Here is a 55578-nt window from a genome sequence, read left to right as displayed (position 1 = left end):
TTCAACGCCTTCGCCGCCGAACGCGGCGCAGGGCGCATGTCCATGTGGTCGCTCAATCGGGACGCCACGTGCAGCGAGAACTACGGCGACACCACCCTGGTGTCGGACTCCTGCAGCGGCATCGACCAGAAGGGGTTCGCCTTCGCCCCGGTGCTCGGCGCCGATTTCGAGGGCCGCGCCGCGACGCTCGCGGAGGAGCCCGTCACCGAGGAATCGCCCGAGGCGCTGGTCGAGGACGACCCGGAGACCAGCCCCTACCCCATCTGGTCCGACGTGGGCACGTACCGGGAGGACGACCGCGTGGTGTGGCACGGCTACGTGTATACCGCGAAGTACTGGACGCAGGGCGACGTGCCGGATAATCCCGTGCTGCAGGCGGAGGAGACCCCGTGGACGCTGCTGGGGCCGGTACTGCCGGACGAGCGCCCCGTCCCCGTCGCCACCGCTCCGGCCGGGCTGTACCCGGAGTGGGAACCGAAGGCGGTGTACGAGCGGGGTGATCGCATCCTCGTGGACGGCCGCGTGTACGAGGCCAAGTGGTGGAGCCAGAGCGACAGCCCCGAGGCGGCCGTTCAGGGCTCCGACGCCTCGCCCTGGCAGAAGCTCGACGACGCCGCGCTGGTGAAGGCGATCGAGGAGGAGAAGGACAAGTCCTAGCGGTGGCCGTGGCGGGCCGGTCGCGGGCGGCGCCCACGGCCGGTGCGTGCCGCCTTCGCGCACATGGCTACGCTGGGTGGATGGCCACAGTGATTCTCGTGCGGCACGGCCGCACCACAGCGAATGCGTCCGGACTGCTGGCCGGACGGACCCCCGGCGTCCACCTGGACGAGGTGGGGCGTGACCAGGCGGCCGTGACCGGGGATCGGCTCGCCGCCGTGCCCCTCGTCGGAGTGGTGTCGAGCCCCCTCGAGCGGTGTCGGCAGACGGCCGGGTTCATCCTCGACCGCCAGCAGGCCACCCCGCACGCGCCGGTCGACGCCGATCTCACCGAGTGCGACTACGGGCAGTGGCAGGGGCGTACGCTGACCGAGCTCGCGATCGAGGAATTGTGGCCCGTGGTGCAGTCGCAGCCGTCCGCCGTGACCTTCCCCGGCGGGGAATCCATGGCGGGGATGCAGGCCCGCGCCGTGGCGGCGATCCGACGCCGCGATGCAGCTTTCCAGGGCGAGCACGGGCCGGGAGCCGTGTGGGTCGCGGTGAGTCACGGGGACATCATCAAGTCGGTCCTTGCGGATGCGTTCGGCATGCACCTCGATCTGTTCCAACGCATCAGCGTGGGCCCTGCCTCGGTCTCGATCGTCCATTACGGTACGGGCCGGCCCACCGTCCATGCGACCAACACCGACGCGGGCAACCTGGCCTGGCTCGCCACGAGCATGCATTCCGGCGACGCACCGGTCGGTGGCGGCGCAGGTCAGCAAGCGCCACCGCCCTGAAGCGCCTAAAATACTTGTATGCCTACACAAGTTCACGAGTTCGCCTGGCCTGATCGGGTCGTCGTCGGCACCATAGGCCTCCCTGGGGAGCGCACCTTCTACCTGCAGGTCCGCGCAGGAACCCAGATCGTCAGTATCGCCCTGGAAAAACAACAGTCCGCCCTCCTCGCCGAGAAGATCGACGAGATCCTCGACCAGCTCATCAACCTGGACGGCAATCCCTTCAGCGTTCCCGTGGGCACTCCCACGGAGCTCGTCGACAACGAGCAGCTCGAGTCCGTCGAGGAGCAGTTCCGCACAGGCGCCATGAGCCTGGGGTGGGATCCGGCCACGTTGCAGGTTGTCATCGAGGCGTACCCGCTCGTCGAGGTGGACGCGGACGACGACGCCGAGGTCACCGAAGCCCTACTGAGTGAGGACGACGTCGACGTGCCGGAGATGCTCCGTGTCCGCATGCCGGTCGGCACCGCGCGGGCCTTCGCCATGCGCACGCGCGACGTGGTCGGTGCCGGGCGTCCCACGTGCTCCGACTGCGGTCATCCCATCGACGCCGACGGGCACTCCTGCACCCCTCCCGAGGACTGATGCCTGCTCCGGACCTCGTGGCCGCCGAGCTCACGCTCACCGGCCGCATCACGACGGCGTCGAACGCCACCTTCCTGGGCAGCATCGGGGACGCCGCGGTGGTCTACAAGCCCATGACGGGCGAGCACCCGCTGTGGGACTTCCCCGACGGAGCGCTGGCCCACCGCGAGGTGGCGGCCTACCTGGTCTCGGAGGTGCTGGGCTGGAACATCGTGCCGCACACCTGGCTGCGTGACGGTCCGCTCGGCGAAGGCATGGTGCAGCTGTGGCAGGAGCAGGATCCCGACCAGAGCGCCGTGGACCTGCTCCCCGCTGACGAGGTACCGGAGGCGGGCTGGAAACAGGTGCTCGAGGGGCAGGACGAGAACGGACGGGTGGTCGCCCTCGTGCACGAGGACTCGCTCGCGCTACGACGCATGGCGGTGTTCGATGCGGTCGTCAACAACGCTGACCGCAAGGGCGACCACGTCCTGGCCATGAGTGACGGCCACCGGTACGGCGTGGACCACGGTCTCACCTTCCATAGCGACCACAAGTTACGAACCGTCCTGTGGGGCTGGCTGGGGGATGCCCTGACGGCCGAGGAACTCGAGGGCATCGACCGCGTCAGCGACGGACTACAGGGTGAACTGGGTCGACACCTGACGGATCTTCTCACCCCCGAGGAGATCGTGGCTCTCGACACGCGCTGCGGCCGATTGCGGTCGGTCGGACGATTCCCGGCTCCAGGTGGTCGCATGTCAGCGGTGCCCTGGCCGCTGTTCTGAGACCCTCGGCCTCGCCTAATGGTGGGTGACGGCATCGTCGGCCCTGGATCTGAGCAGACTCGCCGCTGTGGCGACGGTGATGGTGGCACCGATGAAGAGGAGTGAGAACCAGATGGGGATCTCGGGTACCCAGAGCAGCGGCTCACCGCCGTTGATGAAGGGAAGCTCGTTGACGTGCAGGGCGTGGAAGATGAGTTTGATGCCGATGAACCCGAGGATGACGGCGAGTCCCTGTGCCAGGTAGACCAAGCGTTCGAGCAGTCCGCCGATCAGGAAGTACAGCTGGCGCAGCCCCATCAGGGCGAAGGCATTGGCGGTGAAGACGATGTACGCCTCGTTGGTCAGGCCGTAGATCGCGGGAATGGAGTCGACGGCGAAGATCAGGTCCACGAAGCCGATCGCGATGATGGTCAGCAGCATCGGCGTGACATAGCGTGTGCCGTCCTTCTGCACGGTGAGTCTGTCCTCGTGGTACTCGTCGGTGACGGGTAGGGCGCGGCGGACGAGTTGCATGAACCTGCCGTCGGCCGGGTTGGAGTCGTGGCCGCCGAAGGCTTGCCTGTAGGCAAGGACGAGCAGTAGTGCGCCGAAGATGTAGAAGATCCAGGAGAAGTTCTCGATCAGACCGGCGCCGATGGCGATGAAACCGCCGCGGAGTACCAGAGCGATGATGATGCCGATCATCAGCACTTTCTGCTGGTACTTCTTCGGGACCGCGAAGCCTGTCATCACGATGAGGAAGACGAACAGATTGTCGATGGAGAGGGCCTTCTCGGTCAGGTATCCGGCGAAGTACTCACCGCCGAACCTCCAGCCGGAGACGACGCCGATCCCGACGCCGAAGACCAGCGCGAGCCCGATGTAGAAGGCGGACCAGCGGGCGGATTCACCGATCGTCGGCTCGTGGGGTGTGCGCACGTGTGCGAAGAACTCATAGACGAAGAAGAGGATCGTCACGGCGATGGTGATCAACCAGATCGTGGGGGTGACCTGCATGAAGTACTCCAGAGGATAGGCGTCGGACATAGGCGCCAAGGTCTCCTCCGCCCGGACCGAACCGGAACCGATGACCCGGGATGCTTCACTGCATCCGTACTGACGGGTCGATCGCAAACGGGAGTACTCCCCTTGATCCCTCGATGCTAGCGCACGGGGTGGGCTTCTGTCCGGGACTCCACTCGGCTACGATCGGTTTCCTCGGGAAAGGATCTGTGTGGAGCGCCGCACATTCATGAGTGCACTCATCGCCGGCGGCCTGGGCTTCGGAGTTGCGGCCTGCACACAGCCCACCACTCCGTCGGCGGGACCGACCGGATCAGGTGCGCGGCCCTTCGCACCTTCACCCTCATCTCCTATCCCATCGCCGACCGCGCCCACGGGCGTCGCCGGCACCCCACCGGCAGTGACCCGGGTACCACTGCCTCCAGGGGTGATCACCGGCCTTCCGTCGCCTGGCCCGATGCTGGCGTGGACGGTCGACGACGGTTCCGACAGCGACGTCATCCGCCGATACGTCGACTTCGCCCGCACGAGCGGCACACGCCTGACCTTCTTCCTCAACGGCTCCTACCCCGGATGGTCGGAACACGCCGCACTCCTGCAACCGCTGGTGACGTCCGGCCAGATCCAGCTCGGCAACCACACCTGGTCCCACGCGGACCTCACCAGCCTCAGCGACACGGGCATCGTCTCCGAGTTGCAACGGAATCACGACTTCATCGTCAGCACCTTCGGCGTGGATCCCCGCCCCTACTACCGGCCCCCGTTCGGATACCGCGACGCACGAACCGATGCGGCTGCCGCCTCGATCGGCTACACCTCACCGGTCATGTGGTACGGCTCCCTGGCAGATTCCAGTCCGCGCTCCGAACAACAGATCATCGACCTCGCCACCGAATGGTTCCTGCCGGCCCACATCATCATCGGTCACCTGAATTTTCCTGCCGTGACGCAGGTCTTCGGACAACTAAGACAACTCATCACCGATCGAGGGCTCATCACCGTCACACTCGACGACATCTTCGCTCGCTGAACATTATTCCCGGCGACGCCCGCATCAACCCCACCTGCCGCCGCTCCGGCAGGTCACCTGCGCCCCGGCTGGTCACCCACAGCCCCGGCTGGACGTGACGAGTTGGTCCTAGAGCGCGACCGGTCCCAGATACGCCGGGACTTCGGTGGATGCAGGGGCAGTCTCCTTCAGCTCGACGAAGAAGGTGTGGGTGTCGGTCGTCCCGGTGTTCTCGCCGCAGTGGTCCTGCGCCGGCAACCAGCGGGCCACCCCAGCCGGGAGGTCGACGTCGATGCTGGTCCCCTGCGCATGGAGGCGGCGGCGGAACGCACTGGCAGTGATCATGACGCTGTCGGGGTGATGATGCTCGATGCTCGTATACCCCGGCCGGTCCGTGTACTCGAGGACCCGCACACGGTCGTTCTCGAAGGCGACACGGTAATTTTCCGGGTTCGTCTGGACTGGGTCCTGTGCCATAGCCGAATTTTACGCTCATCGCATCCCGCATACCAGAGCCAGCCGCGACGGACAACCCGTGTCTCGATCCCGACGGCAACGAGTTCTGCGTGCTGTCCTCGCGGGAGTACTAGCGACCTCGGACGAAAAGAGGCGCCCGCACCGGCGGACGCCCCTTCGTGAAACGCGATCGGTCAGCTATTGTCGGTCCGGACCGGGCTGTTGCCGTCCTCCTCGAGAGGTGAGGGTGCGTCACCGTCCTCGGAGAGGGCCTCGTGGCCCTCGAGGGACTCGGACAGCTCTTCGTCGGCCGACTCGTCGTGCTGGGGCTGCTCGTCATGGGTACTCATGGGGCGTCCTTCCGCTGGATTCTGCCTGGTGGGTCCGACGCCGACCATGGTGACGGTCAGCGCCATGATGGTTCGTCGTGATGTCACCCTACGCGCATCATCAGCAGGCTTGGTATCGGGCGACGGCGTATCAGACGACGGCGAGCGCCTCGATGTCGTCGTCGGGCTCCGGAGCGATCAGCTCCACCGCGATCTCCGGGCTCATCGGAGGCCGGGCCGTGATCCAGTCCGCCAGGAGGTCGGGCGCCAGCGGCCGGCTGTAGTGGAAGCCCTGCGCCAGATCGCAGCCCATGGTGAGCAGCGTGGAGCGCTGATAGTCCGTCTCGACGCCCTCGGCGACAGCCCTGATACCCACGGCATGCGCCAGTTGGATGCAGCTCGAAACGATCGCGTAGTCCCCGTTGCCGGCGCCGAGTCCGCTGACGAACGACCGGTCGATCTTGAGCTCGTCGATGGGGAAGTGCTTGAGGTACGTGAGGCTGGCGTAGCCCGTACCGAAGTCGTCGATGGCCAGTCCTACGCCGAGTGCCTTGAGCGCGGTGAGTACCTTCAGCGCCATCTCGGGATTCTCCATGAGCGCCGTCTCGGTGATCTCCAGGATCAGCAGGCTCGGATCGAAGCTGTGCCGGGCGAGTGCGGCCTGGACGATACCGGTGAGCTGCGGGTCCACGAGCTGCCGGGGGGAAAGATTGACGGCCATGCCCACCGGCGCCTGCCCCGAGCTCGCGCGGTTCCACTGCGCACCCTGCTGGACGGCCTCGTCCAGGACCCAGGCGCCGAGCCCGCGGATCAGGCCGGACTCCTCCGCCAGGTCGATGAAGTCGCCGGGCTGCAGGAGACCGCGCGTGGGGTGTTCCCAGCGCACCAGGGCTTCCACGCCGATGGCGATGTTCGTGGCGATGTTCATCCGGGGCTGGTAGTGGACGCGCAGCTGTCCGTCCTCGATGCCGTGCCGGAGCTCCCCGAGCAGGCGCATGCGGTTCACCGCCGGATCCGCCTCGGAGGGATCATGGACCTCCCAGGTGTTGCGGCCGCGTGCCTTCGCACGGTACATGGCGATATCGGCCCAGCGCAGCAGGCGCTCCGGATCGGCGGTCTCGTCGTCGGCGAGCGCGATCCCGATGCTGGCGGAACACACTACCTCCAGCCCCTCGATCACCATGGACCTGTTCACCATTTCGAGCAGCCGCTCCGCCAGCACCGTCGCATCGGTCGCGGAACGCACGTGCTCGACGACGATGAATTCGTCACCGGCCAGCCGCGCCACGGTGCCGGTGCCGCGCACGCTCGAGGAGAGCCGCTGCGCCACGATGGTGAGGAGCTCGTCCCCGGCATTGTGACCGAGGCTGTCGTTGACGGACTTGAAGTGGTCGAGGTCCACGAAGAGGAGGGCGATCGTGACGTCGGGCTGTCGGTCCGCGAGTTCCCGCTCGAGGATCGCTGCGAGTCCCGGCCGGTTCGGCAGGCTCGTGAGCGAATCGTGCAGGGCGAGGTACTGGAGTCCGGCCTCGGCGCGGATGCTTCGTGCCTCGGACTCCTCGGCGCTCCTGCGGGCCGCGACGAGGTCCAGTTCGTACTGGTGGCGTTCGTGTGCGCTGAAGATGATCACGCGGAACTCCGTGCTGCCGTCCTCCTGGACCGAGCGGACGGCCGTGAGCAGCGCGGCCCTGCGCTGCCCGTGCGCGTCGACGATCTCGACCGACACCTCTGACACGGCTCCGGTGAGCTGCATCCGAGGGACGTCGCGCGACGCATGCACGAGGCGGTCGTCCGCCGACATCAGGCGGGGAAGCGGGACCCCGACGACGTCGTCGCAGGTATATCCCGTCCATTCCAGGAAGGTGCCGTTGACGGCCGTGACGATCCAACTCTCATCCGTGACGAGATAGCTGCATGGCGCCCGCTCGAAGAGCTGCTCGTAGTCGGCGGTCAGCGTCATGATGATCCTGAGGCGATCGATATGAAGGGATGCAGCGCGGATTCAGCGGCAGGACCGCCGATGTTGAGGTCGTGCCCTCCGCGGGTCGCTGGCGTACTGTCCACTGGTACATCCGTTTCCTGCCGAAGGGAACGGGCCGGCACGATCCGCGGCCCCACTGGATCCTGTCGGTCGGGAAAGGCGCACCGTAAGGCAACGGCGACGGAAATCGAGGTTGGGGTGGGCGCTGCCGGCACACGGCGCCGACAGCGCCCACCCCTGCTGTGGACCTCGGGGCGCGGCTACCTCACCTTGCCATTGGGCGTCTTGGTGATGGACAGCTCGGCGACCACGGGCAGATGGTCGGATGCCGTCGTCTGCACGACCTTCGCCGACGTGGCCCTGGCTCCCCGCGCGGTCAGGATGTAGTCGATGCGCAGATTGGGGTTCTCCACCGATCCGCTCCCGGGAAGTCCTTCGGCATCGGCGCCGAAGGTGTAGTCCTCGTTCTGGCCCAGGGCTGCGAAGGTATCGGTGAACACCGAGAAGAGGGGCTGCAGCTCCGGAGCGTCCGGCGCAGCATTGAGATCTCCGACGATCACCGCCGGGCGCTTGCTGGTTGCTGTGATCTCGAGGATCTCCTGGACCTGCGAGGCGCGCTGCTCCTCACGCTGGAAGTCCAGGTGCGTGCTGTAGAAGGCGATGTGGTTACCGCGCACATTCACCACCGCCTCGAGCAGGCCGCGCTGCTCGGTGGGCCGCTCCGCGTACTCGATGTTCTCCAGGAGGTGGTTCTCCGAGGAGAGGATCGGGTACTCGCTGAGGATCGCTGTGCCGTACTGACGGTTGTCCGTGTCACCGGGCAGGGGCGGCTCGTCCAGATTGGCGCCGTACACCACATGCATGTCCAGCCGGTCCGCGAGTACCGCGGCCTCGTCGAGGAAGTCGCTGCGGGCACCCCAGTGGTTGTCCACCTCCTGCAGGCCGATGATCTCGGCTCCCGAATCCTCGATCACCGATGCGGTGCGCTCGAGATCGAAGACATTGTCGTCGTCGGCTCCGTAATGGATATTGAAGGACATCACGGTCACCTCCGTGGTCTTGTCCTTGCCCTTGTCATTACCCGCGAGCGCGGGTCCTGCTCCGACGACGGCGCTCGCGGCGATGAGTGCGGCTACGGATCCTGAGGCGATGAATCTTCTGAACATTACTGTTTCTCCTTCGATGGGGTGATACCTGCGGGTCAGTGGCTGGAGGTGATGGCGGGGAAGAGCGCCCGGCCGGCGAGCAGCTCCGTGAGCGGGACCGGGCTCGCGATCTCGCCCACGAATCTGCCGTCCACGCTGTTCTGGAAGCCGAAGACCACCCACTCGCCGTCGCGCTTGCGGAACAGCTGTGCGGCGTAGATACCTGGCACGAAGAAGCTGGTGCTGCCGGTCAGGTCCCAGGGGCCCACCAGGCTCCGGCCGCGGGCTATCCAGGTGCCGGTGCTCGAGGTGTGGAAGTCGATGCCCGGCGCTCGGTCGGGGAGGCAGGAGAACAGGAGGACCGCCTCGTCGTCCACGTCCCGCGACTGGATCACCTCCATCTCGCCGAAGCCGGCCGGCTCGGACAGCGGTGGTCGGACGGACCAGTGCGTGAGGTCTGCGCTGACGGCGTGTCCGACGACGGCGCGCTGATCGGGGTCGCCCTCGCAGCCGCGTGCGGAGATCACCATCTGCCAGAGTTGCGAGTCCTCGTCGAAGAACACGAAGGGATCCCGCCATGCCTCGTCCGCCCAGGTACCCTCGCCCAGCTTCTCGTACCAGCGCGGGTCGGCCTCGAGGACGGGCATCTCGGACCGTGTCCAGGTGATCAGGTCCTTCGAGACGGCGGAACCGATGCGCTGCTGCAGTCCGTTCTCGGCACGGCTGACGCCCGTATAGAACAGGTGCCAGGTGCCATCCGGTCCGCGGACGGTGCACCCGGTCCAGGTGGCCAGATCGTCCCACGCAGGTGCATCGGCGGCGACGAGCGCATCGGGTAGGAGGGTCCACTCCTCAAGGTCATCGGAGACCGCATGGCCGATCGAAGCGCGGAAGTGGCGGCGGTGCGGATCGATCAGTGCCCTGCTCGCGCGCAGGAAGAACAGGTGGTACTGCGCGCCGTCGTCGGCCAGCCAGCTGTCCCACACCCAGTGGTCGGGGAGGCGGAACGTCACGACGCGTCCGGGCCGAGCAGCGGGATGGCCGCTGCGACGGACCGGTAGTAGTCGGTCAGGCTCAGCCGTGAGGCAGCGGCCTCGTCCAGCACGACGGTGACGCGCTGGTGGAACTGGAGCACCGAGGCCGGGCACATGCTCGCGACGGGACCCTCGATCGCCGCCGCGACTGCCTCGGCCTTCGCCTCCCCCTGCGCCACGAGGACGATCTCGCGCGCCTCCATGATGGTGCCGAGCCCCTGCGTGATGCAGTGCGTGGGCACACTGACGCCGTCGTCGAAGAATCTGGCGTTGTCCTGTCGGGTCCGCTCGGACAGTGCCTTGATGCGTGTGCGGGAGGCGAGGGACGACGTCGGCTCGTTGAAGCCGATGTGCCCGTTGGATCCGATCCCGAGGAGTTGGAGATCCACCCCTCCGGCTTCGGCCAGCGCCTGCTCGTAGGCCGGGCCGGCCTCCAGGATGTGTGCGGCGTCCCCGTCCGGGGTGTGCACGTGGTCGGGATCGAGCCCCAGGGGACCGGTCACCTCCTCGGCGACGACGACGGCGTAGCTCGCCGGGTGCCCCGGCGGCAGGCCGACGTACTCGTCGAGCGCGAAGCAGCGCACGTGGTCGAATCTGGTCGGTGACTCCTCGCGCAGGCTGGCGAGCTCACGGTAGGTCTCCCGGGGTGAGGAACCGGTGGCGACCCCGAGGACCAGACCGGGGGTCGCCTCGGCGCGCGCGGCGATCAGTGCCGCGGCGTGGGCACCGACGGCGGCGGGGTCGGGCAGGATGACGACCTCCACGGTCTGTCCTTTCTCATCAGGGGCGGGCAGGACATGACGACATCAGCCCTTGACGGCAGAACTCGCCACCCCTTCGATGAACCAGCGCTGGAAGATCAGGAAGACGACGATCACCGGCAGGACGAGCAGGACGCCGAACGCCATGACCTGCCCCCAGGCCGGTGGTAGCTGCCCGGCGAAGACGCTGATCTGCAGGGGCAGCGGCCTGAGATTGGGATCGGAGATCATCAACACGGGCCACAGGAAGGAGCCCCACTGCGTGAGGAAGGTCAGGATGGCCACCGAAGCGTAGGCCGGCTTGCTCATGGGGACGATGATGCGCCAGAAGATGCGCCACGGGCCGGCGCCGTCCATCCGCGCCGCCTCGTCGATGCTGTGCGGGATCCCGGAGAAGAAGGAGTAGAAGAGGAAGATGGACAGCGCGTTGCCGATGAAGGGCACGATCTGGATCCACAGGGTGTTCCGCGCGTCGTTGTACAGGTAGAACATGGGGACTGCGACGGCCTCGAAGGGGACGATCAGCAGCAGCAGGATGGCGAAGAGCGCCAGCCCGCGCCCGCGCCACGCCAGGCGCGAGAGGGCGTAGGCGGCCATCGAGTTCACCACCAGTCCCAGCCCGACGACGGCGACCGTCACCGTGAACGAAACTGCGAAGAAGCGCCATAGGTGACCGGTGCTGTCCGAGGAGAGGCTGGCCGCCACACCCGAGTAGTTGTGCAGCCCCCACTGCCTCACATCGAAGACCGCGAAGCCGGCAAGGGTGTCCCTGGCCGGAGCGAGGGAGGCCGCGACCATGTAGGCCACGGGTGCGAGGAACAGCAGTCCGGTGATCAGGAGCGTCGCGTAGTGCGGGACCCTCGAGGCGAGCTCCCGCCGGCTGATCCTCTGTGACGGCGCGCTGACGTGAGCCATCTCAGCTCTCCTTCTCGCGGGTTGCACGGCGCTGGATGATGGACAGGATGACGACGATGACGAAGAAGACCACGGAGATGGCGCTGGCCCGTCCGATGTTGTTCTCATCGAAGGCCGCGGTGACCGCCTCGTACATGACGGTTCGCGTGGCCCCCTCGTTCAGGCCACCACCCGATTTGGCCAGCACGTAGATCTGGTCGAAGACCCGCAGGGAGAGAATCATCGTGTACAGCGCCACGAAGACCAGGGTGGTCTGGATCCCGGGCACGGTCACATGGATGAAGCGCTGCCAGGCACTGGCGCGATCGAGCTCCGCCGCCTCGTAGAGTTCAGCCGGCACCTGCTGCAGCGCCGCGAGCAGGATCACCATCTGGAAGCCGCAGCCCTGCCAGATGGACAGGACGATCACTGAGGCCAGGGCGGTGAGTTCTGATCCCAGCCAGTCCTGCGAGGCGAAGGCCCCACCCGAGAAGAACCCGAGCGCAGAGTTGAGCAGGCCGTCGTCGCCCCGCGCCAGGATCAGGCGCCAGATGATCGCCACCAGCGCGATCGGGAAGACGACGGGGAGGAAGAACAGGGACCGGAAGATCCCGACCCCGGGAATGGTCTTCTTGACCAGGAGTGCCAGGGAGAGTGCGAGAGCCGTCTGCACCGGCACCACGACCGCCGCGAAGACCAGATTGTGCAGCAGCGCCTGGAGGAACTGCCGGGAGATGTCGGGATCCGTGAGGATCCGCGCGTACTGCGTGAACCCCATGAAGGTCGGCGCCCGCGGATCTCCCAACCGGACGTTGTAGAGCGAGAATCCGATCGCGGCGAGGAAGGGTACGGCGACGAAGAGCAGCAGGAGCAGCAGCGCCGGTGAGGCCATGAGCGGTCCGGCCAGCCCGCCGGTCCTGGACCGCCTGGTCTTGCTGGACCGCGGAACCGGGGCGGGCACCTGGGCGGGTGTGAGGCCTGTTGTGGTAGCGATGGCGAGCTCCTCCGACCGGGCAGCGGGGCCCGGTGGGGCCCCGCCTTCCGAGCTTCTAATCGTCCTGGTAACCGTTGTTGTCCGAGAAGTCGGAGTCGATGGCGCGCGCCGCGGAGTCCAGTTCGTCCTTCACCTCGGCACCTCCCCAGATGGCCAGGAGGGCGCTGCCGAACGAGCTCGTCACCGTCGGGTAGCCGGGTGTCACGGGACGGGCCACGGCGATGCACTCCTCGGTGACGCCGTCGGAACCGCACGCTGACTCGAGATTCGTGGCGAAGAGTTCCAGCGGCTTGCCCGCTCCGTACAGTTCGCTCTGCTCGAGGGACGAGGTGCTCCCCGGCACTGCCGCGTTGGCCTCCACCATCGCACTGATGCTCTCATCCGTGAGGAGGAAGTCCAGGAAGGATCCGGCGGCCTCGGGGGCATCCTCCGCGACGGGCGTGACGCCCCACTGCCAGGAACCATGACCGGCCTTGGTGCCGTTGCCGAAATCGGGCAGCGGCATGAGCGCTAGGTCCTCGCCCAGCGCCTCGCTGAAGGTGGGGTACATCCAGTTGCCGGTCCAGGTCAGCGCGGTCTGCCCGTCAGGGAAGGCACTGCCACTGGTGTTGGGGTCGGCGAACTCGCGCCAGGACGCCCATTCCTCGAGGGCTTTCACATTGTCGTCGCTGTTGAGGACGCCGTCGGCCTTGCCGTCCTTCATGAGCGTTCCACCGGCTGACCAGAGATCGGGCGTGGTGGTGAACGTCCCCCACTCGCCCGCGAATCCGTTCGCTTCTCCGAGGTCGATTGCCTTGCCGGAGGGTGAGACCTCCGCGAGCTTCTCGAGGTTGGCCGTGAACTCCTCGGTGGTCCAGGCCTCCTCGGCGGTGGTGGGGGCTTCGATGCCGGCTTCGGCGAGCAACGCCCTGTTGCCCCACAGACCCAGGCCGACATCGAACATGCCCACCGCATAGGTGGCGTCGTTGTACGTGCCGCTCTCCGTGACGCCGCTGATCCGGTTGTCGAGCGTCTCGGAGGAGACGACGTCGTCGAGTGGGATGAGCTTGCGGTCGTAGGCGAACGCCGCCATGGTGGGGGCGTCCATCTCCATGACGTCGGGCAGTTCCTCGGCCGACGTCGCCTGGATGGTGCTGGTGTAGTCGGCTTCCGGGATGAGCGTGAGGTTCGCGGTCACGTCCTCCTGGGAGGAGTTGAACTTCTCCACGAGCAGCTGGAGGGCCTCGGTCTCCGAGGCCTGGCCCGTGTGGGCCCAGACGTCGATCGTGCCGTCGGAGGATCCGCCCCCGGAGTCACCCCCGGAATCTCCCGAGCAGGCGGACAGCATCAGGGCGACCGAGAGAGCGGCGCCGACGGTAGCTGCAGTGCGCCGGGACCTCCTGGGTGAGAGCATCGCCATCGTTCCTTTCGTCGTGAGTACCGCGGACCGGTCAGTTTGATCAGCTTGGCCTAGACCAATTCTGAAGTCAATAGATTGGCTTAGACCAATTCCATGGGAACGGCGGTACTATCGACGGATGATCGACCGGGGGTTCGTGGGACCGAAGTACTACGGCGTGAAGGAGGACCTCCGCCGGCTGGCCCTCGAGGCCGGCCCGGAGGCTTCCCTGCCCACCGAACGTGCCCTTGCCGTCCGCTACGGGACCTCGCGCACCACGATCCGTCAGGCCATCGCCGAACTCGTGGCCGAGGGCATCCTGAACAGGACCCAGGGCAAGGGGACCTTCGTGGCCCGGGAGCACCGGGCCTATGTGCGCCAGCGGACGTCGTTCACCGACGATGCGAGGGAGCAGGGCCTACGGATCTCGTCGATCGTCCTCGGGATCGACTACCCGGTGGCCGATGAACACAGCGCCGGGCAGCTGCGCGTGGCCCCCGGCACCGGCCTCACACGGGTGGAACGGGTGCGCCTGATCGACGAGGAACCTCTTGCCCACGAGGTGGCCCATCTCCCGGGAACATTGACGGATCTGGAGCAGATCCTGGAGCAGGACGGATCCCTCTACGCCGTGCTCGCCGCACGGTACGGCAGGAGGGTCGCCGAGGTCGAGGACACCGTGGAGACCAGCATCGCCGGTCCTGTCGATGCAGGGCTTCTCGCCATCGAGACCGGCTCTCCGCTGCTCCTGATCCACCGGCTCGGGCTCGACGCCGCGGGCACACCGGTGGAGTGGACGCGATCGGTGTTCCGCGGTGACCGTTTCAGGTTCTTCGCCCGTACGCACCGCTGACTCCCCGTTCGGCGTCAGACCAGCGCGTAGTCCGGCTCGAGCGCGACGCGCAGCTTCTTGAGACCGTCACGGATGCGGGTCTTCGCGGTCGGCACGGGTACGCCGAGCCGCTCGGCCACCTCGGTATAGGTCAGGTGCGAGAAGTAGGCCAGGGAGATGGCCTCGCGCTGCACCGGCGACAGCACGGCCAGGCTGGCATGCACGCGCTCGGCCTCGTCCCGCCCGGTGACCTGCTCAGCCACCTCGTCGAAACCCGTCGACCAGTGCCGCCTCCCCCACGTCTCATCACGTCCGGCGCGGGCGACTTCCGAGCGGAGGCGATCGACGGCGCGCCGGTGGGTCAGGGTCATGATCCAGGAGATGGGGTGCCCGAGTCCGGGTTTGTACCGATCGCCCTGCTCCCAGAGGAGGAGGAAGACCTCCTGTGTCACCTCGGCGCTGACCTCAGGATCACCGAGGATCCTGCGCGCCAGGCCGAACACCCGCCGCGAGCATGCCGAGTAGAGCCCTTGGAACGCCTGGGCGTCCTTCAGTCCCGTGGCCACCAGGAGTGCTGTCAGATCCGGTGGGGCTGCACCAAACTCGTCGTTCATGGGGGCGGGAATCTGGCGTGCGACGTCGTCGACGACGTGCACAGGAGTGGAGGAGGTGATGGTGGGACTTTCTGGCTGAGACCGGAAAGGGGCAATGCCCTTTGCCTGAATGTAACCCCCTGCGCACCCGCGGTCGACCACGAGTTCGGATCGTGACCGAACCGCGTCCCAATCTTTCGTCTTGGCGGTCCTCGTCACCGGCGAATCAGGCGCCGGCCGACGCCGGTGCCCGGGTCACGACGAGCGTGGGGCAGGGCGGCTCGAGCAGGAGCCTGTGGGTCACGGAGCCGAGCGACATCCCCGATCGAGCACCGCTCCCGTGCCTGCCGATCACCAGGAGCTCCGCCCCCGAGGCCCGTGAGGACAGCGCCTGCACCGGCCCGTGAACGTCGTCCACGACCCACTGGACCGTCAGCGCGCGGAAGCGTGCCCGCAGCTCGCGCAGCATCTCCGGCTCCTGGGGCTCCTGGGGCTCCGTCGGCCCGGCAGCATCGCCGAGGGTGGTGACCACCGTCAGGCGACCCGCCAGTGCATGCGCCTCCTCGGCAGCCCTGAGCAGGGCGGTCCTCGACATCGCCGAACCGTCCACGCCCACCACCACACCTCCGCCTGGTGCTGGCGGCGGTGTAGGAGGTACGACGACAACGGGCGCGCTGGAGTTCAGCGCCACCCGTAGCGCGACAGATCCCTTGAACTCGCCGCTGGACGGATCCTGCCGGTCCGCGCCCACCACGAGCATGGGAGCGGTCGCGGCGAGCCCAAGGAGCGCCTCGACGATCCCGCCGCAGTGCAGATAGGTGCTGATCCGGAGCCCTGGGTAGGCCTGCCCCACACGGGACGCCTCCCGGACGATCAGCTCCCGGCCACCCTTCACCTCGTCGCTGAAGGAAGTCCCCGGCGGAAGCAGGGCGGGATCCGCGACGGCGTGAAGGAGGGTGAGGGGTGTGGCGAGCGAGGCGGCCCGTGCCGCTGCCCACTCGACGACGGCGCGGTCACTCGCGGGATCACGCACCGCGGCGAGCATCGGCTCCTCGGACGCCGATGCTGTGTGCGTAGGGCTCGGTCGGGTAAGAGGTGTCATGGACACTGTGATTCCTTCCGGGGAGCGCTGATGCCCCGCTGCGGGTCGCGGCGGATCGCCACCCCCAGCCTCGCAGACCACCGACGGCGGGAGCAGGGCCTTTCGACCCTGACCCTCAGCGAACCGGGGCTACGACTCCACCGTCTCCGTCTCGATGACTTCCTTGCGCACCTGGGCGTTGACCACCTCGTCGCGGGTCCGGGCCTCGCGGCTGATCCGTACGCGCTCGATCGGGACCACCTCCATCTCGACGCGGGGCTTCTCCTCGTACAGGACCACCTCGACCACGTCGCCGTCGAACGCGGACTCGACGGCGGAGTACAGCTGCTCCCGCTCAGCGTTCGTGTAGGGGGTCTCGCCGTCGTCGTAATAGGCGGCGCCGTTCGCGATGGGCTCGCGCTCCACCACGAGTTCCTCACGCCGGATCTGGACGGTCATGGTCACATCCTCGGTGACCACGCGCTTGACCAGGCGTACGCGCTCGGTCTCGCGGAGTTCGGTACCCACCCGGAGCTGCTCCTCGGAGCGCGTCATGGAGTACTCGCCCTCGGGACGGGAGGACTGCGCCCGCTCCTCACCGGTCCCGGTGACCTGATCGGGTGCAGCGCCGTCGTCCTCCGCCGCCATCAGTCCGTAGTACCGGAGCAGCTGCTGCTCCTCCTCGGGGCTCAGATGGCCGTCCTGCGACATCTTCGGCGACTCGTACACCGTGGCGTGGCTGAACGGGAGGCGGACATTGCGTCCGTCGAGCTCCGCCCCCTGCAGCGGCGCGAAGGATTCCGGGTTGCCCATGGCGTGTGTGACCACGGTGACCCAGCTCGGCTCGCCGGTGGCGTCGTCCACGTAGAGCTGACCCATGGGCCCGAGGGCGGCTCCGTCCTCGCTCAGCACGGTGGCGCCGGCGTTCATGGAATCCTTCATCTGGTCAAGCGTGATCATGACGGCCCTTTCGAAGAGGTGTTCTCCTCACCGTAGGTTCTGGCCGGAGCCATAGCAAGCATGCTTAGTACCGCGCCCCACCCGGCTCATGCGGTGAAGCGGGCGAGCACGAGGAACACTGCCGGCAGGTAGAGCACGCCGGCCACGGTCTGCAGCGTGATGGTGGAGGCCATGAGCCGCGCGTCCCCGCCGAGGGCGCGGGCCATCACGAAGGCCGACGACGCCGTGGGCAGCGCCAGGAACAGGACCACGGTGGCCGCCGGTTCTCCCGTGAGGCCCACCAGCAGGCAGCCGGCGAGGCCCAGGCCCGGCATGACACCGAATTTCAGAGCGCCGGCAAGACCCACGGCCCAGAGATTGCGCGTCATGCTGCGCAGTTCCAGGGCAGCTCCCACGCACAGGAGGCCCAGGGGCAGCGACGCACTTCCGAGCGTCCGCACGAACTCCGCAATGCCGGGCGGCAGTCCGATGCCCGTCAGATTGAGTGAGATCCCGATGACGCAGCCCAGGATCAGCGGATTGGTGACGATACTACGGACGGTGCCACCCGCGGTGAGCGTCTCCGCCCCGTACCGGGCGAACGCGAGCGTGCAGATCACATTCACGAGCGGGACCAGGATGGCGTTGGCGATCGCTGCGAGCGCCACGCCGTCGGGTCCGAAGAGGGCCAGAGCGATCGAGAGTCCGAGGTAGTTGTTGAACCGGATACTGCCCTGGAGCACGGAGGTGAAGGCCGGTCCGTCGAACTGCATCCACCGCTGGGCCACCACGAGCCCGAGAGCGGTGAGGACCACCGGACCGGCGAGCACTGGCGCCATGAGGGAGATGGGCAGTCCCGCCAGGTCGGCCGTCGCCAGGCCGTGGATGAACAGCGCCGGCAGCAGGACGAAATAGCAAAGCCGCTCCGCCGGGGCCCAGAACACCGATGAGACGAAGCTGCGCACCCTCAGGACGTACCCGAGGCCGAGCAGGCCGAGCACGGGCCCGAGTGCCACCAGCGTCTGGGCGATCACCGCCCGACGTCGGGCCCGGGACGGGCGGGAAGTCCCGGCGGCATCCCGCCAGGACCAACTGCCGAGCGGCGGGTCACCAGCCCTGGGCCTGCAGCCAGCGGGCCGCCAGGGAGCTCCACTGCTCGGCGGCCCCGCTGCCTTCGGCGAGTCCGAGTCCGTGCTCCCCGTCGGCGAAGACGTGGAGCGCGTGCGGGACGGCGTGTGCTGCGAGCGCCTGCCCCAGCAGATAGGCGTGCTCCACCGGGACGGAGGCGTCGGCGGCGGTGTGCCAGATGAAGAACGGTGGAGCGTCCGGCGTGACCAGCCGGTCGAGCGAGGTTGCCGCGCGGCTGCGTCCGTCGGCCTGGGGTCCGATCAGCTGGTCCTGGGATCCGCGGTGCGTGGCCAACTGCATCGACACCACGGGATAGCAGAGCACGGCCGCGTCGACGCGCTCCTCGTCCGCTGCCGAGGGTGCGAGTGCCGCATGACCGGCGACGTGGCCGCCCGCGGAGAATCCGAGCAGCGCCACCCGGTCGGCGCCGCCGGCTCTGACCCGGCGGATCTCGGCGCGGACGGCGTCGAGCGGTCCGGGGTGCCGCGTCAGCACGGGGTAGCGGAAGACCCCGGCCGAGAGACCAAGGGTGCGCAGCCGCTCGGCCACGACCTCTCCCTCGTTGTCGGACAGCTCGGAGTACCCGCCGCCGGGCAGGACGATCACATGGGAAGGCGTCATGCGCTTACCGTACTGGGCGGGAGCCGCCGTTTCACGACAGGAGCCCCCGGTCCGTGGACCGGGGGCTCCTGGAGGTCAGGAGGCGGTGCTCAGCCCTCGCACTCGGTGCAGAACTTGTCGCCGTTCTTCTCACGGGCGAGCTGGCTGCGGTGGTGCACCAGGAAGCAGGACATGCAGGTGAATTCGTCCTCCTGCTCCGGGATGACCTGGATCAGAAGTTCCTCGTGCGAAAGATCGGCGCCGGGCAGGTCGATGCCCTCAGCGGTCTCGCCGTCCTCGACATCGATCAGCGCGGTCTGCGTGGTGGCGCTGCGCTGTGCCTGGATTGCCTCGAGCGACTCGTTGGCCGGCTGGTCCTCCGGGCGAACGCGCGGTTCGTCGTAGTCGGTTGCCATTGCGGTAGATCTCCTTCTGTGGGCGGGAAAGATGCCCAGATGCCATTTCCAACTTCGGCAGGGGTGGAAGTATTCCACATAACGGGAGCAATATACATGCTACGGAGCAGTTTTTTCTTCCCCGTCAGCTTGTACGTCGATCTGCACCTCATTGTGACGAAATACTCCGGGCGTGATGGGTGGATCGAATCGTGCGTACCGAGCCTCACCCACCGGCGTGAAGGCCGCCTTCGCCAGCGCCGCGTCGAGCTCCCGGAGCTGCTCCTGGTAAGCCTCGCGTCCGCCACGCCCACGGAAGGAGGCGACGGCGGTGGTCGCCGCCGGTTTCCCGATCACCCGGACGCGGGGATCGTCCGGCACGGGAGCGGTGGCGAGGGATACCTCGGCGGGCAGGACGAAGGCCACGGTGTAGCCCTGCCCGGCGTGCTGCTGCGTGACGGGGGCCGTCATCGCTAGCTGCTCCCCCGTGGAGCCCCGGCCGCCGGCCGCCTCCTGGGTCACGGGCGCCGTCATGGCGAGCTTCTGCTGCGAGGTATTGGCCCCGAAGATGTAGGACGCCAGGGTCCGGAAGGCCGCATTGCCCGCGGCGTCGAACTCCGTGTCCACGTCGGTCTCCGCCACGACATGCGCGGGATACGCACGGAGCTCGAACCCGGGATAGGTGTCCAGCACGGTGTACGGCTGCTGCTCTGTCATGCTGCGGATGGTACTCCCTGCCCCTGGGCGGCACCGTAATGTTGCACCGGATCCCGCACCAGAATGCTCCAGGAGGTTCCCATGATCCCGGCAACGGCATCCGGCACGGCCGCCTCATCCGCCGTGGCCCGCAGCGCGGTCCTCGCGCCGAACGGGGCGCTCGACGCCGGTCCCATGGCCGCGATCCTCGCGAACCACGCCATCCCGGGGTGCGAGATCACCGACCGGCCGGGCCGCTCACACGCGCGCCTGCTGCCGGGGCCCCGCGGACCACGGCGGGTCACCGTGACCATCCGGTCCGACGCCGTCGAGCTCACCGCTGACGCCGAGGACGCCGCCGAGTTCGACCAGCTCGTCCGCATCACCCGGTCGTGGCTCGACCTCGACACCGAGGTGGACGCCGTGGCCCGCGCCTTCGGGGACGATCCGCTTCTCGGGCCGCTGGTCCGGCAGCGTCCGGGCCTGCGCGCCGTCGGTTATCCGGAACCGTTCGAAGCCGCCGTCATGACGGTCCTCGGGCAGCAGGTGTCCGTCGCGGCCGGGGGCACGTTCGGCGGCAGGCTCGCAGCAGCGTACGGCACGCCGTCGCCGTCAGGACTCACGATCTTCCCCACGCCGGAGGTCATCGCGGCTGCGCCGCACGAGGAACTGCGGTCGGCCATCGGCGTGACCCGCACACGCGCTGCGACCGTGCAGAACGTGGCCCGCGCCGTCGTCGACGGCCTGGAGCTCCACCCCGCCGCCGATCATGCGGCCCTGCGGAGACAGCTGCTCGCCCTCCCGGGCATCGGCCCGTGGTCCGCGGACTACCTGGCGGTCCGCGTGCTCCGGGACTCCGACGCCTTCACCCCCGGGGACCTCGTGGCGCGGCGCGCCATGGGTGGTCCGAGCATCCGGGACGCGGCGCGGCTCTCCGAGGCCTGGCGGCCGTACCGCGCGTACGCCCTGTTCCACCTGTGGACCTCGGCCACGTACACCGGGGACTGAGCACGGCTACGCCGAGCGGGCCGGGACCTTCCGCCGGCTGCGCAGCGCTATCTCCAGCTCGAAGCGCGCCTTTGGGTCCTTCAGCTCGTCCCCGAACAGTTCGCGCAGCTGCAGCACGCGGTAGCCAACGGTCTGCGCGTGGATGCCGAGTTCCTCGGCGATCGGCGCCCGCTGTCCCCAGTTCCGCAGCCACGTGAGGAGTGTCTCCTCGAGCCGGTCACGTTGATTGTCCGGCAGGGCCGCGAGGGGCGCGAGCCGTCGTCGTGCCAGCTCTCCCACCGCCGACGGCTCGGCCGCCAGGACCACCTCGATCAGGTGCTCGCCCGCCCAGACGGGGGGCTCGGCGTCGCCGTCACGCGGCGGCAGCATGGAGGCGGCGAGGACCGCCAGGCGCAGCGACTGAGCCACCTGACCCAGTCCGCCGGCAGGACCGACGGCGGCCCTCCGCCCGGCGAGCACGCGCTCCAGCTCCGCGCGGGAGACCGGACCGCGCTCGGGGACGAGGGCAACGGCGTCGGTCTCCCGCTCGATCACGATGGCGCCCGGACCAAGCTGCTGGCGGAGTCCGCCGGCCCGCTCCAGCGGGAGCGTCACCACGGCCACCTCGGCCGGCACGGACCAGTCCGCGAGCGACGCCGCCTGCCGCAGTGCCGTCGGGTCCGCCTGCCCCAGCAGGAGGAGCTCGAGGAGTTCCGCGCGGCGGCGGTCGACGGCGCCGGCCCGCTCCGACTGCTCGAAGGCGTAGGCCTCGGCGCTCACGGCGGAGAGCTCATCGATGTACGCCATGATGGATTCGCCCAGATCCACGACCACGGACGAGCCGAGGCCCTGCTCCATGGAGCGCCGCGACATCTCCCTGAAGGTGACGCGCGCGCCCATCCGGTACGCACCGAGCAGCGAGTCCATACTGCGGCCCTGACGGAACTCCCCGCGTCCCAGGCCCGCCACCAACTGACGGCTCTCGTCGGACAGAGCGGGCAGCTTCGTTCCCGGCAGGTCGAGGAACCGATCCAGCGCAGCTGTGACACCCTTGCGCAGCACATGACCGAAGCTGCCCTCCATCGGGCGGGCATAGGCCGGGACCAGCTGGGGCACGGCCTTGATGATCGCCTCCACCAGCTCCGGGGTCAGGGACCGCAGACGGTTGCCGACGTCGGGCGGCAGGGCGAGCCACGGAGGCTCCGGAGGCGTCGGCGGAAGCTCACTCCTGGACATCTGATCACTCCTGATCTATTGCAACGCGATGATTCTGCACCCACAACTGTATGCCGGGAGAGGAGATTCTTAGCGGGAGAGACTATAAAGTTGATGAAATGATCCGGTTCAAGGCATTGGCGCGGGCCGCCTCCGCGCTCACCACCCCGCTTGCGCCTGAGGACTTCCTCTCCCTCTTCAACCCCGTGTACTCGGCCCGCCAGCTCCGCGGCGTCGTGACCCGCGTGGAGCACGAGACCGAGCAGTCGGCCACCATCTACTTCCGCCCGGGCCACGGCTGGCATGCCCACCAGGCGGGCCAGTGGGCGCGCATCGGCGTCGAGCTGGACGGGGTGCGCCAGTGGCGCTCCTACTCCCTCAGCAACGCGGCCGGGCAGGATCCCGCGATCACCGTGACGGACGCCGGATCGGTGTCGCACGTGCTCGTCCGGGACACGAAGCCCGGCGACGTCCTCTTCCTCGCCCCGCCGCAGGGCGACTTCGTCCTCCCCGAGCACCCGCGTCCCCTGCTGATGCTCACGGCGGGCAGCGGCATCACGCCGGTCATGTCGATGATCCGCACGCTGATACCGCGCAGGCCGGATGCCGACGTCGTGCTCATCACCTCCAACAGCACGCCCGAGAAGAGCCTGTTCCGCGAGGAGCTCGACGAACTCGCCGACCAGTTCCCCAATCTGACCGTGCGGCACTGGTTCTCGAGCATCCGGGGCAGGCTCGAGTTCACCACCAGGACCATCGCCGATCTCTGCCCGGACTGGCGCTCGCGCTCGGCCTACGCGTGTGGCCCCGAGGGCTTCCTGAACGACGCCGAGGAGCTGTGGCAGCGTGAGGCCGCCCTCGCTGAAGCCAGCACCGTCCCCCAGGTCCGCGAGGGTGTGGGGCAGGAAACGGCGAGCGTGGGCACGCTGACGATCGAGCGCTTCAGCACCGATCTCACCGCGGGCGCCGGGCACGACGGCGGCCTGGTCACGTTCGAGCAGTCGGACCGCGAGATCCAGGCCGACGGCGACACCCCCCTGCTCGACATCGGCGAGGACGCCGGGGTCCTGATGCCCAGCGGGTGCCGCATGGGCATCTGCCACAGCTGCCTGATCCCGCTGCGCGCCGGGCAGGTGCGTGATCTCCGCACCGGGGAGCTGCACAACGCCCCCGGTCACCTCATCCAGACCTGCGTCTCGGCAGCCGCCGGGCCCGTGAACCTCGACCTGTAACCCCACGGAGGAAATCCCTTGACCACTACCCTGACCCGCCCGGGCGCCCTCGCGGCCTCCGGCCATCCCCTGGTCCGCCCCGACGCCGCGAAGCACCTCTCCGACGAGCAGATCGCCGAACTGGGCCGTGAGCTCGACGCCGTACGCGACGAGATCCTCGCCAAGCGGGGGGCCTCCGACGCCGCCTACATCCGTAGGATCATCAGGATCCAGCGGTCGCTGGAGTTCGCCGGCCGAGGCACCCTGCTGTTCAGCAAGTACCGGCCCGCCTGGTTCGCCGGCACGGCCATGCTGAGTTTCGCCAAGATCCTCGAGAACATGGAGATCGGCCACAACGTCCTCCACGGGCAGTGGGACTGGATGCGCGATCCCGACATCCACTCCACCACCTGGGAGTGGGACTTCGTCACGCCCGCGCGGTCCTGGCAGCACACGCACAACGACCTGCACCACCGGTGGACCAACGTCATCGGCAAGGACAAGGACATCGGCTACAACCTGCTCCGCATGGACGCCGATCAGCCCTGGCGGCCCTTCAACCTCGGCAACCCGCTGTACAACGCCATCCTGGCGCCGGTCTTCGAGTGGGGCATCGCCCTCTACGACCTCGAGCTGCCGGAGTACAAGGAGGGCCTGAAGTCCAAGGAGGCCATGAACCGCGACCTCAAGGCCGTGGGCGTCAAGGTCGTCAAGCAGTTCTCCAAGGACTACGCGGCCACACCTGCCGTCGCCATGCTCACCGGCTCCGGCAAGCAGGCCCTCTACGGCACCCTCGCCGCCAACGCCATCCGCAACTTCTGGGCCCACGCCGTGATCTTCTGCGGCCACTTCCCCGACGGGACGGACACCTTCACGGAGGAGGAGGTGGACGGCGAGACCCGCGGCGACTGGTACGTCCGGCAGATGATCGGCTCGGCGAACATCTCCGGCTCGAAGTTCATGCACCTCATGACAGGCAATCTCTCGCACCAGATCGAGCACCACTGCTTCCCGGACCTGCCGTCCAACCGGTACGCCGAGGTAGCGGTGAAGGTCCGCGAGATCTGCACGCGCTACCGCCTGCCGTACACCACGGGCCCCCTGCCCAAGCAGGTCGGTTCCACCTGGGCGAAGATCTTCAAGCTCGCCCTGCCCAATCGCACACCGAAGGCCGCCGGGGCCTAGAGCGTCCCGGGGGCGCCGTCGTCCCGGGTTCTCCCGTGGCGGCGGCGCTTCTGCGTGCGCTCACTCCCCGTCTTCCACTCACGCTTGCGCCGAGATGGCAGACGTTGCCGCTCATCGAGGGATCGGCGGTCGTTCCTGCCGTCTCGACACGCGGGAGGACCGTGCGCGACGGAACCGAAATAGCGGGTGTCGGAAGACCCTGCGACACTGGGCTCATGACCCGCGGAATCTATGTGAGCGCCATGACGAGCGGCTCCGGCAAGTCCCTGATCTCGCTCGGGCTGGCCGACATGCTGCACCGGCATGCGGACCGTGTGGGCTTCTTCCGGCCCATCGTCGAGGGGGACGACCCGACGGCGGACCCGATGGTGCGCCTCATGCAGCGCTCCTTCGACCTGCCCGCGAGCCGGGCCCGGGGCGGCCTGACCCGTGCGGAGGCCCGTGCCCTGCTCGTGAGGGGGGACCGGGCCGAGATCGACGCACGCTGCGTCGCGATCTACGGCGAGATCGCGGCCGAGTGCGACGTCGTGATCGTCGAGGGCACGGATCTCTCCGGAAACGACTCGGCCGTCGAGTTCGACCTCAACGCGCGTCTTGCCAACAATCTCGGGGCCATGGTGCTGGCGGTCGTCAGCGCCAAGGACATGGGGGTCGGTGAGGCCGCGGATGCCGTGGACGTGGCCCGTCGCGAACTCGACGCCGCGAAGGTCTCCCTCCTCGCGATGATGGTCAACCGGGCGGCCGACGACGCCGTCGCCTCCATCAGCGAGCAGATCCGCCCCGGACGCTCGGGCAGGCCCGTCTACGTGATCCCGGAACTGACGGAGATCTCCCAGCCCACTGTCTCGGAGGTCGCCGCCGAACTCGGGGCACGGCAGATCGCCGGTGATCCGAATCTCGAACGCGACGTCGCCGGCGTGCGGGTCGCGGCGATGAACGTGGGCAACTTCCTGCACCTGCTCACCGACGGTGCCCTCGTGATCGTGCCCGGCGATCGCGCGGACGTCCTCGTGGCCACCCTCGCATCATCGTTCTCGCCCGAGTTCCCCGTGCCCTCGGCGCTGGTCCTGACCGGCGGTCTCGCGCCCGATCCGAACATCCTCGCACTCCTGGCGCAGGCGCCGTTCCCCGTCTTCGCGCTCGACGACGACACCTACACCGTGGCGCGCCAGGTGAGCGAGGTGCGCGGCGAGATCGCGAGCGGACTGCGCCGCAAGGCGGCGGCCGCACTCGGCGCCTGGTCCCGCCACGTCGACGAGAACGAGTTGCTCGAGCGTCTCGAGCTGCCGCGACCGGCCACCGTGACGCCGCTGCGCTTCCTGCACGAGTTGATCCAGCGCGCCCGGGCCGAACGCCGCAGGATCGTGCTCCCCGAAGGCGAGGACATCAGGATCCTGAAGGCCGCGGAGATCCTGCACCGCCGTGACGTCTGCGATCTGACCGTCCTCGGCCCCGAGGCGCGGGTGCGCGAGCTGGCCGCGACCCAGGGCATCGATCTCACCGGCATCACCCTTCTGGACCCCGCGACGTCCGAGCTCCGCGACGAGTTCGCCGAGGAGTACGCGCGCCTCCGGGCCCACAAGAACGTCTCGTTCGAGCAGGCGAGGGAACGCATGCTCGAGGGGGCATACTTCGGCACCATGATGGTGCAGCTCGGCAGGGTGGACGGCATGGTGTCCGGTGCTGCCCATACGACGGCGAACACCATCCGCCCGGCCCTCGAATTCGTGAAGACGAAGGAGGGCGTGAAGATCGTCTCCTCGGTGTTCCTCATGCTGCTGCAGGACCGCGTACTCGTCTACGGTGACTGCGCCGTGAATCCCGACCCGAACGATGAACAGCTGGCGGACATCGCCGTGGCCTCGGCGGAGACAGCGCAGCAGTTCGGCGTCGAACCCCGCGTAGCCATGCTCTCCTACTCCACGGGCGCCTCCGGTGCGGGTGGGGCGGTCGACGAGGTGCGGCGGGCCACCGAGCTCGTGCGGCAGCTGCGGCCCGATCTCGCCGTCGAGGGACCCATCCAGTACGACGCCGCCGTCGACGCCTCGGTGGCGGCCTCCAAGCTGCCCGGATCCGAGGTCGCCGGGCAGGCGACGGTGTTCATCTTCCCTGACCTGAACACCGGCAACAACACGTACAAGGCCGTGCAGCAGTCGGCCGGCGCCGTGGCCGTGGGGCCCGTTCTGCAGGGCCTCCGCAAACCGGTCAACGATCTCTCGCGCGGCTGTACGGTCGAGGACATCGTCAACACGGTGGCCATCACCGCCGTCCAGGCCCAGCAGTCCGCCTCTTCCTAGCCTTCACCGCCCTCCAGGACAGGACCCCATGATCATCCTCGTCATCAACTCCGGCTCGTCCTCGCTCAAGTACCAGGTGCGGGACGGCGAGGACATCCTCGCCGAGGGCCTGGTGGAGCGCATCGGTGAGGCCGAGGTGCCCGATCATGCTGCCGCCCTCGACCGCGTGGACCGCGAGGTCGCCGAGGCGCTCGGTGACCGCGCCATCGACGCCGTCGGACACCGCGTGGTGCACGGCGGTGAGCGGTTCAGCGAACCGGTGCTGATCGACAACGAGATCACCCGCGCCATCGAGCGGCTCAATCCGCTGGCGCCGCTGCACAACCCGGCGGCCGTCACCGGCATCCGGGCGATCACGAGGAAATGGCCGGACCTGCCGCAGGTCGCCGTCTTCGACACGGCGTTCCACCGGACCCTGCCCGAGTACGCATGGCGGTACGCGCTGCCCGACGAGCTGTACCGCAGGCACGGCATCCGTCGGTACGGCTTCCACGGCACGTCCCACGCCTACGTGGCGCGGGGTGCTGCCGGACTGCTCGGCGTCGAGGCGTTCACCGGCGTCATCGCCCACCTCGGGAACGGGGCCTCGGTGACCGCGGTGCGCGACGGGATGAGCGTCGACACCTCCATGGGCTTCACCCCACTCGAGGGACTCGTGATGGGGTCCCGCTCCGGGGACGTGGACCCGTCCATCCTGCTGTTCCTGCTCCGCGAGGGGTACTCGGAGCAGGAGCTGAACGAGTTGCTCAACCGCAACAGCGGGCTGAAGGGCCTCACGGGAACCAACGACATGCGTTCCGTCACCGAGGCCGCTGAATCCGGGGACGCCACCGCGAGGACAGCGATCGACGTGGCCTCCTACCGGCTCGCGAAGTACGTCGGCGGATACCACGTGGCCGTGGAGGGAGCGCAGGCGCTGGTCTTCACCGCCGGCATCGGCGAGAACGCAGGCGCCTTCCGCAGCGCGGTCGTCGCCAGGCTCGGCGCGCTCGGCCTCGAACTGGACGAGAAGCGCAACGCCGAACGCTCCCGGGATGCCAGGGTGATCAGCTCGACGGCCTCGGCCTTCCCCGTCCTGGTGGTGCCCACCGACGAGGAGGCCGCGATCGCGGAGGCGACGGCCGCCGTCGTGAACGGTCCGTGATCACCCGGTCCCGCGCTGATGTCCGACGGGCCCCTGCCCGGACCGCACCGGGGGCGCGAGCATCGTGACGGTGCTGCGCATCACGGTCCTGTTCGTCCTGGCCGCAGGCGCCGAGATCGGTGGGGCGTGGCTGATCTGGCAGGCCGTCCGGGAGGGTAGACCGTGGTGGTGGGCCGGGCTCGGCATCATGATGCTCGGCGCCTACGGCTTCGTCGCGACCCTGCAACCTGATCCGCACTTCGGGCGGATTCTCGCTGCGTACGGTGGCGTCTTCGTGGCGGGTTCGCTGGCATGGGGAGTGCTCGTGGACGGCTTCCGACCTGACCGCTGGGATGTCATCGGCTCGGTGGTCTGCCTCGTCGGGGTCGCGCTCATCATGGCAGCCCCACGCTCCGCCGCCTAGCACGGCGTACCCCAGGCGCGAGGTGCACCGCTGCCGCGGCGTCCTATCCCACTGAACCGGGTCGGACACGGGGAACGAGCGCTCAGTCCCACCGAAGGAGCACCGACAGTGGGAGCGACCGCGGAAGCCGAAGGGTCCTACGCCGCCCCGAGCAGCCGTGCCAGCCCGGCCGCGAGCGCTCCCACCAGCACCACCACGAGGAACGGCGCCCTCAGCCACAGTGCGACGGCGGCCGCGACGAGCGCAGCAACCCGGGCGTCCACGACGAGCGACTGCCCCGACGCGAAGGCATTCGTCACGGTCAGCGCCGCCAGCAGCCCGATCGTCAGGGACCCGGCGACGCGCAGCATCCTCGGATTGTCGAGGAGCCTCGCCGGAACCAGGAAGCCGAGGAACTTCGTGGCGATCGATACCGCACACGCGATCAGGATCCATCCCCAGAGACTCATGACCCACCCCTCGGGGCACCCGGAGGATACGGTTCGACGTCGGGCTCCAGACCCTCGGTCGGCGGGCCGAACCCCGACAGGCCGAGCACCGCGGCTACCACGGCGGCGATGAGAATGGGCACGCCCGAGGGCACGAACGGCACGGCGATCAGGGTGACCACCGCGCAGACGACGGCGATCGCGGCCGGTTCCCTTGCCTGGATCCGTGGCCAGAGAAGGCCGAGGAAGGCGGCGACGGCGGCTCCGTCGAGCCCCCAGCGGGCAGGATCACCCATCGCATTGCCCACCACCGCGCCGACGAGGGTGAACAGGTTCCAGAGGACGAAGACGCCGATGCCGGCGGCCCAGAAGCCGCGGCGCTGCTCGTCCGGGTCCCGCTGACCTGAGGCGGTCGCCGCCGACTCGTCGGTGGTCAGGTGCGCCATGACCAGCTTCCGCCGGCGCGAGGGACGCAACAGGACATTGAGCTGCATGCCGTAGACGCCATTGCGGATCCCCAGCAGGGCTGCCGCGGACATGGCTGAGATACCACTGCCCCCTCCAGCGACGACACCGATGAACGCGAACTGGGATCCGCCGCTGAACAGCAGCAGGCTGAGCGCCATGGTCTGGAGGACGTCCAGGCCGGCGGCCACCGACAGTGCCCCGAAGGACAATCCGTACAGTCCCGTGGCGAGGGCGACGGACAGGCCGACCCGGACGGCGGGAGATCTCAGAAGCAGCACCTCTCAAGGCTAGGCGACGGGCGGTCCGGCTTCCCATTCGTGGGCAATGGGTGAATAGTGGATGAAGGAAAGCCTACTTAGTATTCGGAGGAACACACATGAAGGCAGTGACCTGGCAGGGTAAGCGCAACGTCAGCGTGGAGAACGTCCCGGATCCCACCATTCAGGAGCCCACGGACGCCATTGTTCGCATCACCTCCACCGCCATCTGCGGATCCGACCTCCATCTGTACGAGGTCCTCGGCCCGTACATGGCGAAGGGTGACATCCTGGGTCACGAGCCCATGGGGATCGTCGAGGAGGTCGGCTCGGCGGTCACGAAGCTGAAGGTGGGAGACCGCGTGGTGATCCCCTTCAACATCTCCTGCGGCCACTGCTACATGTGCACGCGGGGGCTCCAGTCCCAGTGCGAGACCACCCAGGTGCACGAGCAGGGCTCGGGTGCCGCGCTCCTCGGCTTCTCGGCCCTCTACGGCTCGGTGCCCGGTGGCCAGGCCGAGTACCTGCGGGTGCCCTTCGCGGACTACGGCCCGGTCAAGGTCGGCTCGGACCTGCCGGACGAGCGGTACCTCTACCTGTCCGACATCCTGCCCACCGCCTGGCAGGGCGTCCAGTACGCAGACGTACCGAAGGACGGTGTGCTCACGGTCTACGGCCTGGGTCCCGTGGGACAATTCGCGGCCCGGATCGGCAGGTATCTCGGGCATCGCGTGATCGGCGTCGAGCCCGTCCCCGAGCGCCGTGAGATGGCGGCGCGCCATGGGATCGAGACCATCGACTTCTCGGAGGAGACCGCGGAGGAACTGCGCAGCATGACCGGTGGCCGCGGACCGGACGCCATCGTGGATGCCGTGGGAATGGAAGCCCACGGCTCCCCCGTAGGCGCCTTCGCCCAGAACGCCGTCGGCATCCTGCCGGACAAGCTGGCGCAGAAGGTGATGGAGACCGGCGGCAGCGACCGCATGACGGTCCTCCACTCGGCCATCGACGCCGTCCGCCGCGGCGGCACGCTCTCCCTCAGCGGCGTCTATGGAGGAGCCGCGAGCCCCATGCCGCTGCTGACCATGTTCGACAAGCAGATCCAGTTCCGCATGGGTCAGTGCAATGTGCGTCGCTGGACGGACGAGCTCCTGCCGATCGTCGAGGAGGCCTCCGATCCCCTGGGCGTCACCGACCTCATGACGCACGAGGTCTCGATCGACGAGGCGCCTGCCGCGTACAAGAACTTCCAGAAGAAGACCGACGGCGCCATCAAGGTGGTCCTCAAGCCACAGGGCGTCTCCGCCTAGCAGGCTGTGGGGCGGGGAGGGGCGGTTCCTGCGGGGACCGCCCCTCCCCGCCCTACTCCCGCGCCATCAGCTCGTGGACGCCGGCCTCGCCGCGGGCGATCTGCAGGGCGTCGGCCGCACGGACCAGGCCCAGGTGCGAGAAGGCCTGCGGGAAGTTTCCGACCATCCGGTGGTTGACGGCGTCGTATTCCTCCGACAACAATCCGAGCTCGTTCGAATAACCCACGAGCTGCTGCATGAGCCGCCCGGCCTCCTCACCGCGACCGCTCATCGCGTACTGCTCCACGAGCCAGAAGGAGCAGGCGAGGAACGGGTGCTCCCCGGGATCCAGGCCGTCGTCGGCGCCGTGCGTGCGATACCGCAGCAGCAGTCCCTCGCTGTCGAGCAGGTCCTTCTCGATCCGCTCCACCGTGCCGAGCATCCTCGGGTCGTCGTAGTCGAGGAACCCGACCTGGGGAAGCTGGAGCAGGGAGGCGTCCACCTCCGTCCCGCCGTACACCTGGGTGAAGGAGTTCAGCTCGCGATCGAACCCGCGCTCCATGATCTCCGCATGCATCCGGTCACGGATGTCGGCCCACTCCTCCACCGGCCCATCGAGCCCGTGATCGCGGACCGCGCGCACGGCGCAGTCGAAGGTGGCCCACACCATGACGCGCGAGTGCGTGAAGAACTGCTTCTTCCCCCGCATCTCCCAGATCCCGTGATCGGGATCATGCAGGTGATTCCTGGTGAAGTTGATCAGGGCCCGCTGGAGCGGCCAGGAGAAATCGTCCTCCCTCACCCCGTGACAGCGCAGCTTCTCCAGCGCGACCAGAACCTCACCGACCACGTCGGCCTGGTACTGGTCCACCGCCCCATTGCCCACCCGGACCGGCACGGAGTCCGCGTAGCCCGGCAGGTGATCGAGTTCGCGCTCGGGCAGCCTGCGCTCCCCCGCCACCCCATACATGATCTGGAGGTCCTCGGGGTCGCCGGCGACGGCGCGCAGCAGCCAGTTGCGCCAGCCCAGTGCCTCCTCGGCGAAACCGTGCGTCATCATGGCTTCGAGGGTCAGTGCCGCGTCGCGGAGCCAGCAGAAGCGGTAGTCCCAGTTCCGGGCCCCGCCGAACTGCTCGGGCAGCGAGGTGGTGGGTGCGGCGACGATCCCGCCGGTGTCCTCGTGCGTGAGGGCGCGCAGGACGAGCAGCGAGCGTCGGACAGCGGCGGAATAGTGGCCGTTGCCCTCCGAGCTCGCCTCCCAGGCCCGCCAGTAGCTGATCGTGGCGTCCAGGGCCTCCTCGACGTCGAGTGCGCCGGGGGTCTCGCGGTGCGAGGGATACCAGATCATCTCGAGGTCCACGACGGCGCCCTCCAACACCTCGAAGGTGCCCTGGTGCGAGTTGTTCTCCGCGTGCAGCCGTGGTCCGCGGAGCAGGAGTGCGTCCGGACCGGCGATCGCCAGGAGTGCCGGTCCGTCGTCGCCGGAATGCTGGGTCACCCACGGGACGATCTCGCCGTAGCCGAATCGGATCTGCAGTTCCTGCCGGAACGTCACGCTTCCGCTCAGCCCCTGGACGCGCCTGATCACATTGGCCCGCCGGTCGGCGACAGGCATGAAGTCCGTGACGAGGGCCTCGCCCTCGGGGGTGCGCCAGTGGGTCTGGAGCACGAAGGTCGAATCGATGTAGCTCCTGCTCACCACCTCCGCCCGGGGTGAATCCGGCGTGACGAGCCAGCGACCGTGCTCCGGGGTCCCGAGGAGGGCTGCGAACACGGAATCCGAGTCGAAACGGGGGAAGCACAGCCAGTCGAGGCTCCCGGTCCGGGAGATCAGTGCACCCGTGTGGAGATCGGACAGGAGCGCATAATCCTCGATGGGTGTTTGCATCGTCCTACTCAACCACAGCGCACCGGTGGGACGCCCAAATTATCCGCGCCGCTGTGCCATGGACTGCAGGATGAGCGCGGGCACGTCCGAGGTGAGCTCCTGAACACCGAGACCGGCGAGGAATCGTGCGTCCTCCACGGTGTTGACGGTCCACACCCGCACCCGGGTCCCGTCCGTGATCCACTGCCGCACCCGGTCGGGGTGGTCGCGCACGTACTGGACGCCGGGTCCGGCCAGCCCCACGACCTGCTGGTCGATCAGCTCCTCACTGTCCCGCTGGGCCCCCTCCAGCACGTCGATCAGGGCGCCCTCCGCCACTGATCCGAGACGCAGGGCCTCCCTGACCTCGCCGGGGTCGATATCCGCCACCAACTGGCACACCTGATGGTGCGGCGCGGACTCCAGCAGCTGACGCACCGAGTCCGGATTGAAGCTCATGAAGCTCACCTCCACCCCGCCGATCATGGACGACTCCGGATCCCAGCCCTCGTCCATGAGGAAGGCCATCAGCGCCTCCTCGAGCCGGAGGCCGAACGGGCTCGGATGCTTCAGCTCGATGGCCAGCCCGACCGGCCGGCCGGCACGGCGCAGCAGGAGCAGCAGGTCCCCCAGGGAAAGGAGCTGCTCCCCCTGACCGCCGTACGTCGGAGGGATGCTCACGCCCTTCCAGGAGGAGACGTCGAGCTCGCGCAGTTCGGCCAGCGTGTGATCCGCCACATCCCCGGTACCGTCCGTGGTGCGATCCAGCGTGGTGTCGTGGATGCAGACGAGGTGGCCGTCGCGGGTCAGGTGCACATCGCATTCCACTCCGTCGGCGCCGTCGGCCAGCGCTTGCAGGTAGGCCGCTCGGGTGTGCTCGGCGAAGAGGCCACTGCTGCCGCGGTGGGCGAGGATGACAGGGGGCACGGGGCAGGGTCCTTCACGTGGTCGACGGCGTCGGTCCACCGTACGGGACGCCGCGAGCTACGCGCCATCGTCCGGCCGTGGGAACTGCGTCGACGGCGCGTCGATACACTCGGGAGGGTGGATGCTCAGATGACCGGGACCGACGTGGAGCGGGCGGTCGCCCTCCGCCGTATGAAGACTTTGGCCACAGGGCTCCTCGGTGTGCTGGCACTCGTCTTCGTGGTGGCCTTCGCCCTGCAGGACTCCTACCCGTGGCTCCAGTACGTCCGTGCTGCGGCGGAGGGAGGCATGGTCGGAGCCCTCGCGGACTGGTTCGCGGTCACCGCACTGTTCAAGCACCCCATGGGCCTGAGGATCCCGCACACGGCGATCATCCCGCGCAAGAAGGACCAGATCGGCGAGTCGCTCGGCCAGTTCGTCGAGGAGAACTTCCTGTCCGAGGACGTGGTGGTCGCCAAACTCGAGTCCGCACGTATCGCGCAGAAGGCCGGGATGTGGCTGGAGAAGCCCGAGAGTGCGGACCGCCTCGCGGTGGAGGGGGCAGTGCTCATCCGCGGCCTGTTCACCGTGCTCGACGACGACGCCGTCCAGGGCGTCATCGAAGGGTTGGTCCGCAGGCATTTCCTCGAGCCGCCCTGGGGCCCCCCCATCGGCAGCATCGCCGAGCGGATCTTCGCCGAGGGTCACCACCACTCACTCGTCGATCTGCTGGTGGACCGCGCCGCTGACTGGGTGGACGGGAATTACGCCGTGGTGACGAGGGTCGTGGCGCAGCGCTCGCCCACCTGGGTGCCACGCCTCGTGGACGGCGTCGTCGGAGATCGCGTGCACGCGGAGCTCTCGAAGTTCATCCGGGCCGTCCAGGACGATCCCCGGCACGACGTGCGCGTGTCCATCGACAAGTACCTCCGCGATCTCGCGCAGGATCTGCAGCACCGCCCGGAGACCATCGCCAGGGCGGAGGAGATCAAGGCCCAGCTCCTGGACGATCCCCGCGTCCGGGACCTCACGGCGCGTACCTGGGCCACCATCAAGACCGCCCTGCTCGAGGCCGTCAACGATCCCGCGAGCGAACTGACCACCAACTTCAAGGCGCTGGTCCGCGACTTCGGCTCGCGGCTCACCAGCGATACCGGTCTCTCGGACAAGGTGAACCGCTGGATCGCCGACGGCGCCTCGTACTTCGTGCGGACCTATCGCAGCGAGATCGCAGGAGTCATCTCGGAAACCGTGGGCCGCTGGGATGCGGAGGAGACCTCCCGCAAGATCGAACTGCAGGTCGGGAAGGACCTGCAGTTCATCCGGATCAACGGGACGGTGGTCGGCTCCCTGGCGGGGCTGCTGATCTTCAGCATCGCCCACGCGGTCTTCGGCTAGGAGTTCTTCGGGCTACCGTCCTGCTGCGTCAGTTCCAGGGCCTCGGCCAGTTCGCCGGGAACGGTCTGGGGCAGGGGACCGAAGGCCTCGCGGGTGGTGCTGATGACCGCTTTGCCCATGAGGTGGTTGCCTGCACCCCCGATCACGGCCCCTGCTCCGAACGGCAGCGCCCTGCCCAGCATGAAGCCGCCCTGCCGGGCGAGGAACTTCTTCAGGAAGCGACGCTGGATGGTTCCCGTCAGCGTCTTCACGAGCGAGGCCGGCGCGGCCTTGTTCACCATCTGCCCCCAGTACTGGGGAGCGCCCTGACCGGCCGAGGCCCCGAGGATGGAGCGGATCAGCGCCGTGCCCTCCTCGCCCATGAGGATGGCCATGACCATGGCACGCGAACGCTCGGGGTCGTCGGTGTGGATCCCGTGCAGTTCTGCGATCGATTCCGCATACAGCGCGGTGGCCTCGAGAAAGCCGATGGTCGCCGCGGCCGAGAGTCCCAGTGAGGCGACCGTGCCGACAGCCGGTACGGCGGCCGTGGCACCGACGGCAGCTCCGGCGGCCGTCGTGGCCCTCAGGTAGTCGCGTTCGAGCCGCCTGGCGAGTTCCGCCGGCGAAGCGTCCGGATGCCGACGGCGGAGGCGGGCCAGATTGGAGATGATCAGGGGCCGCTGCACATTCAGGGCACGCTCGATGCCGCGGAGAATGGCGGGCTTCGGGTGGCCGTCCTTGTCGAACAGCGCGCCGTTGGCGGCCTTGACCGCCGGGTTCTCCTTGTTCCTGCCGAACATCGTGGTCCTTCCGCACCTGCCTGGTGCTGTCGTCGTCGGGGTGGGCGTACGGAACGATGAAGGGACGCCACCAGAATCTGGTGACGTCCCTTCGGCAGCTGATCCCCGCAGTTCAGCTGACTGCTGCGTGAATCAGACGCGTGAGCCCTTGCGTCCGGTGACCGCACCGTAGATGACGAGGACGATCAGCGCACCGCCGATGGCCAGGAGCCACGTGGAGATGCTGAAGAACTCGTTGATGCCGACGCCGAAGATGGCCCCGCCGATGAAACCGCCGAGCAGCGCGCCGACGACGCCCAGGATCAGCGTGATGATCCAGCCACCGGCCTGCTTGCCGGGGAGGATGAGCTTGGCGATAGCGCCAGCGAGAAGGCCCAGGATGAGCCAGCCGAAGATTCCCATAAGATGCTCCTTGAGTGATAGCGACGAAGAACCTGTTGGTCCTGCCGTCGTCCAATAGGGTGATGCAAGCGATCTGCAACTTGGTACGACTCTACTTCATCAGCATGCTTAGGGTGCAATTCTAGCACCGCGCCCGGCCGACAGGCCCCTGGCATCCACCATTTCCGATCGCCCCTCCCCGGTCGTCCCTGCCTCGGAAATGTGACGGAACACACTTGACCCCTGCCCAAAAGCAAAGATAAAGTCACCCAAACAAAGACAGAACAACATCCTGCGGCGTGACGTTCCGCAGCCCGACCGCAATGGAGTCCCATGTTCGCCGAGGAGCGCTACCGGCAGATCAGCAACCTCGTCTCCGCTGATGGCCGGGTCACCGTGGCCGGGCTGTCCACGCACTTCGGTATCACCAGGGAGACGGTGCGCAGGGACCTTGCCCTGCTCGAGAACGACGGAGTCCTCCGCCGGGTCCACGGGGGAGCGATCGCCGGTGGCAGCCCCACGACCAACGAGCCGAGCCTCACCAGCCGGTCCTCCCGGCACGAGGCCGAGAAGCAGCGCATCGCGCTGGCTGCGCTCGCGCTGGTGCCGGAGCGGGGCGCCGTGGTACTCGACGCGGGTACCACCACCGGCGCACTCGCCGCGCTGCTCGCGGAGGAATCCCGCCCCGAACTGGCCGTGGTCACCCACTGCCTCCCGATCGCCGCCATCCTGTCGGGGGCCGGCCTCGGAGTGGAGCTCCTCGGCGGTCGCGTGCGGGCCCTGACCAGTGCTGCGGTCGGAAGCGGCACCCTCGCCCACCTGGATCGGCTGCGGGCGGACATCGCCTTCATCGGAGCCAACGGGCTGGCTGCCGGCTTCGGGCTCAGCACCCCCGACGGGGACGAGGCAGCCGTCAAGACGGCCATCATCCGCTCGGCCCGCCGCGTGGTGCTGCTGACCGATTCGTCCAAGTTCGACGAGGAGACCCTCGTCGGCTTCGCCCACCTGGAGGACATCGATGTACTCATCACCGACCGCGCACCCCGGGAGCCCCTCTCGGCCGCCCTCGCCGACGCCGATGTGGAGGTGATCGTCGCGTGATCCTCACCCTGACCACCAATCCGAGCGTCGATCGGACGGTCGAGCTCGACGCACCGCTGGAACGCGGCGCCGTCCAGCGCGCCGTCCGCGTGAGCCGGGAAGCGGGCGGGAAAGGCGTCAACGTCAGCCGGGCGCTGGCGATGTCCGGCGTCCGCACGCTGGCGGTCCTGCCGGGAGACGACGACGACCCCGTCCTCGCCGGCCTGCGTACCGTGGCGGTGCCCTTCAGGAACCTGCCCATCGGCGCGGACCTGCGAACCAACACCGCCATCACGGAGGCGGACGGCACGACCACGAAGATCAACGAGCCCGGCCCCGTGCTCTCGAGTGCACAGCTCGACGAGCTCCTCGCCGTCGTCGTCGCCGAGAGCGGAGGGGCACATTGGCTGGTACTGGCAGGTTCCCTGCCCCCCGGTGTCCCTCCGACCTTCTACACCCGCGTGATCGGCGCTGTCCGGGAGGCCCACGGGCCATCGGCTCCGCTCGTCGCCATCGATTCCTCGGGCGCACCCCTCAGCGAGGGCGCCACGGGATTCCACGCTCCTGATCTGCTCAAGCCCAACGCCGAGGAACTCGCGGAACTGACGGGCATCGGCACCGGGCACGATCTCGAAGAGGACCACGAGCTGGCCGCGAGCGCCTGCGCGGTGCTCGTCTCCTCGGGTGTCGGAGCGGTCCTGGCCACCCTGGGCTCCCGGGGTGCCCTGCTCGTCACGAGTGCGGGGGCCTGGCACGGGACGCACTCGCCCGTCACGGCCCGTTCGACGGTCGGCGCGGGAGACTCCGCCCTGGCCGGCTACCTGCTGGCGCACAGCGCGGGCGAACTCCCGGAGAACTGCCTGCGCCAGGCGATCGCCCACGGATCGGCAGCGGCGGCCCTGCCCGGGTCCACGGTTCCATCTCTCGAACAGACAACACCGGCGGAAGTCTCCATCACCGCCCTCACGATCACCCTCCCCGTGATCGAAGCCCATACAGGTCCCGGCTCGGGGCCCACAGCACAGGAGGAACGCTGATGTCCGATCTCATCACGGCAGAGCTCGTGGCTCTGGACAGGGATCTGGGGGCGGAACGGTCCTCGGTGATCCGCTACCTGGCGGAACAGGTGGCCGCCCAGGGCCGCTCCACGGAAGTGGACGGCCTGTATGCCGATGCCCTCGCCCGGGAGGAGAAGACCTCCACCGGGGTACCGGGGGGCATCGCCATCCCGCACTGTCGCTCGAAAGCTGTCTCGACACCCACCCTGGCCATGGCCCGCCTGGCCCCGCCGGTCGACTTCGGGGCCAAGGACGGACCGGCGGATCTCGTGTTCTTCATCGCGGCACCGGACGGCGCCGACCAGGAACACCTGAAACTGTTGTCGAAGCTGGCCCGATCACTGATCAGGAAGGACTTCACGGCGGCCCTGCGCGCCGCGCGGACTCCGGCCGACGTCGTCGCACTCGTCAACGGGGCCCTCGGCCTCGGGGACGCGCCGACGGACGGCGCAGGAGCGCACGCTGCAGGGTCGGAGGGGGCGACGAGCCGCGCCGGCGCCGATGCGAGCGAGGCTGCTGCCACGCTCGGCACCTCGCGCACCGGCTTCGACGCCACGGGTCCTGCGCTCGACAGGGCTCACGGAACGCAGACCGGCACCAGGCGCCTGGTCGCGGTGACCGCCTGCCCCACCGGCATCGCCCACACCTACATGGCCGCCGACTCCCTCGTCGCAGCGGCCGAGGAGCGCGGCATCGACCTGCAGGTGGAGACCCAGGGGTCCTCCGGGGCGACTCCGCTGGATCCCGCGGTGATCGCGGCCGCCGACGCCGTGATCTTCGCCGTCGACGTCGATGTCCGTGACAAGCAGCGCTTCGCCGGGCTCCCGGTCATCTCCGCACCGGTCAAGCGCGGCATCGACGAGCCGGGCGAGATGATCGACGAAGCGATTGCTGCCGCGCAGGATCCCACGGCCCGCACGGTCTCCGGAACCGCGGCCACCGAGCAGCCCGACGGCGACGGCGGGAGGGACGGTATCGGCAGCACGCTCAAGCGTGCCCTGCTCACCGGCGTGAGCTACATGATCCCGTTCGTCGCGGGAGGCGGACTCCTCATTGCCATCGGATTCCTCCTTGGCGGGTATCTCATCACCGAGACCGCGGACACGATCGTGCTCGAGAACAGTCTGGGCAATCTGCCCGACGGCGGCCTGGGCACCTACCTGGGAGCGGTCGCATTCAAGATCGGGCAACTCTCGCTCGGGTTCCTCGTCCCTGCCCTAGCCGGGTACATCGCCTACGCCCTCGCCGATCGGCCCGGCATCGCCCCCGGCTTCGTGGCCGGTTCCGTAGCGGGCTTCATGGGTGCAGGCTTCCTCGGTGGCATCGTGGGCGGCCTGCTGGCCGGCTACATCGCGATGATGATCGGGCGGCTCGCTGTCCCCCGCTGGCTGCGCAGCCTCATGCCCGTCGTCATCATCCCGCTCCTGGCCTCCGTCGTGGCCTCGGGGCTCATGTTCCTGCTGCTCGGTGGCCCGATCGCGGCACTCACCGCGGGTCTGAACGACTGGCTCTCCGGCCTGACCGGCACCGCCGCCGTGGGCCTGGGCATCATCCTCGGGCTCATGATGGCGCTCGATCTCGGCGGCCCCGTGAACAAGGTGGCCTACTCCTTCGCCGTGGCCGGACTCGGTGCCGGGTCCATCGACAACCAGGCCCCGTGGCAGATCATGGCCGCCGTCATGGCCGCGGGCATGGTCCCGCCGCTGGCCATGGCCCTGGCCACACTGCTCGACCGGCGGCGGTTCAGCCTTGCCGAGCGGGAGAACGGCAAGGCCGCCTGGCTCCTGGGAGCTGCCTTCATCTCCGAGGGCGCCATCCCGTTCGCCGCGGCCGATCCCCTGCGCGTCATCCCCGCCTCCCTCCTCGGGTCCGCGGTGACCGGGGCGATCGTGATGGGGACCGGCGTCACCTCGCAGGCACCGCACGGCGGGATCTTCGTCTTCTTCGCCATCGGGAATTTCGCCATGTTCGTCGTCGCGATCCTCGTCGGCACGGTGGTCTCCGCCCTCGCGGTCCTCGCGCTCAAGCGCTTCGCCACGAGCAGGAAGACCACCGTCGTCGCAGAACCGGTTGCGGCCTGACCTCCGTTCGGCTTGGCTGTACTGAAGAATCCCCCGATGAGAAGGAACTCCCATGGCAGAACGCAAAGCAACCGTAGCCAGCCGCGTGGGGCTCCACGCCCGACCGGCCTCCATCTTCGCCGAGGCCGCGGGGGAGATCCCCCTCGAGGTCACCATCGCCATGGAGGGAGAGCCCGCGGACGAGGCCATGGACGCCTCGAGCATCCTCTCCCTGATGAGCCTCGGCGCCTCCCACGGGGATGTCGTGGTCCTGCGGGCCGAGGGTGACGGCGCGGATAGTGCGCTCGAGAGCCTTGCCCGCATCATCGAGACGGACCACGACGCCGAATAGCACCGGCAACCACGAAGGGCACCATCCGAGTCGCCTCGGCTGGTGCCCTTCTCAGTGTCTTCAGCACTGAAGCACAGGACGGTGGGTCCACCCGTTCTAATGGACACACCCCGCATGCAGTCGTAACGATCCGCTGACCCCCCACGGTCTGCGGCAGTTACATAATCATAATTTTTGCACACCATCATGAAAACGTGAACGTCGACAGGACACGATTCGGTCTCCATCTGCGCGCTGGTCCCAGCAGATCCATCAGAATGAGCGCCGCCCGTGGCGGCGGTCGGGGAACCGGCACCGCTCAGGAGAGCCCGTTGTCCTGCACCGAATGCCTTCTCGCGATCATGTGGCTCAGCCAGATGAGGCCCAGGCCCAGCACCAGGAGCACGATGGCAGAGAACGGCAGGATGACGTTCCAGTCGAGGAGCTCGAGGGGAGTGAGCCGCAGTACCACGAACACCACCACGAGCAGGAAGCTGCTGGAGAGCAGAGCACCCGCCACCCGGTGGATCGGCCTCGATCGTCGATCGAAGACGGACAGGCCCGTCGGCAGCACCATGCACGCCGCCACGTACCCCGGGTAGAGCCGTCCGACGGCGGCGTACTCCCTGACGGTGGCCTGGTCCTCGAAGGCACCCAGACCCACGGAGCTGAAGGGCAGTTCGCTCGCCACGAAGAAGTACAGGGTCGCTGCGACGGTCAGACCGAGGATGGCCAGGCCGAAGGGTCCGACCACCAGTCGGCGTGCCAGGGACGACGCGAAAGCGGCCGCGACCCGAACTCCGAGCAGGACGAAGACTGCGTACAGCGTCAGGCGCAGCAGCAGATTGGCCCCGTTGAACCTACCCAGAAGGGCATCCACGGGATTGTAGACGGGCGCGATCGACAGCCCGACGGCGAGGGTCAGGAGCAGGAGAGCCGCGCACATGGTCCGCCCGTGTCCCCGCAGAGCACCCGGAATGCGCACGGCTGCGGCCATTGCGCAGAGGGCCAGCGCCGCCCACTGGATCGTCATGCCGGTCATCCGAGGTTCTCCCAGATCGCACGGTCCCTACCGTCGTCGAGCTCTGTCCGCCTCAGCTGCCGACCCAGGACATCGAGCCGGTCGCGGGCGAGGAGCACGAGGTCGAGATCGGGGACGGCGCGCAACGCGCGGGCCCGACCGTCCTCGGGCCAGCCGCCCTCCTCAGGGGTGATGAGCCCCGTGACCACCAGGCCGCTGGCCAGCGAGACTCCGGCGATCCGACCGGCCTGGACGGCGATCCAGGGGGCAAGTCGCCCGGCCGTGAGCTGCGCCGAGAGATTCTGCCGTGCCACGCCGGTACTGCCGGCCAGCTGCTGGCGCAGATCGCCAGGATCGATGGCCTCGATCCAGGCCCGCACCGAAGCCCGGTGCGGGAAGGGAGCGAGATCGAGAGGGCTCTCGCTCCCGCTCTCCTGCGCCTCGCTCCGGGCCACGAGGAGGCGCAGGATGTCGATATGCGACACCTGGCTGAGCAGCTCTGCGTCGGTCGGCTCCGTGAGCCCCGCCGGGAGGTCCTCGAAGCCGTTGAACTCCGACAGCGCATCCACGACCGACACCCCGTACCCGCGGGCGATGGAGATGATGGTCGGGACCGAGACCTTGCCGCGGACGAGCTGCTGGGCGAGGGTGGACCGCTTGACGTCAGCGATCCTGCAGACGTCGGAGACACTGTCGTGTGGGGCGATCCGCATACGCCACAGCTGGAATGCCCTGGCTGTGACGGCCATCAACGCCTTTCGATTGGACTTTTCGGTCTCGTGTAGAAGTATACTTGGATCGCTGGCTCCGATTTCTGCGATTCCCCCATACGCAGAACGCGGAGCCAGCTCCATTTCACAGCCGTCCTATTCTACGGACGCTCTGTCCCAGGCTGGTTTCACGGCAGCCCGGGCACACATGGCGGGATGGAGATCACCACCGCACCTTCCTCTCCTGCTTCCCCTGCTTGGCACTCTGCTGCGCCGCTTTCACGTGTCCGGCCCCCGTGGCCGCCGTGGGATTGGCAGCATGATTCTTCCTGGCGAGTGCGAGCCGGGCGCGCGGGTCGTCCTGCACACTGCTCGCGGGTGTCTCCCCCGCGGCCGTCGTGGATTCGTCGGTACCACCGGTTGCTGCGGATCGGTCGTCGTTCCTGGTCATGGTGTTCCTTTCGGTGGCCCATGGAAGGGCCCGCGACCGACGCAGGACTGAGGTTCTTCCGCGAGAGTGGTCGGACGACTTCTGTGGGCGCGCTTGGATGGATGTGATCGACAAGTGGCGCTGATCGTGGCGTGGGCCGCGATTACTGGAACAGAAGTGTCCTCATGCCGAACGACGCTACACCCACCCGCCGAGGGCGACAAGGGCAGCCCGGCCCCCGGCAGCACCCATAGGCGTGGTCATCGCGGCCGGGCGTCCCGCGGCACCACATCCGCGTAGACGAGGCGGTGCTCGCTCGCGGGGAAGGGAAGGATACCCGTCAGCTCGGATCCCGGGAGGCCGGCCCGTGGCCAGAAGACGCCGGAGGAGGAGACGCGGAGCGTCCTCGACGGCAGCACGTAGTCGGCGCGCAGATTACCCGCTCCCTGGTCCTCGAGGTCCACGGTGTCGAACCGGGGGTCCGCTCGGTGGGTCGCGTTCGCCCCGCCCTGCAGTGCCGCGGCCTCGACCGCCCCCTCCGAGGACGGCAGGGGGTCCTGCACCAGGCTGCTGTCCAGGAGCTGGTTGATCGAGGTCGCCGCCGCGCCGCCGTCGAGCGGATCGATGTTCTGGTCCCCCAGGACGACGAATCGTTCGCCCTGCTTCAGGCCGCCCGGTGCGCCGTCGTCGTCGTAACCGTAGGAGGCCCCGCGGACGTAGTCGGACCAGAAGCGGATCTCGTCGCCGGTGCGCGCGCGCTGGATTGCTGATCCGCCGGCGACCGGGGCGCCCGGGTGGCTCGCGAGCACGTGCACCGTCCGGCCCGCCACCACGACCGGGACGTCCCAGTGGGAGGTGCTCGACAGAGGCAGCACCGCCAGTTCGTCGGCCGAGTACCAGTCCCCGTCCTGTGTGGTGGCCGAGTCGTGGCGCGCCCCGGGCATGTCCTTCCACAGGAAGTTCCGGAAGGTACGGACGGCGTCCGTCTGGATGGGGTACCTCGAGAACAGGACCATGGCGTCCTGACCCCGGAACGCACCGGGCCCGAGGGCGTCACCGGGCCCGTCGATGCCGGCGTCGTTGTCCAGATCGAACCCGCTCGGCACTCCCGCATTGGAGGAGGGCGAATAGACGTAGGGGTAGTCGAGCGGATCCTTGCCGTTCTGACCGACGCGCAGATAGTTCTGGTAGAACAGTTCCACCGCGGCCGAGCCGGGTTCGTTGTCGAAGCCGCCGAGCAGGACCACGTCCGGTCTGACGGTCTGCAGGATCTCCGCGCTCACCCTCGCACGCGCATTGTCGGAGCCGCTGAGCTCCTGCACCAGTTCACCTGCGCCGGGGCGGGTCAGTCCGGTGGTGAACGTCGCGAATCTGGCGCTCTGGCTGCTCGCCTGGGCCCTGGAGGCGATCAGTGCACGTTTTTCGTCCCCGTGGTCCGCGAGGGCAGCCGGTGCGACGCCGAGGAGGAGCGAGACCACCAGCAGGCCGGCCGTGCATGAGGCGAGGACTCGCATCGGATCCTTCCAGGCCTCGATGTGCGCTCGGCGGCCTCGGATCGGAGGATACCAATGGTTCGCTTTGGAAACTTAAATTCTACCGGTGAGGTGGCACCTTCCGGAGGGATCCACCGGTAACGATTCAGGCTCGACCCGGACCGTCCCTGTGCCGGGGCACACGAGTGGTCCGAAGGACACCGACCTCCCGTTCCGACTCCGCGAAGGCGTGCTCCACCCGAAGCACGGCCTCGGTGTAGCCGGTGAGGTTGCCCGGCCACCCCGTCGGTGATCCGGACCCGGCATCACGTTCCGTCTCCGCGTCCCGCAGTGCGTGGACCACGCGCCGCGCTGCCGGATGGGAGGGGTCGTGCATCTCGGGGTGATCGATCGCTTTCGCCGGATCGAGGTCGTAGTCGGCCCAGTGCCGGGCCACGGCGTCGTGGCGGCTGAGCAACTGGGACCATGCAGTGGTCCGCGCCGCGACGTCGGCCTTCACGCGCCGTGCCCGCTCGCGGCGCCAGACCCATCCGGTGACCGCTGCGACAGCCACGGCTGCGGTGGCCGCTGCCGACCAGAGGCCGCCGAGAGCTGCTGCGACGGCGCCGGCCCCGGCGACGACGACGACCCCGCCGAAGGCGACCCAGAAGTAGTCGTCGGTGCCGCCGCCGCTTCGCGCAAGGACATCGACACGCCATGCGGTGACCGCGGTGCCTGCCGCGACGACCAGGCAGGCGGAGATGATCCCGAGCAGGGCGACGACATCCATGGCTTCCTCCTTGCCCGGCCGGCACGGCCGGGGCTCTCCTACCAGTGCAAACGAGTGGGCCCGGCGAGTCAATCCCCGATCCGGCAACGAATTCACCCACCCACATGTACGTGCCTGAGTCGGGCGCTCGTCCATTCCGTCGGTCGAGGTCCGGCGGAGGGGCGGCGAGGGAAAACCGGCGAGTCGTCCCGAGGAGAACCGGGCGCCGGACGGGAAGAGGACCCCGACACCCGCCGGGGTCCTCCCGCTGTCTCGGTGGGCCCTGTGGGGATCGAACCCACGACCCACGGATTAAAAGTCCGTTGCTCTAACCAACTGAGCTAAGGGCCCCTGCAGCTGCCGCCCCGGGAAGCACCCGCCGGGCGCGGCTCCGCGGCGACAACCCCATCACTTTAGCGCAATCACCACACCACCCGGGCCAGCGCCGGCTCCCCACCGGCCGCCCCGTCTATCGGCCCCGGAAAGGCCAGGAGTATCGTTCATCCCATGGACGGCGACTACACGAGCAAGAGCCCACGGCCCCACAAACCGAAGCCATTCGCCCCGGCGGACTTCGAGGTCTTCGCGGGGGGAGTCGATCCATCACGTGTCTCCGAGGCAGCGCACATGGCAGCGCACGCCCTGGTGCACCATGGACGCGACGCCGACGACCCGGAGATCACACGCCGCCTGGTCGAGCTCGCCGACCGGCAGGGCCTCGAGGCCATCGCGGAGATGTGGGCCGAGAGCCCGGCCCGCTCCCTTCCCGGTGCGCTGTGGCGCCTCTATGCCCTGCGCGCAGCCACGCAGCAGAATCCGGAGCGCATCGCGGCGTTCTTCGCCTCCGGCAAGGAGATCGCCCAGGTCTCCAACGTCGTCGCCGGTGCGGCCGAGCCGCCCGGCGCGGCGGAGATGACCTCCATGGCCGACACCATCCTCTCGGGCGCGTTCGACGGCGAGTTCGACGTGGCGCTGGAACGCTTCGCCGCCTTCTGCCGGGTGGTGGCCCTCGGCCAGGCGAATCACGCGGACGGCGCCGACTCCGGCAACGGCTCGCACGCCTCGAAACTGACGCGGAGCTCCAGCCAGCTGGTCAGGACGGCCGAGGACCTCGAGCACGCGGCGGCATCCTGGCGGCGTGGGGAGCTCGACTGAACCACCGCGCGTGTGGCGGTTGACAGTTGCGGCGGGGACGGCAAGACTTAACCCGGCGTCGAGCCGTGGAACCCCCGGGCTTCAAAACCCAGCCGCTTCGAGCGGCCTTCCGCCGAGAGGCGCTCCCGGTTCGGCGCCACTATTATGCCCTCCGCATTCCGGTGTGATGGACATCGGTGCGCCCGCACCCTCGAGGAAGAATCCGTGAGACTACGCCTCTTCCCCCAGGAGAACGCCGGACCCGAGCTGCTCTCGCGCATGGCCCGTCAGCTGGTACTCGGCGTGGGGACCATGTCCGCCCTTCTCGGAGCCACCACCGAGGAGTACGACCGCCTCTCCGAGGAACTCCACGAGCACGAGTCCGCCTCGACGGATCTCCACTTCGCGCTCCTGACCTCCATGCGCACCTCCTTCATCAACTCGCTGCCGCGCGAGGACCTGTACTCCCTCTCGCGCCTGTTGAACGAGGCGATCGAGAAGCTCGACGGGGCCGGCGAACTCATCGCCCTGTACCGGCTGAGCACGCTGAGCCAGCGGGCCACCGACCAGCTCGAGGTCATCAACCGGCAGGCGGAACTGACGATGGTGGCGATGCAGCAGCTGAACTCCATGGAGGACCTCGAGGAGTACTGGATCGAGATCCTCCGGCTGGCCAAGCGGGCCGAACGCACGCATCGCAGCTGGTGCGCCGAGCTGCTCCACGATCACAAGCCCCCCGTCTACCTCCGCCACCGGGACGTGGCCGATCAGCTGGTCGACGTCACCCGGGACATCCGGCGGGTCGCCACCCAGGTGGGCAGCATCCTCGTCAAGGAATCGTAGGTGGAGCCCCTCCTCCTCGGCGCGGTGATCGTCGCCGCAGGCGGTTTCGCCTTCCTGAACGGCTTCCATGACGTCTCGAACTCGGTGGCGGCAGCCGTCCGCACGCGGGCGCTGGCGCCGACCGTCGCCGTCCTGCTCGCAGCTCTGTTCGCCCTCCTGGGCGCCCTGCTGGGTACCTCGCTGGCCGTGTTCTTCGTCGGCGCCGCCCGAGGCCTGCCCCCGGGCACCAACGGACTGGCGATCCTGCTGACCGCGGTGGTCGCGGCATCCGGCTGGAATGTCCTCACGTGGTACCGGGGCACGCCGTCGTCGTCGACCCATGCCCTGCTCGGTGGGATCGTCGGCGCGGGAATCGCCTCCCGCCTCACGAGTGGGCCGGCGATGGAAGGCGCTCCGGAGGGTTTCCTCCTGAGGCTCATCCTGCCACTCCTGCTGGCCCCGGTCATCGCCTACCTGCTGGCCTACCTCGCGGTGTTCCCTGCCACGTGGCTGCTTCGCCATGCCTCCCCCGCACGGGTCAATCGTGGCAACAGGATGGCGCAGGCCGTCCTGACCGGTGTATTCGCGCTCGGCCAGGGCCTGCAGGACGGCCAGCGGACCACGGCGGTGATCCTCCTGGCGCTCATCGGGACGGGCTCTGCCGACGGCGTGGGCATCCCGATGTGGGTCCAGGTGTTCGCCGCCCTCCTGCTGGCCGCCGGCTCCCTCTTCGGCGGCTGGCGGATCACCCATACGCTCGGGCATCGCCTGGTGCACATCGACCCCATGCGGGGCTCCACCGCGCAGGGCGTGGGCTCGGCGATGCTCCTGGTGAGTGGGATCGTCCTGCACCTGCCGCTGTCCGGCACGCAGGTGATGGCCTCGGCGATCGTCGGGGCCGGCGCCAACCAGCCGTTCGCCTCCGTCCGCCGCCCCCGCGTGGTCCGGGTCCTGCTGGTCTGGCTCGGGACGGTCCCCGCGACCGCACTGCTGGGTGCCGTCCTCTTCCTCGCCCTGAGCCCCCTGCTCCAGTCCTAGCCGAAGCGGCCCGAGACGTAGTCCTCCGTCGACTTCTGGACCGGCTTGTTGAAGATGGTGGTGGTGTCCGCGTACTCGATCAGCTTTCCGGGCTTGCCGGTACCGGCGATGTTGAAGAACGCAGTCTTGTCCGACACGCGCGCCGCCTGCTGCATGTTGTGGGTCACGATCACCACCGTGTAGTCCGCCTTGAGCTCGTTGATGAGATCCTCGATGGCGAGCGTGGAGATGGGATCCAGGGCCGAGCACGGCTCGTCCATCAGGATCACCTGGGGCGACACCGCGATGGCGCGCGCGATGCACAGTCGCTGCTGCTGACCTCCCGACAGTCCCGAGCCCGGGCGCCCCAGCCGGTCCTTGACCTCGTTCCACAGATTCGCGCCGCGCAGTGACTTCTCCACGAGGGCGTCCGCATCGGACCTGCTGATCCGCTTGTTGTTGAGCTTCACCCCGGCGAGGACGTTGTCACGGATGGACATGGTGGGGAACGGGTTGGGGCGCTGGAAGACCATACCGACCTGCCCGCGGACGGTCACGGGGTCGACGGCGGGATCGTAGAGGTCATCGCCGTCCAGCAGCACCTCTCCCTCCACCCGCGCGCCGGGAATGACCTCGTGCATCCGGTTCAGGGTGCGCAGGAAGGTCGACTTACCGCAGCCCGAGGGGCCGATGAACGCCGTCACCGACCGGGCTTCGATGGAGATGTTCACATCCTCCACAGCGAGGAACTTGCTGTAGTAGACGTTGAGGTCCTTGACGTCGATTCGCTTGGACATTGCTTCCTTGTCAGCTCGGGAGTGGTGTGCGCGCAGGTCAGCGGCTGGTGCGGGGGGCGAAGATCTTCGCCACCAGGCGTGCCACGACATTGAGCAGCATGACCATGATGATCAGGATCAGCGCCGCCGCCCAGGCACGCTGCGTACTCGCATCGATATTCGTCGGGGAGGTCGGGGTCAGAATCTGGTAGTAGATGAACGTCGGGAGCGTGCTCATCCATCCCCCGAAGACATTCAGGTTGATCGAGCTCGCGAATCCCGCGGTGACAAGGATGGGTGCGGTCTCCCCGACCACCCGCGCGATCGCCAGGGTGACGCCCGAGGCGATGCCGGAGATCGCCGTCGGCACCACCACCTTCACGATGGTGCGCCATTTCCTCACACCGAGCGCGTAGGAGGCCTCCCGGAGTTCGTTCGGGACGATCTTGAGCATCTCCTCGGTGGAACGGACGACCACGGGGATCATGAGCACGGACAGGGCGACGGACGCGACGAACCCCGTCCGCGTGCCGGGGCCGAACAGGAGCGCGAACAGCGCGGCCGCGAAGAGGCCCGCGACAATCGAGGGTATCCCCGTCATGACGTCCACGAAGAAGGTGATGGCGCGGTCGAGTGCACCGCCCCTGCCGTACTCCACCAGGTACACGGCGGCCAGGAGGCCTATCGGCACGGAGACGAGCGAGGCCCACAGGGTGATCTGCAGGGTGCCGACGATCGCGTGGTAGGCGCCGCCGAGGACCGGCGTCCCGTTCTCGGCGGACGCGTTGTCCGTGGCACCGGTCACCCCGTTCATCGAGGTGAAGAAGAAGTCGTAGGACAGTCCCGGCAGGCCCCGCTCCAGGACCGTCCAGATGACGGAGAGGAGCGGGAGCAGTGCGATCACGAAGGAGCCGTACACCAGGTACGTCATCAGTGAATCGGCGGCCTTCCGGCTGCCCTCGGCGGCCGCGGTGACCAGTGTGGCGCCGACGACGAAGAAGACGGCAGCGATGAGGGCCCAGACGACCACGTCGAAGCCGATGAGGGCCGAGACGGCGGCGGCGAGCACGACGGCCGCACCGAGGACCACCCAAATCGCATAGCCGGGCAGTCGGCCCTTGGTCAGCTGCGAGCGCCGTGTCTTCAGCAGTGCACTGCTCATGTCAGTTCGCTCCCGAGAAATCCCTGTGGCGGCTGACGATCCAGCGCGCAATGATGTTCACGACCAGCGTGATGACGAAGAGCACCAGGCCCGCCGCGATGAGTTCGCTGAGGCGCAGTCCGTACGCCTCGGGGAAGTTCAGGGCGATCTCCGCGGCGATCGTCTGGTTCCCGGACTGGATCAGGCTCGCGGTGAGGGCGCCGCCGGAGAGCACCAGGGCCACCGCCATGGTCTCGCCCAGGGCCCTGCCGAGTCCGAGCATGGCTGCGCTGACGATGCCGGTCCGCGCGAAAGGGAGCACGGCCATCCAGATCATCTCCAGCCGGGTGGCGCCCATGGCGAGGGCGGCCTCCTCGTGCAGCGTGGGGGTCTGCAGGAAGATCTCCCGGCTCAGTGAGGTGATGATCGGCAGCACCATGACGGCGAGGACGATCCCCGCGGTGAGGATGGTCTTGCCCGTCTGGCTCGCCGGTCCGGCGAAGATCGGGATCCAACCGAGATTTTCGGCCAGCCAGCCGTACGCGACGGCCAGTTGCGGCGCGAGGACCGCATAGCCCCACGCGCCGTAGACCACCGACGGGATGGCGGCCAGCAGGTCCACCAGGTAGCCGAAGGTCATGGCCAGGCGCCGAGGGGCGTAGTGGGAGATGAACAGAGCCACACCGATGCCGAGCGGGGTCGCGAGCAGGAGCGCGATGGCGGCGGCGATGACGGTGCCGACGACGATCGGGAAGATGTAGGCCCCGAAGCCGTCACCACCGGTGATGTCCGCCGGATCGGCGCCCAGGACCGGCAGCGCCTGGATGATCAGGAAGACCGCCACGCCGAACAGGACCACCAGGATCAGGATGCCCGCTCCCAGCGCGGCTCCGGAGAAGACCCGGTCTCCGGACTTGCCTGCCGCATCACGGCTGGTCAGGGTGCTGGTCGACACGGGGAAACCCTTCGGATCGGAGGTTCGGCGCTGCGCGCCGGGGACAGATGTCACGGTACGGGATTCTCCTGCACGGCCCGGAACCGCCGACGGTCCTCCCCGGTCACCATCGGTGAGGTGACGGCGTCTACGACGAACCTACAGTGATCGATCCGATAGCCGTCATGGCGTCCGCCCGGATGTCCTCCGGGAGCGGCGCGCTGCCCGCGGAGGCCGCGGCGGCGTCCTGCCCCTCCGCGCTGACCACATAGGTCTCGAAGGCCTTGACGAGATCCACGGTCTCCTGGTCCGCGTAGCTGCTGCAGACCACGTGGTAGGAGACGAGGACCACGGGGTAGGCGCCGGACTCGGTGGTGTCACGCTCGAGCTCGAGGGACATGTCGACGTCGGACCGGCCCGCGACCCGCGTCGCCGCCTCGACGGCGCGGCCGGCGGCGTCGGCACTGAGGGGCACGTACTCCTCCCCGACCAGCACGCTGACCCGACCGAGATCGCCGACGGCGGAGGCATCCGCGTAGGTGATGGCGCCGTCGGTTCCGGTGGTCGTCGAGACGACGCCGTTGGTACCCTGGGCGTTCTCGGCGACGAGGGCCTCGGGCCAGGCGCCGTCGGCCTCGTCGGTCCAGGCCTCCGGTGCTGCGGCGGCCAGGTACTCGGTGAAGTTCTCGGTGGTCCCGGAGTCGTCCGCACGGTGGACCACGGTGATGGGCGTCGTGGGAAGTTCCACGCCCTCGTTCTGCGCGGCGATCGCCTCGTCGTCCCAGCTCTCCACCTCGCCACGGAAGACGGACGCGATGGTCGCGGCGTCCAGATCCAGCGTGTCGATGCCCGGGAGATTGAAGGCGATCGCGATGGGCGAGACGTACACCGGGATGTCGATGGCACCGTCGGGGCCGCAGATCTCCTTCGAGGCGTCGTACTCCTCGTCGTCGAGGGCTGCATCCGATCCCGCGAACTGCACTCCCTCCGCCAGGAACGCATCGCGGCCGGCCCCCGAACCGTCGGGCGAGTACTGGACGTCGGCGCCGCTCGACGCGGCGAACCCGGACTGCCACGCCGTCATGGCGGCATTCTGGGCCGACGATCCGGCGCCGGTCAGCGTACCGCTGAGCGTGGAGGACCCGGAGGCGGCGTCGGCCGGCGCACCTCCGGTGACGTCGTCGGAACCGCACGCGGTCAGCGCCAGCGCGGCGAGGGAGATGACGGCCATGGTGCGACCGCTACGAAGAGCCTTCACGGGATACTGCCCCTTCCAGGGAGATGGTCACCGGGCACACGCGGCACCGGTGGGAACGCGGAGGACGGAAGTACAGGCTCGACGCTAGGCGGAGCAGATGACGGGACTGATGGTCGGACCTTAACGGGAGGTGAACATCGCCGGCCCGGGCCCGGACATCCCTTCCTCCCGGGTCGGAAGGGGCCAGGGACCCCACCTCATAGACTGGGGCCATGCCGGCACGCCAGGGAGTATCAGCGACGTTCGCCTTCCTGCGCAAACGCTCGCGCATCGGCCTGAGGCGCAGCTCAGGATCGGTCGTCACAGCGCTCCAGATGACCGTCTGCGCGGTAGGGGCCTACGCCTTCGCCGAGGAGGTACTGGGCCACGAGGGGCCGCTCTTCGCAGCGACGTCGTCCATGATCGCCCTCGGCTTCTCCCGCGATCCGCGCCTGCGCCGCGTCCTGGAGGTGGCCCTCGGGTGCACGCTCGGCATCGCGGTGGGCGATGTGCTCCTGACGTTCTTCGGCACCGGTCTGTGGCAGGCGGCCCTCGTCCTGTTCGCGTCCATCCTCCTGGCGCGCTTCCTGGACAGCGGCACCATCTTCACCATGCAGCTCGGCCTGCAGTCCCTGCTCGTGGTGCTGCTCCCAGCCCCCGACGGCGGTCCGTTCACCCGCAGCCTCGACGCGATCGTGGGGGGTCTCTTCGCTCTCCTCATCACCATGCTGCTGCCCCGTGACCCCCGCCACGAACCCAAGACGGACGTCCGCGGTCTCCTGGGCGAACTCTCGGACGTGCTCCGCGAGAGTGCCGCCGCCCTGCGGAACAGCGACTCCACCCGCGCCTGGCACGCCCTCGTGAGAGCGCGCGCCTCCCAGTCCCGGCTCGACAGCCTGACGACCAGCATGCGCTCGGCCGAGGAGGTGGCGCGCATCTCCCCCGCCTACCGGAGGCACCGCGACGAACTCGGGTCCCTTCGGAGGGCCGTCGGCTTCATCGATCTCGCCATCCGGAACAGTCGTGTGTTCTCCCGCCGGCTGACCTCGGTGATCAATCACGCCGCCATGTCCGACGAGGCGGTGTCGGCCCTCAGCCAGGCGCTCGACGACGCCGCCGACGGCGTCGATGTCCTCAGCCGTGCCCTGTCCGGTCAGGACTCGACCGAGCGGGGCCTCAATCTCCGCCAGGCGCGCATAGAACTCGCCGACGTCGCGATCCAGCTCCACCCCGGGCCGCTGCACATCAAGCGCCTCGAGGGCGAGGGCCTCGTGCTGCTCCTGCGCCCCCTCGTGGTGGATTTGCTGGAGGCCACGGGCCTCTCCCACGAGGATGCCTCCGGCTACCTGCCGCGGCTCTGAGCCCGTCCTGTCCGTGGCCGCCGGTAGCCTGAGGCCATGGCCACCAAGACCTCCCCCGCGGCCCGCGCGGGCCGTAGCAACGCCCCGAACTACCGCTGCGCCGAGTGCGGCTGGACCACCGCCAAGTGGGTGGGCCGCTGCGGCGAGTGCCAGGCCTGGGGAACCGTCGAGGAGACCGGCCAGGTGGCGGCCCGCACCACGGCGGCCACGGCCGTCACCACACCCGCACGGAGGATCGCCGACGTCGATGCCACCCTGTCCGGCTTCCAGCCGACGAGGATCGACGAACTCGACCGCGTCCTCGGCGGAGGGCTCGTGCCCGGGGCCGTGATCCTGCTCGCCGGGGAGCCCGGCGTCGGGAAGTCCACCCTCCTGCTCGACGTGGCCGCGCGCGTGGCACGGCTGGGCAAGGACGTCCTCTACGTCACGGGCGAGGAGTCCGCAGCACAGGTGAAACTCCGGGCGGACAGGATCGACGCCGTCGCCGACTCCCTGTACCTCAGCGCGGACACGGATCTGGGCCAGGCCCTCGGCCAGGTCGAGAAGATCGACCCCGCCCTGTTGATCGTCGACTCCGTCCAGACGCTCAGCAGCGCCGCCGTGGACGGCAGTGCCGGCGGGGTCACCCAGGTCCGCGAGGTCGCCGCCTCACTCATCGGGGCGGCGAAGGCCCGCGGCATGACCACGCTGCTCGTGGGGCACGTCACGAAGGACGGTTCGATCGCCGGGCCGAGGCTCCTGGAACACCTGGTCGACGTCGTCTGCCAGTTCGAGGGCGAGCGGCACTCGCGCCTGCGCCTGCTGCGCGCGGTGAAGAACCGCTACGGCCCCACGGACGAGGTGGGCTGTTTCGATCTGACCGACGGCGGGATCGAGGGGCTCGCCGATCCGAGTGGGCTGTTCGTCTCCCGGACCAAGGATCCGGTCTCGGGCACCTGCATCACCGTGACGCTGGAGGGCCGGCGTCCGTTGCTCGCGGAGGTCCAGGCGCTGCTCGCGGAATCCTCCACCTCGCAGCCCCGCCGGGCCACGAGCGGGCTGGACAGTTCCCGCGTGGCGATGCTACTGGCCGTGCTGCAGAGCCGCGCCTCGGTCTCCCTCCACAAGGACGACAGCTACGTGGCCACGGTGGGCGGGGTCAGGCTGACGGAACCGGCCACGGATCTGGCCGTCGCCCTGGCCATCGCCTCGGCCAAGACGGATCACCCGCTCCCGGCCCGGCTCATCGCCTTCGGCGAGGTGGGCCTGGCGGGTGAGGTGCGTCCGGTCCCCGGCATCAACCGGCGCATCCTCGAGGCGGAGCGGCTCGGCTTCACGCACGCGATCGTCCCGGCGTCGCCCGGAGGTACGGGTCCCGTCCCCACCGGTTTCTCGGTGCGGGAGGTGTCCACCCTCGCTGAGGCGCTGGCCCTGCTGTTCTAGGGTGCGGGGCAGGCTGCGGTCGCCGACGACGTACGTCCGCGCCGGTGGGCGCGGCGGCGCCAGTAGTATTGACCTCGGCTGCGCGACACCCCTCAGCCATCGACCGCCGGGCCGCGCCCGGCGCCTGCCCGACTGCGCCGGGCTCTCCACAGCGCGGCAGGCGAAAGGAAGTGCCCATGGTCCGCAGTCCTGAGGACGCGCTGAAGGCCACCCTCGCCAGAGTAGCCCCCGGAACCCAGTTGCGCGACGGTCTTGAGCGAATCCTGCGGGGACGGACCGGAGCGCTGATCGTGCTCGGATTCGACAGGACCGTGGACTCCATCTCCTCGGGCGGATTCGACATCGGCATCGACTTCTCGCCCACGCGCCTGCGGGAGCTGGCGAAGATGGACGGGGCGATCGTCTGCGACCGCGATGCGAGCCGGATCCTCCGTGCGGCGGTGCAGCTCGTTCCCGACCACACCATCGAGACGCAGGAGTCCGGGACGCGGCACCGGACGGCGGAGCGCGTGGCGAAGCAGACCGGACTGCCCGTGATCAGCGTGAGCCA

At 68.6% G+C, this 55578-nt stretch carries 57 protein-coding genes and 1 tRNA gene (2 of these 58 running past the window's edge); 24 read left to right on the top strand and 34 right to left on the bottom strand.

Features of this window, described 5'->3' with window-relative positions:
• The 4 genes from FQ377_RS04590 to FQ377_RS04575 all read left to right on the top strand — a co-directional run.
• Positions 1–657 carry the final stretch of a chitinase gene (locus FQ377_RS04590; RefSeq protein ID WP_148600004.1) on the top strand. Its footprint begins 909 nt before the window's first position, so 657 of the gene's 1566 nt are visible here — the last part of the coding sequence; its start codon lies off the left edge, out of view; the stop codon is at positions 655–657.
• Positions 658–737: 80 nt separating this feature from the next.
• Entirely contained in the window at positions 738–1436 is a 699-nt protein-coding gene (locus FQ377_RS04585) for an MSMEG_4193 family putative phosphomutase (RefSeq protein ID WP_148600003.1), read from the top strand.
• Positions 1437–1454: 18 nt separating this feature from the next.
• Positions 1455–2021 carry a DUF3090 domain-containing protein gene (locus FQ377_RS04580; protein WP_148600002.1) on the top strand — a complete coding sequence of 189 codons (567 nt, stop codon included), beginning with the start codon at positions 1455–1457 and terminating at the stop codon, positions 2019–2021.
• On the top strand, positions 2021–2788 hold the full coding sequence (locus FQ377_RS04575; RefSeq protein ID WP_148600001.1) for an SCO1664 family protein: 768 nt from the start codon (positions 2021–2023) through the stop codon (positions 2786–2788). Before FQ377_RS04580 ends, FQ377_RS04575 begins: the two co-directional genes overlap by 1 nt.
• A 15-nt stretch (positions 2789–2803) precedes the next feature.
• On the opposite strand, the gene FQ377_RS04570 is transcribed toward FQ377_RS04575, so the two are convergent.
• Positions 2804–3784, bottom strand: coding sequence for a TerC family protein (locus FQ377_RS04570; RefSeq protein WP_148600101.1), 981 nt, complete (start codon positions 3782–3784; stop codon positions 2804–2806).
• Between the two features lie 463 nt (positions 3785–4247).
• On the opposite strand from FQ377_RS04570, the gene FQ377_RS04565 reads away from it, so the two are divergent.
• On the top strand, positions 4248–4820 hold the full coding sequence (locus tag FQ377_RS04565; protein WP_222861830.1) for a polysaccharide deacetylase family protein: 573 nt from the start codon (positions 4248–4250) through the stop codon (positions 4818–4820).
• Between the two features lie 108 nt (positions 4821–4928).
• On the opposite strand, the gene FQ377_RS04560 is transcribed toward FQ377_RS04565, so the two are convergent.
• The 9 genes from FQ377_RS04560 to FQ377_RS04525 all read right to left on the bottom strand — a co-directional run bounded on the left by FQ377_RS04560 (position 4929) and on the right by FQ377_RS04525 (position 13792).
• Entirely contained in the window at positions 4929–5276 is a 348-nt protein-coding gene (locus tag FQ377_RS04560) for a cytoplasmic protein (protein WP_148599999.1), read from the bottom strand.
• 173 nt (positions 5277–5449) lie between these two features.
• Complete coding sequence (locus tag FQ377_RS14805) at positions 5450–5605, bottom strand: hypothetical protein (RefSeq protein ID WP_187393247.1); 156 nt, start codon at positions 5603–5605, stop codon at positions 5450–5452.
• Positions 5606–5735: 130 nt separating this feature from the next.
• On the bottom strand, positions 5736–7544 hold the full coding sequence (locus tag FQ377_RS04555; protein ID WP_148599998.1) for a sensor domain-containing protein: 1809 nt from the start codon (positions 7542–7544) through the stop codon (positions 5736–5738).
• A gap of 281 nt (positions 7545–7825) precedes the next feature.
• Positions 7826–8731: an endonuclease/exonuclease/phosphatase family protein gene (locus tag FQ377_RS04550; protein WP_148599997.1), complete on the bottom strand. Its 906-nt coding sequence runs from the start codon at positions 8729–8731 to the stop codon at positions 7826–7828.
• 35 nt (positions 8732–8766) lie between these two features.
• Positions 8767–9723 (bottom strand): glycoside hydrolase family protein, encoded by a 957-nt coding sequence (locus tag FQ377_RS04545; RefSeq protein WP_148599996.1) that lies wholly within the window; start codon positions 9721–9723, stop codon positions 8767–8769.
• Positions 9720–10508, bottom strand: a complete 789-nt coding sequence (nagB, locus tag FQ377_RS04540; RefSeq protein ID WP_148599995.1) for a glucosamine-6-phosphate deaminase — start codon at positions 10506–10508, stop codon at positions 9720–9722. The genes FQ377_RS04545 and nagB overlap by 4 nt, the downstream gene beginning before the upstream one ends.
• 42 nt (positions 10509–10550) lie before the next feature.
• Positions 10551–11420 (bottom strand): carbohydrate ABC transporter permease, encoded by an 870-nt coding sequence (locus tag FQ377_RS04535; protein ID WP_148599994.1) that lies wholly within the window; start codon positions 11418–11420, stop codon positions 10551–10553.
• Position 11421: 1 nt separating this feature from the next.
• The gene (locus FQ377_RS04530) at positions 11422–12291 is read right to left on the bottom strand and encodes a carbohydrate ABC transporter permease (protein WP_148599993.1); all 870 of its coding nucleotides are present in this window, start codon (positions 12289–12291) and stop codon (positions 11422–11424) included.
• Between the two features lie 157 nt (positions 12292–12448).
• On the bottom strand, positions 12449–13792 hold the full coding sequence (locus FQ377_RS04525) for an ABC transporter substrate-binding protein (RefSeq protein WP_262364254.1): 1344 nt from the start codon (positions 13790–13792) through the stop codon (positions 12449–12451).
• A 118-nt stretch (positions 13793–13910) separates the two neighbouring features.
• Between FQ377_RS04525 and FQ377_RS04520 the strand changes: the two genes are divergently transcribed.
• Positions 13911–14624, top strand: a complete 714-nt coding sequence (locus FQ377_RS04520; protein ID WP_148599991.1) for a GntR family transcriptional regulator — start codon at positions 13911–13913, stop codon at positions 14622–14624.
• 14 nt (positions 14625–14638) lie between these two features.
• Here FQ377_RS04520 and FQ377_RS04515 read toward each other — a convergent pair whose 3' ends face one another.
• The 7 genes from FQ377_RS04515 to FQ377_RS04485 form a co-directional block, all read right to left on the bottom strand.
• Positions 14639–15217 carry a sigma-70 family RNA polymerase sigma factor gene (locus tag FQ377_RS04515; RefSeq protein WP_148599990.1) on the bottom strand — a complete coding sequence of 193 codons (579 nt, stop codon included), beginning with the start codon at positions 15215–15217 and terminating at the stop codon, positions 14639–14641.
• Positions 15218–15422: 205 nt separating this feature from the next.
• The gene (locus tag FQ377_RS04510) at positions 15423–16298 is read right to left on the bottom strand and encodes a universal stress protein (protein ID WP_148599989.1); all 876 of its coding nucleotides are present in this window, start codon (positions 16296–16298) and stop codon (positions 15423–15425) included.
• 129 nt (positions 16299–16427) lie between these two features.
• On the bottom strand, positions 16428–17237 hold the full coding sequence (locus FQ377_RS04505; protein WP_148599988.1) for a YsnF/AvaK domain-containing protein: 810 nt from the start codon (positions 17235–17237) through the stop codon (positions 16428–16430).
• A gap of 86 nt (positions 17238–17323) precedes the next feature.
• Positions 17324–18250, bottom strand: coding sequence for an AEC family transporter (locus FQ377_RS04500; RefSeq protein WP_148599987.1), 927 nt, complete (start codon positions 18248–18250; stop codon positions 17324–17326).
• 73 nt (positions 18251–18323) lie between these two features.
• A complete protein-coding gene (locus tag FQ377_RS04495) occupies positions 18324–18965 on the bottom strand; it encodes an alpha/beta hydrolase (RefSeq protein ID WP_148599986.1) in 642 nt (213 codons plus the stop codon).
• An 89-nt stretch (positions 18966–19054) separates the two neighbouring features.
• On the bottom strand, positions 19055–19360 hold the full coding sequence (locus tag FQ377_RS04490; RefSeq protein ID WP_136455768.1) for a DUF4193 domain-containing protein: 306 nt from the start codon (positions 19358–19360) through the stop codon (positions 19055–19057).
• A 99-nt stretch (positions 19361–19459) separates the two neighbouring features.
• Positions 19460–20056, bottom strand: coding sequence for an SOUL family heme-binding protein (locus FQ377_RS04485; protein WP_148599985.1), 597 nt, complete (start codon positions 20054–20056; stop codon positions 19460–19462).
• A gap of 81 nt (positions 20057–20137) precedes the next feature.
• Here FQ377_RS04485 and FQ377_RS04480 point away from each other — a divergent pair, with 81 nt between their 5' ends.
• Positions 20138–21043, top strand: coding sequence for a DNA-3-methyladenine glycosylase family protein (locus tag FQ377_RS04480; RefSeq protein WP_148599984.1), 906 nt, complete (start codon positions 20138–20140; stop codon positions 21041–21043).
• Positions 21044–21049: 6 nt separating this feature from the next.
• Here FQ377_RS04480 and FQ377_RS04475 read toward each other — a convergent pair whose 3' ends face one another.
• On the bottom strand, positions 21050–22258 hold the full coding sequence (locus tag FQ377_RS04475) for a PucR family transcriptional regulator (RefSeq protein ID WP_148599983.1): 1209 nt from the start codon (positions 22256–22258) through the stop codon (positions 21050–21052).
• Between the two features lie 98 nt (positions 22259–22356).
• On the opposite strand from FQ377_RS04475, the gene FQ377_RS04470 reads away from it, so the two are divergent.
• The 5 genes from FQ377_RS04470 to FQ377_RS04450 all read left to right on the top strand — a co-directional run bounded on the left by FQ377_RS04470 (position 22357) and on the right by FQ377_RS04450 (position 28477).
• The gene (locus FQ377_RS04470; protein ID WP_148599982.1) at positions 22357–23469 is read left to right on the top strand and encodes a ferredoxin reductase; all 1113 of its coding nucleotides are present in this window, start codon (positions 22357–22359) and stop codon (positions 23467–23469) included.
• 18 nt (positions 23470–23487) lie between these two features.
• Positions 23488–24633, top strand: a complete 1146-nt coding sequence (locus FQ377_RS04465; protein WP_148599981.1) for a fatty acid desaturase family protein — start codon at positions 23488–23490, stop codon at positions 24631–24633.
• Between the two features lie 215 nt (positions 24634–24848).
• On the top strand, positions 24849–26930 hold the full coding sequence (gene pta, locus FQ377_RS04460) for a phosphate acetyltransferase (protein WP_148599980.1): 2082 nt from the start codon (positions 24849–24851) through the stop codon (positions 26928–26930).
• A 28-nt stretch (positions 26931–26958) separates the two neighbouring features.
• Complete coding sequence (locus FQ377_RS04455; protein ID WP_148599979.1) at positions 26959–28074, top strand: acetate/propionate family kinase; 1116 nt, start codon at positions 26959–26961, stop codon at positions 28072–28074.
• A 64-nt stretch (positions 28075–28138) separates the two neighbouring features.
• Positions 28139–28477, top strand: coding sequence for a YnfA family protein (locus FQ377_RS04450; protein WP_148599978.1), 339 nt, complete (start codon positions 28139–28141; stop codon positions 28475–28477).
• 137 nt (positions 28478–28614) lie between these two features.
• Here FQ377_RS04450 and FQ377_RS04445 read toward each other — a convergent pair whose 3' ends face one another.
• Together FQ377_RS04445 and FQ377_RS04440 are read right to left on the bottom strand one after the other, a co-directional pair.
• Complete coding sequence (locus FQ377_RS04445; RefSeq protein ID WP_148599977.1) at positions 28615–28926, bottom strand: AzlD domain-containing protein; 312 nt, start codon at positions 28924–28926, stop codon at positions 28615–28617.
• Complete coding sequence (locus FQ377_RS04440; RefSeq protein ID WP_148599976.1) at positions 28923–29651, bottom strand: AzlC family ABC transporter permease; 729 nt, start codon at positions 29649–29651, stop codon at positions 28923–28925. The genes FQ377_RS04445 and FQ377_RS04440 overlap by 4 nt, the downstream gene beginning before the upstream one ends.
• A gap of 98 nt (positions 29652–29749) precedes the next feature.
• Between FQ377_RS04440 and FQ377_RS04435 the strand changes: the two genes are divergently transcribed.
• Positions 29750–30940 (top strand): zinc-dependent alcohol dehydrogenase, encoded by a 1191-nt coding sequence (locus FQ377_RS04435; protein WP_148599975.1) that lies wholly within the window; start codon positions 29750–29752, stop codon positions 30938–30940.
• Positions 30941–30992: 52 nt separating this feature from the next.
• Here the strand turns inward: FQ377_RS04435 and FQ377_RS04430 are convergent, their stop codons facing one another.
• Positions 30993–32825: a glycoside hydrolase family 15 protein gene (locus FQ377_RS04430; protein ID WP_262364277.1), complete on the bottom strand. Its 1833-nt coding sequence runs from the start codon at positions 32823–32825 to the stop codon at positions 30993–30995.
• Positions 32826–32846: 21 nt separating this feature from the next.
• On the bottom strand, positions 32847–33713 hold the full coding sequence (locus FQ377_RS04425; protein WP_148599973.1) for a glycerophosphodiester phosphodiesterase: 867 nt from the start codon (positions 33711–33713) through the stop codon (positions 32847–32849).
• Positions 33714–33842: 129 nt separating this feature from the next.
• On the opposite strand from FQ377_RS04425, the gene FQ377_RS04420 reads away from it, so the two are divergent.
• Positions 33843–35090 carry a DUF445 domain-containing protein gene (locus tag FQ377_RS04420; RefSeq protein ID WP_148599972.1) on the top strand — a complete coding sequence of 416 codons (1248 nt, stop codon included), beginning with the start codon at positions 33843–33845 and terminating at the stop codon, positions 35088–35090.
• On the opposite strand, the gene FQ377_RS04415 is transcribed toward FQ377_RS04420, so the two are convergent.
• On the bottom strand, positions 35087–35872 hold the full coding sequence (locus tag FQ377_RS04415; RefSeq protein WP_148599971.1) for a hypothetical protein: 786 nt from the start codon (positions 35870–35872) through the stop codon (positions 35087–35089). The genes FQ377_RS04420 and FQ377_RS04415 overlap by 4 nt on opposite strands.
• Positions 35873–36004: 132 nt before the next feature.
• Positions 36005–36274, bottom strand: coding sequence for a GlsB/YeaQ/YmgE family stress response membrane protein (locus tag FQ377_RS04410; RefSeq protein WP_148599970.1), 270 nt, complete (start codon positions 36272–36274; stop codon positions 36005–36007).
• A gap of 312 nt (positions 36275–36586) precedes the next feature.
• Here FQ377_RS04410 and FQ377_RS04405 point away from each other — a divergent pair, with 312 nt between their 5' ends.
• Genes FQ377_RS04405 through FQ377_RS04390 form a run of 4 tightly spaced genes read left to right on the top strand, consistent with a single transcriptional unit; the run spans position 36587 to position 40803 of the window.
• On the top strand, positions 36587–37354 hold the full coding sequence (locus FQ377_RS04405; protein ID WP_148599969.1) for a DeoR/GlpR family DNA-binding transcription regulator: 768 nt from the start codon (positions 36587–36589) through the stop codon (positions 37352–37354).
• Entirely contained in the window at positions 37351–38370 is a 1020-nt protein-coding gene (locus FQ377_RS04400) for a 1-phosphofructokinase family hexose kinase (protein ID WP_148599968.1), read from the top strand. The genes FQ377_RS04405 and FQ377_RS04400 overlap by 4 nt, the downstream gene beginning before the upstream one ends.
• The gene (locus FQ377_RS04395; protein WP_148599967.1) at positions 38370–40472 is read left to right on the top strand and encodes a PTS fructose transporter subunit IIABC; all 2103 of its coding nucleotides are present in this window, start codon (positions 38370–38372) and stop codon (positions 40470–40472) included. Before FQ377_RS04400 ends, FQ377_RS04395 begins: the two co-directional genes overlap by 1 nt.
• A gap of 52 nt (positions 40473–40524) precedes the next feature.
• Complete coding sequence (locus tag FQ377_RS04390; protein WP_148599966.1) at positions 40525–40803, top strand: HPr family phosphocarrier protein; 279 nt, start codon at positions 40525–40527, stop codon at positions 40801–40803.
• Between the two features lie 298 nt (positions 40804–41101).
• Here the strand turns inward: FQ377_RS04390 and FQ377_RS04385 are convergent, their stop codons facing one another.
• From FQ377_RS04385 to FQ377_RS04360, 6 genes are all read right to left on the bottom strand, one after another.
• Complete coding sequence (locus FQ377_RS04385) at positions 41102–41824, bottom strand: hypothetical protein (RefSeq protein ID WP_222861829.1); 723 nt, start codon at positions 41822–41824, stop codon at positions 41102–41104.
• Positions 41821–42552: a hypothetical protein gene (locus tag FQ377_RS04380; protein ID WP_148599964.1), complete on the bottom strand. Its 732-nt coding sequence runs from the start codon at positions 42550–42552 to the stop codon at positions 41821–41823. Before FQ377_RS04380 ends, FQ377_RS04385 begins: the two co-directional genes overlap by 4 nt.
• 184 nt (positions 42553–42736) lie before the next feature.
• Positions 42737–42964, bottom strand: coding sequence for a hypothetical protein (locus tag FQ377_RS04375; protein ID WP_148599963.1), 228 nt, complete (start codon positions 42962–42964; stop codon positions 42737–42739).
• Between the two features lie 239 nt (positions 42965–43203).
• Positions 43204–44457: an endonuclease/exonuclease/phosphatase family protein gene (locus FQ377_RS04370; protein WP_148599962.1), complete on the bottom strand. Its 1254-nt coding sequence runs from the start codon at positions 44455–44457 to the stop codon at positions 43204–43206.
• A gap of 124 nt (positions 44458–44581) precedes the next feature.
• Entirely contained in the window at positions 44582–45205 is a 624-nt protein-coding gene (locus FQ377_RS04365) for a hypothetical protein (RefSeq protein WP_148599961.1), read from the bottom strand.
• A gap of 256 nt (positions 45206–45461) precedes the next feature.
• Positions 45462–45535 (bottom strand) — tRNA-Lys (locus tag FQ377_RS04360).
• A 156-nt stretch (positions 45536–45691) separates the two neighbouring features.
• On the opposite strand from FQ377_RS04360, the gene FQ377_RS04355 reads away from it, so the two are divergent.
• From FQ377_RS04355 to FQ377_RS04345, 3 genes are all read left to right on the top strand, one after another.
• On the top strand, positions 45692–46339 hold the full coding sequence (locus tag FQ377_RS04355) for a hypothetical protein (protein WP_148599960.1): 648 nt from the start codon (positions 45692–45694) through the stop codon (positions 46337–46339).
• 204 nt (positions 46340–46543) lie between these two features.
• Positions 46544–47161 carry a DUF47 domain-containing protein gene (locus FQ377_RS04350; protein WP_148599959.1) on the top strand — a complete coding sequence of 206 codons (618 nt, stop codon included), beginning with the start codon at positions 46544–46546 and terminating at the stop codon, positions 47159–47161.
• Positions 47162–48178 (top strand): inorganic phosphate transporter, encoded by a 1017-nt coding sequence (locus FQ377_RS04345; protein WP_148599958.1) that lies wholly within the window; start codon positions 47162–47164, stop codon positions 48176–48178.
• Here FQ377_RS04345 and pstB read toward each other — a convergent pair.
• The 4 genes from pstB to pstS form a co-directional block, all read right to left on the bottom strand.
• Positions 48175–48954: a phosphate ABC transporter ATP-binding protein PstB gene (gene pstB, locus FQ377_RS04340; RefSeq protein WP_148599957.1), complete on the bottom strand. Its 780-nt coding sequence runs from the start codon at positions 48952–48954 to the stop codon at positions 48175–48177. The two genes, FQ377_RS04345 and pstB, sit on opposite strands and share 4 nt — an antisense overlap.
• Before the next feature lie 37 nt (positions 48955–48991).
• Positions 48992–50095 carry a phosphate ABC transporter permease PstA gene (gene pstA, locus FQ377_RS04335; RefSeq protein WP_148599956.1) on the bottom strand — a complete coding sequence of 368 codons (1104 nt, stop codon included), beginning with the start codon at positions 50093–50095 and terminating at the stop codon, positions 48992–48994.
• A gap of 1 nt (position 50096) precedes the next feature.
• Complete coding sequence (gene pstC / locus FQ377_RS04330) at positions 50097–51029, bottom strand: phosphate ABC transporter permease subunit PstC (RefSeq protein ID WP_148599955.1); 933 nt, start codon at positions 51027–51029, stop codon at positions 50097–50099.
• A 127-nt stretch (positions 51030–51156) separates the two neighbouring features.
• Positions 51157–52266, bottom strand: coding sequence for a phosphate ABC transporter substrate-binding protein PstS (pstS, locus tag FQ377_RS04325; RefSeq protein WP_148599954.1), 1110 nt, complete (start codon positions 52264–52266; stop codon positions 51157–51159).
• 212 nt (positions 52267–52478) lie between these two features.
• Between pstS and FQ377_RS04320 the strand changes: the two genes are divergently transcribed.
• The 3 genes from FQ377_RS04320 to disA form a co-directional block, all read left to right on the top strand.
• Positions 52479–53606, top strand: coding sequence for an FUSC family protein (locus tag FQ377_RS04320; RefSeq protein WP_148599953.1), 1128 nt, complete (start codon positions 52479–52481; stop codon positions 53604–53606).
• A gap of 36 nt (positions 53607–53642) precedes the next feature.
• The gene (gene radA, locus FQ377_RS04315; protein WP_148599952.1) at positions 53643–55028 is read left to right on the top strand and encodes a DNA repair protein RadA; all 1386 of its coding nucleotides are present in this window, start codon (positions 53643–53645) and stop codon (positions 55026–55028) included.
• A gap of 176 nt (positions 55029–55204) precedes the next feature.
• Positions 55205–55578 carry the beginning of a DNA integrity scanning diadenylate cyclase DisA gene (gene disA, locus FQ377_RS04310; RefSeq protein ID WP_148599951.1) on the top strand. It continues 703 nt past the right edge of the window, so the window shows 374 of its 1077 coding nt (coding positions 1–374); it begins with the start codon at positions 55205–55207; its stop codon lies beyond the right edge, outside the window.

It is taken from the genome of Arthrobacter echini (assembly GCF_008107445.1).
Classification (GTDB): Bacteria; Actinomycetota; Actinomycetes; order Actinomycetales; family Micrococcaceae; genus Arthrobacter_D; species Arthrobacter_D echini_A.
Note: the sequence above shows the minus strand (reverse complement) of the source record. Positions and strands in the feature narration are given on the sequence as shown.

What these genes read in the sequence shown, in the direction of transcription:
- FQ377_RS04585 (WP_148600003.1), top strand. Translation starts at nt 738, where the DNA reads ATGGCCACAGTGATTCTCGTGCGGCACGGCCGCACCACAGCGAATGCG.
- FQ377_RS04580 (WP_148600002.1), top strand. Translation starts at nt 1,455, where the DNA reads ATGCCTACACAAGTTCACGAGTTCGCCTGGCCTGATCGGGTCGTCGTC.
- FQ377_RS04575 (WP_148600001.1), top strand. Translation starts at nt 2,021, where the DNA reads ATGCCTGCTCCGGACCTCGTGGCCGCCGAGCTCACGCTCACCGGCCGC.
- FQ377_RS04570 (WP_148600101.1), bottom strand. Translation starts at nt 3,784, where the DNA reads ATGCAGGTCACCCCCACGATCTGGTTGATCACCATCGCCGTGACGATC.
- FQ377_RS04565 (WP_222861830.1), top strand. Translation starts at nt 4,248, where the DNA reads ATGCTGGCGTGGACGGTCGACGACGGTTCCGACAGCGACGTCATCCGC.
- FQ377_RS04560 (WP_148599999.1), bottom strand. Translation starts at nt 5,276, where the DNA reads ATGGCACAGGACCCAGTCCAGACGAACCCGGAAAATTACCGTGTCGCC.
- FQ377_RS14805 (WP_187393247.1), bottom strand. Translation starts at nt 5,605, where the DNA reads ATGAGTACCCATGACGAGCAGCCCCAGCACGACGAGTCGGCCGACGAA.
- FQ377_RS04555 (WP_148599998.1), bottom strand. Translation starts at nt 7,544, where the DNA reads ATGACGCTGACCGCCGACTACGAGCAGCTCTTCGAGCGGGCGCCATGC.
- FQ377_RS04550 (WP_148599997.1), bottom strand. Translation starts at nt 8,731, where the DNA reads ATGTTCAGAAGATTCATCGCCTCAGGATCCGTAGCCGCACTCATCGCC.
- FQ377_RS04535 (WP_148599994.1), bottom strand. Translation starts at nt 11,420, where the DNA reads ATGGCTCACGTCAGCGCGCCGTCACAGAGGATCAGCCGGCGGGAGCTC.
- FQ377_RS04530 (WP_148599993.1), bottom strand. Translation starts at nt 12,291, where the DNA reads ATGGCCTCACCGGCGCTGCTGCTCCTGCTGCTCTTCGTCGCCGTACCC.
- FQ377_RS04525 (WP_262364254.1), bottom strand. Translation starts at nt 13,792, where the DNA reads ATGGCGATGCTCTCACCCAGGAGGTCCCGGCGCACTGCAGCTACCGTC.
- FQ377_RS04520 (WP_148599991.1), top strand. Translation starts at nt 13,911, where the DNA reads ATGATCGACCGGGGGTTCGTGGGACCGAAGTACTACGGCGTGAAGGAG.
- FQ377_RS04515 (WP_148599990.1), bottom strand. Translation starts at nt 15,217, where the DNA reads ATGAACGACGAGTTTGGTGCAGCCCCACCGGATCTGACAGCACTCCTG.
- FQ377_RS04510 (WP_148599989.1), bottom strand. Translation starts at nt 16,298, where the DNA reads ATGACACCTCTTACCCGACCGAGCCCTACGCACACAGCATCGGCGTCC.
- FQ377_RS04505 (WP_148599988.1), bottom strand. Translation starts at nt 17,237, where the DNA reads ATGATCACGCTTGACCAGATGAAGGATTCCATGAACGCCGGCGCCACC.
- FQ377_RS04495 (WP_148599986.1), bottom strand. Translation starts at nt 18,965, where the DNA reads ATGACGCCTTCCCATGTGATCGTCCTGCCCGGCGGCGGGTACTCCGAG.
- FQ377_RS04490 (WP_136455768.1), bottom strand. Translation starts at nt 19,360, where the DNA reads ATGGCAACCGACTACGACGAACCGCGCGTTCGCCCGGAGGACCAGCCG.
- FQ377_RS04485 (WP_148599985.1), bottom strand. Translation starts at nt 20,056, where the DNA reads ATGACAGAGCAGCAGCCGTACACCGTGCTGGACACCTATCCCGGGTTC.
- FQ377_RS04480 (WP_148599984.1), top strand. Translation starts at nt 20,138, where the DNA reads ATGATCCCGGCAACGGCATCCGGCACGGCCGCCTCATCCGCCGTGGCC.
- FQ377_RS04475 (WP_148599983.1), bottom strand. Translation starts at nt 22,258, where the DNA reads ATGTCCAGGAGTGAGCTTCCGCCGACGCCTCCGGAGCCTCCGTGGCTC.
- FQ377_RS04470 (WP_148599982.1), top strand. Translation starts at nt 22,357, where the DNA reads ATGATCCGGTTCAAGGCATTGGCGCGGGCCGCCTCCGCGCTCACCACC.
- pta (WP_148599980.1), top strand. Translation starts at nt 24,849, where the DNA reads ATGACCCGCGGAATCTATGTGAGCGCCATGACGAGCGGCTCCGGCAAG.
- FQ377_RS04455 (WP_148599979.1), top strand. Translation starts at nt 26,959, where the DNA reads ATGATCATCCTCGTCATCAACTCCGGCTCGTCCTCGCTCAAGTACCAG.
- FQ377_RS04445 (WP_148599977.1), bottom strand. Translation starts at nt 28,926, where the DNA reads ATGAGTCTCTGGGGATGGATCCTGATCGCGTGTGCGGTATCGATCGCC.
- FQ377_RS04435 (WP_148599975.1), top strand. Translation starts at nt 29,750, where the DNA reads ATGAAGGCAGTGACCTGGCAGGGTAAGCGCAACGTCAGCGTGGAGAAC.
- FQ377_RS04420 (WP_148599972.1), top strand. Translation starts at nt 33,843, where the DNA reads ATGACCGGGACCGACGTGGAGCGGGCGGTCGCCCTCCGCCGTATGAAG.
- FQ377_RS04415 (WP_148599971.1), bottom strand. Translation starts at nt 35,872, where the DNA reads ATGTTCGGCAGGAACAAGGAGAACCCGGCGGTCAAGGCCGCCAACGGC.
- FQ377_RS04410 (WP_148599970.1), bottom strand. Translation starts at nt 36,274, where the DNA reads ATGGGAATCTTCGGCTGGCTCATCCTGGGCCTTCTCGCTGGCGCTATC.
- FQ377_RS04405 (WP_148599969.1), top strand. Translation starts at nt 36,587, where the DNA reads ATGTTCGCCGAGGAGCGCTACCGGCAGATCAGCAACCTCGTCTCCGCT.
- FQ377_RS04395 (WP_148599967.1), top strand. Translation starts at nt 38,370, where the DNA reads ATGTCCGATCTCATCACGGCAGAGCTCGTGGCTCTGGACAGGGATCTG.
- FQ377_RS04390 (WP_148599966.1), top strand. Translation starts at nt 40,525, where the DNA reads ATGGCAGAACGCAAAGCAACCGTAGCCAGCCGCGTGGGGCTCCACGCC.
- FQ377_RS04385 (WP_222861829.1), bottom strand. Translation starts at nt 41,824, where the DNA reads ATGACCGGCATGACGATCCAGTGGGCGGCGCTGGCCCTCTGCGCAATG.
- FQ377_RS04380 (WP_148599964.1), bottom strand. Translation starts at nt 42,552, where the DNA reads ATGGCCGTCACAGCCAGGGCATTCCAGCTGTGGCGTATGCGGATCGCC.
- FQ377_RS04375 (WP_148599963.1), bottom strand. Translation starts at nt 42,964, where the DNA reads ATGACCAGGAACGACGACCGATCCGCAGCAACCGGTGGTACCGACGAA.
- FQ377_RS04370 (WP_148599962.1), bottom strand. Translation starts at nt 44,457, where the DNA reads ATGCGAGTCCTCGCCTCATGCACGGCCGGCCTGCTGGTGGTCTCGCTC.
- FQ377_RS04365 (WP_148599961.1), bottom strand. Translation starts at nt 45,205, where the DNA reads ATGGATGTCGTCGCCCTGCTCGGGATCATCTCCGCCTGCCTGGTCGTC.
- FQ377_RS04355 (WP_148599960.1), top strand. Translation starts at nt 45,692, where the DNA reads ATGGACGGCGACTACACGAGCAAGAGCCCACGGCCCCACAAACCGAAG.
- pstB (WP_148599957.1), bottom strand. Translation starts at nt 48,954, where the DNA reads ATGTCCAAGCGAATCGACGTCAAGGACCTCAACGTCTACTACAGCAAG.
- pstA (WP_148599956.1), bottom strand. Translation starts at nt 50,095, where the DNA reads ATGAGCAGTGCACTGCTGAAGACACGGCGCTCGCAGCTGACCAAGGGC.
- FQ377_RS04320 (WP_148599953.1), top strand. Translation starts at nt 52,479, where the DNA reads ATGCCGGCACGCCAGGGAGTATCAGCGACGTTCGCCTTCCTGCGCAAA.
- radA (WP_148599952.1), top strand. Translation starts at nt 53,643, where the DNA reads ATGGCCACCAAGACCTCCCCCGCGGCCCGCGCGGGCCGTAGCAACGCC.